Raw genomic sequence first — 56,807 nt, forward strand, 5'->3', positions numbered from 1 at the left:
GGGACCCGGCCGTCCTGCCCATCGTGGGCGCGCAGTCCTGGTCCCTCCGGCCCGCGGAGTCGTTCCCGGCCGGCATCCGAGTTCCGTTCGCAGTGGCGCAGGGCGTCGTTTGAGGGCGGGATGTTGTTGTAATAGGGTTGGTTACGATGGCGGCGAACAGCAGGGTGACGATAGCGGCACACGCGTTGGCGTGGCTGGAGCTGGCACGACAGCGCGGGCGGCCGTGGCTGACCTCCGACGAGGTCGCGGCGAGCGTCAAGACCAATCCGGTGATCCTCCGGCGCAGCCTCGGCGACCTGCACAAGGCCGGTCTGGTCCGGTCCCGGCGCGGCGCGGGCGCGGGTTTCTCGCTGGCCCGCCCGGCCGAGGAGATCACCATGCTCGACGTGTGGAACGCGGTGTCCCCCGAGCCGCTGCTGGCCCTGCACCGCACCGAGCCCAATCAGGAGTGCCCGGTCGGCGCGGGCATCAAGCCGGCCCTGACCGACACCTACGACGAGGCCACCGAGGCGTTCCGGGCGGCGCTGGCCCGCCGGACGATCGCCGGCATCCTGGAGAAGATCCTCAACTCATGATCGTCGAGCTGCGGCAGTACACGTTGCGTCCCGGCCGCCGGGACGACCTGATCGACCTGTTCGACGCCGAGTTCATCGAGTCCCAGGAGCGGCTGGGCATGGCGGTGCTCGGTCAGTTCCGCGACCTGGACCGTCCCGACCGTTTCGTCTGGCTGCGCGGGTTCGCCGACATGGCGGTCCGCCGTCGCGGCCTGCAGGAGTTCTACAGTGGCCCGGTGTGGAAGGAGCACGGCCCGGCCGCCAACGCCACCATGCTCGACTCCGACGACGTTCTCCTGCTCCGGGAGATCGTCCCGGTCCCCAGGACAGCCGGCGACGGCTCGCCCCTCACCGCGACGATCTGGTTCCGCGACCACCCGTTCGACGCCGGCTTCACCGACTGGTTCGCCGCCCGTGCCACCGGCGCCGTGGCGGTCCTGTCCACGGAGTATGCGGCGAACGACTTCCCGGCCCTGCCGGTCCGCGAGGGCGAGCACGCCTTCGTCTGGCTCGCCCGCCACGACGACACGATCGAGCCCCCGAGCCGCTTCGCGGTGACCGCCACCGACCGTCTCCACCTGTCGCCGACCGCACGCTCCGCACTGCGCTGAGCCGGCGATCGGTCACCCGATGCCCTGCTCCCGGGCCCACGCGCGCAGGTCGGCCTCGGCCTGCGCGCGGGACACCGGGCCACGGTCGAGGCTCAGCTGCCGCAGCCGCCGCATCGCCGCGCCGACCGACGGGCCCGGCGGGATCCCCAGCAGTGCCATGATCGCCCGGCCGTCCAGCTCCGGCCGGATCTGCGCCAGCTGCCGCTCGTGCGCCGCCCGTTCGAGGCCGGCCGGTGTCCGGCCCGCCCGGCCGTAGGCCAGCCAGTCGTCGACATCCCGTTCGAGACCGAGCCCGACCTCGTCGAACAGGTCCATCGTGCGGCCCGGGTCCCATGAGTACGTGCGCCCGCTCGGCCGCACCCCGAGCCGGCCCAGCGCGGCGTTGATCGGCCACCCGTCGCGCGGCCCGTCGAACGTGTCGTCGAATGCGGGCCCCCACTCGCGTACCCCGCCGCGCCACACCTCGGCGGCCTGGTGCCCGTCACCGCCGAAGAAGTCGGCCTGCACGAAGGCGAGCGGTCCCGGCACGGACCACCCGGCCAGCGCCCGGCCGAACTCCGGGACCATCGGCTCGGCGAACGGCCCGCCGCGTGCGGACCCGGCCAGCTCCTCGAACAGCGCCTCATCGACCGGCGTCAACGCCAGCCCACAGCGAAGCTCCGCCACCACGCCGTGCTCCGAACGGGCCACCCGCTCCCGGAGCATCCCGGCCTCGGCGATGACAGCTGCCAGCCGGTACATGCAGATCCCAGTGTCGTCGGTGATCCGGAGAAGACGGCCGTTACTCTAACCGTTCGATGATGCGACGATGCGGCGACCGGGCCACCTTCGCGATCGAGGTCGGCGACTTCGTCGACCCACCCTGGCTGCGCACCGTCGACGTGTGGGCGGCCGGCACGTGGGTGACCACCGACGACAACACGGCCTACGTCCCGGCGTTCGGTCACGCCGTCAGGTCGGAGGCCGTCCGGGTCCGGCGAGGCGACGTGCGCTCCCACCCGTTCCCGGACCGCTCACCCGAGGAGACCTTCCGGCTCCTCGACGCCGACGAGACGGGCCTGGCAGACGATTTCCGCTGCCTGGACTGGGGCCCGACCGTCGACAACGTGTCGGCGCGCGCCTATCGGGACGACGACGGCCTGGTGCTCACCTTCGCGTTCTGGCGCGCCGATCACCCGTCTCCGGAGGATCTCGGCAGGGTCTTCGTCGTCAGGATCCCACCGGACGACTACGCCGGCGTCCTCGAGCAGGCAGCCGATCTGCTGTCCCCGCGATGATCCGCTCGGCCCTCCGGACACCGCTATCCCGGGCTCGATCGCCTAGCCGGGCCAGGGCGGTTGCCAGCCACGGCGGCCGGCCCGGGCGGAGTCGCCCGGCTGGACTCGGGCCGGCTCCGTCTCACGTATCGGAGCGGCTCGCCGTCCTTCGCCGAGAACGCGGCCCACGACGCGGCCGATGGCCGCACCGTGGGCCGCGTAGCCGATCGCCCCGCCCACCACGGCGCCGACAGCCGCACCGAACGGTGTGATCAGCGCTGCGGCGGCGCGAGTCGAGGTCAGCGTCGCGGCGCCCCTGTCCTTGGGCAGGCAGCCGTCGATACCGGACAGGTGGTCGATGAATTCGATGAGCACGCGGGTGGCGGCCGCCCGGGCGATGCGCCGGGCCAGCATCTGTCCCTCGAGGACGACGGGTGTCAGCAGGACGCCGGCGCCCGGCGAAGAAGCCGATGCCGAGACGACCTCGGCCCTCGCCGCCTCCAGGTAGACGTCACGAAGCGCGGGGCTGCCGAGCCGTTCCGTCAGCACGAGCATGATCTGGGCCGGGTTGACCAGACCGACGAGAGCCGTCAGCCCATGGCCGAGCGCCCGGCCGGCCGTCAGATACGCCGCGGACTCGTGGACCGCCGGCTGTTGACGAATCCAACGGGGCGTCGCGTACGCGTCGACGTGGCCCTCACCGCCGCACGAGCACTGCCCGCCGAACCGGCCCAGCGGCAGCGCGGCGCGGTCGACCCGGACATGGCCGAGTTCGCCCGCGAAACCCTCACTGCCCCGATAGACGCGGCCACCGACGGAGACGGCAGCGCCGATGCCCTCCTCCTCGACGAGCACCAGAGCGAAATCCTGATGCTCGATGTCCGATCCGTATGTCTGCCGGATCGCCAGTGCGTTCGCGTCGTTCTCCACGATGACGGGGGCACCCAGAGCCTCGGCCAAATCCGCGCCGAGGTCATGGCCGAGCCCTGTCGCGTCGCGTCGATCGATCAACGTGCCGCCGCGAACCGGGCAGTTGACCGCGATGCCTATGCCGAGCAGGGGCAGACGGCCACCCCTCGCCCGGCTCCGCACCGCCGGAGCGGCTACGGCCCGGCGGATCGCCGCCGCGATGACGGTCGTCAGCGTCTCGGCCGACGCCGTCGCCGGCTGCGGGATCTCAAGACGGACATCCGCCAGGGTCTCGCTGTCATCGAGCCTCGCGGCGACGACCCACCCGTCGACCGGCACACCGGCCCGCTGCCGCAAGTGCACACCGATGCAGAACCAGTGCTCCTTGCTCAACCGGACCGAGGTCAACGGCCGGCCGGCGCCCCGGATGACCGGCCCGTCCTCGAGGAAGCCCTGATCCCGGAGGGCAGCCGTGGCCTTGCTGACACTGCCCTCGGAGAGCGGCAGCGGGATCCGCAGCATGTCGCCGGCCGCGATCTCGTCCCGCGTCGCCTCGGGTGGCGTATTGACGGCGACCCGGGAAAGCACCTCACCGATCAATTGCCGGCTGACCCGGCCACCCTGGACATGCGAATCGATCATCATGTCGGCCAGATCATCAAAATACTCGTGCACCACTTTGTCCACCTCGTCGAGAATTGCAAGAAATATTCCTCATGTACTGAGAGATCTTGCAATCATCCCTTCCGAAATCATATTCGAGGTGATTATTATCGAGTCCATCGGGCACCCGAGGCAATACCAGAGAACGCAAGCGGATCAATGTCCGACGACGGGTGCACGATTCGCTGCGTACCAACCCATCCATCTACCGAGACGGGGTTGAGATTAGCCATGCCGACACTGGACGAAGCACGTAAGGAAGCATGGAGGATCGTTGGCAGCGCCACGGCGGCGGCCGGAGCGATGGGCTGGCTGCCGGGCAGTTCGGTACTGTTGACCGGCGCCGATCTCGTGACGGTCAAGCTGGTCGCCGACGCTTTCGGCGTTCAGGATTACTGGCTCGAGCAGGCCGTGGGCTCCGCGGGCAAGGGATTCATCGGCAAGAAGTTCGCCTACGAGTTGCTCACCCTGATCCCCGGCCCCGGCTGGGCGATCAAGAGTGCCGCGGCGACGGCGATGACGGCAGCCTCCGGCAGCGCCCTCATCGAATACATGGAGAGCCGTTCCCCGTACGTCTGATGATCCTTCGATCGGATCTCTCCGAACGATTCCGGAATTCATTTCGGCGTGCGGCCGGCTCATCGCTGCCGTCGGCCCACGCCGCACTTTTCCGACGTACTGCGATCTTTTCTCCGGCCTATCCGACCGCGATCATGGCGCAGACGAATCCATGCAGCGCCGAACGTCCGCGACGCACCTCACGGGCGGCGCGTGGACCGGTGTCGTTCGGCAACCGGTCCGGGCAGAGCGTCAGCGGTGGGTGAGGACCAGCTGGAGCTCGAAACGGATGCGGGGGTCGTCGAGGTCGTCGCCGAGCAGTTCGCGTAAGCGGTTCAGGCGGTAACTGACCGTCTGGGGATGCACGAACAGCTCGGCGGCCACGGCCGTACGCGAACCCCAGTGCCGTAACCAGCTGGACAGGGTGAGCAGGAAGGCCTCGCGCTGGGTCGATCGCAGCCCCGCCAGGGGGGCGAGCCGGTGGGCGGTGAGGACGGCGAGGGCTCCGGGCTCGCCGCGTAACGCGAGCGCCGCGAAGTGGTCGTCGACGAAGACCGGCTCGCGGCCGCGGGCGGCCAGTTCGGCGGTGCGTTCGGCGAGCCGGACGGCCTGTGGCACCTCGGTCCACGGCAGTGCCGGGCCGACGACCGCGTCCCTGCCGTCGAGGGCTTCGGTGAGCGCCGCCCGGTCGGTGCGCGGGCCGGCGCGCAACAGCAGCACGGCGTCGCGGCCGCGTTCGGCGACCACACCGTCGGCGCCGAAGCGGAACCGGGCGTCGCGGGCCTGGTCGGGTGGCAGCAGCACCGGCACGACCACGTCGACGGCGGGCCAGCCGATGCCGGCGGCGGCCTGTCGCACCAGGTCGGGCGGGCTGCCGCCGGCGAGCAGCAGGTCGGCGAGCTGGCGCCGCCGCCGGTCGCCTTCGCCGGCCTGTTCGCGCAGCTGGCGGGCCAGGCCGTCGGTGCAGGCGTTGGCGAGTTCGTCGATGAACGCGTTGGTGGCGTCGGACAGGTCGATGACCTCGGCGACGCTGACCGGCCGTTGTTCGGCGAGCGCCTGGGTGGCGGTGCGCAGCAGCAGGCGCGACGCGACGCGCAACGAGGCGAGCAGGGCCTCGGGGCCGCGGTTCTCCCGCGCCTCGGCGGCGCCGAGCGCCACGAACACCTCCCGGGTGCGGGGCGGCAGCGCGGGTTCGTCGGTCCCGGCGAGATCGAGGAAACGATCAAGAGCGACCTGCACGGCGGTACGCACGTCGCGCTCGAATTTCTCGCCGGCCGCCTCGCTGCTCTCGCCGACCGCGGTGACGATCGCGGCGACGGCAGCGGGCAGGCGGGGCCGCATGGCGACGGCCAGATCCGCCGGCAGGTGGAGCCAGGGCGAATTTGTCACGTCGTGATAAGTCACCCGCTCATTCTTACTGGTTCGCCGACGATGCTTCGATCGGGAAGCCGGACGACGATGGTTCGGGTAAGTCCCCCGCGACCTGAGGATCCGCCGTGAAACATCGCCTTTCCCGTCAGCACGTCGTCGACATGTGCCGGACGATGCTCGACCGCGGTTACCTTAAGGCGACCGAGGGCAACGTCTCGGTCCGCATCCCCGGTCATGAGCTGTACGCGGTGACGCCGAGCAACTACGACTACGACAGGATGCGGGTGGAGGACATCTGCATCGTCGACTTCAACGGCAAGCACGTGCCCGACCCGGGCGGCGCCGGCGGCCTGGTCCCGTCGATCGAGTGCGGCATGCACGCCAACATCTACCGTGAGCGCCCCGACGTCAACGCGATCGTGCACACCCATCAGCCGTACGCCTCCGCGCTCGCCTTCCTGCGCAAGCCGATCCCGGCGCTCACCGACGAGCAGGTCCGCTTCCTCGGCAAGGAGGTGGCGATCATCGACTACGCGCCGTCCGGCACCGGCTTCCTGGCCAAGAACGTGCAGAAGAAGGTGGCGAGCGGCGACAACGCGTTCATCATCGCCAACCACGGCGTGGTGGCGCTGGGCACCGACCCGGACCGGGCGGTGTTCAACATGGCGCTGCTGGAGAAGGTGTCGATCGCCTACCTGATGGCGCTCACCTCGGAGGCCGGCAAGGTCTACACGATTCCGGACACGATCCGGGAGATCGCGTTCAGCAAGCTCCGCAAGGACGAGAAGCGGATCGCCGCGCAGATCACCGAGGCCGTCGAGCCGGTCCGGGTGCCCGAGGACGAGGAGCTGCCGACCAGCGCGGCCGTCGAGACCCCGGCGGAATCGGCGGAATCGGCCGATCTGGGCTACTCGATCAGCGAGTATCTCGACGTGGACGACACGATGCGCCGGCTCAAGGCCCTGGTCGCCCAGCCGCTGCGCGGGCTGCGTCACGACGCGCTGCTGGACACGCTGAACTACTTCGACACCAAGTGCACGGCCTCCAAGGAGATCACCGAGCGGGCCAAGAAGCGCATTCCCGGCGGGGTGCAGCACAACCTGGCGTTCAACTATCCGTTCCCGCTGGCCATCGAGAAGGCCGAGGGCGCGTACCTGACCGACCGGGACGGCAACGTCTACATCGACTTCCTGCAGGCCGGCGGCCCGACGATCCTGGGCAGCAACTACGCGCCGGTCAACGACGCCGTGGCCGAGGTGATCAAGCAGTCCGGGCCGGTCACCGGCCTGTTCCACGAGTACGAGCTGAAGCTCGCCGAGATCATCCACCAGTACATGCCGCACATCGAGATGTACCGGTCGCTGGGTTCCGGCACCGAGGCCGTCATGGCCGCGGTGCGCGCCGCCCGGGCGTACACCAAGAAGAAGATGGTGATCAAGGTCGGCGGGGCCTATCACGGCTGGTCCGACACCGTGGTGTACGGCCTGCGGGTGCCCGGCTCGTTCCGGATGAACGCCAAGGGCATCCCGTTCGGCGCCACCGGCCGGACCCGGGAGGCATTCCCGCACGACCTCGGCACGCTCAAGCGCAAGCTGGTCGAGAACCGGCTGCGTGGTGGCACCGCCGCCGTCATCGTGGAGCCGCTCGGGCCGGAGTCCGGCACCCGCCCGGTCCCGAAGGACTACAACGAGAAGGTCCGCAAGCTGTGCGACGAGTTCGGCGCGCTGCTGATCTTCGACGAGGTGGTGACCGGGTTCCGGACCGGGATGGGCGGCGCGGCCGGCTACTTCGGGGTCACGCCCGACCTGACCGTCTTCGGCAAGGCGGTCTCCGGCGGCTACCCGATGGCCGGTGGGGTGGGCGGCCGGGCCGACATCATGGCGGTGTTCGGCTCCGGGCTCGACGGCAAGCACGGCGCGCACATCCAGGTCGGCGGCACCCTGTCGGCGAACCCGCTGTCCTGCGCGGCCGGCTACTTCGCGATCAAGGAGATGGCCCGCACCAACGCCCCGGTGATCGCCGGGAAGGCGGGCGACCGGCTCACCCGCGGCCTGCAGAGGCTGATCGACAAGTACGGGCTGCCGTACGTCGCGTACAACCAGGGCTCGATCGTGCACCTGGAGTCCAGCGGCGTGCTGATGCTCGACATGCGCAACCCGGTCAAGCTGTTCAAGGAGAACAAGGGCCGCAAGACGCTGATGGAGCAGATGGGCGCCGCCTACGCCGCGCACGGCATCATCACGCTGGCCGGGTCGCGGATGTACACGTCGATGGCCGACACCGACGAGGTCATCGACGACGCGCTGTCCCGGTTCGACCAGGTCTTCGCGCTGGTCGAAGGGGTCTGACGTTGGCGCCGGTGGCAAACAGCGCGATCCCGCCGCAGATCCTGGCGATCGACCTCGGCACGTCGGGGATGAAGGCCGCCCTCGTCGCGGCCGACGGCACGGTGACCGGCTGGGCCGAGCGGCCGGTCCCGCTCGTGGTGCTGCCCGGCGGCGGCGCCGAGCAGGACCCGGTCGCCTGGTGGGACGCGCTGGCCGAGGTCGTCGCCGACCTCGGCCGGGAGCTTCCGGACCACGTGCGGGCGGTGACGACCATCTGCTCGTCGACCCAGGGCGAGGGCACGATCGCGGTGGACGCCGCCGGTGAGCCGCTGACCAGGTGCATCAGCTGGCTCGACATGCGCGGAGCACCGCACCTGCGCAGGCAGTTCGGCGGCTTTCCGGCGTACGACGGCATCTCGGTCCTGAAGATCGCCCGCTGGCTGCGGCTGACCGGTGGAATGCCGTCGGTGACCGGAAAGGACCCGGCTGCGCACATGCTGCTCGTCCGGGACGAGATGCCCGACGTGTACAGAAAGACCAAAACCTTTCTCAACGTCCTCGATTGGATCAATCTGAAGTTGACCGGCCGCACGGTGGCGACTGTCGACTCGATCCTGACCTCGTGGGTGACGGACAACCGGAAGGCCCCATCCATCCGGTACTCCCCCGCGTTGGTCGCCGCCAGTGGAATCGATGCGGACAAGTTCCCGCCGATCGTGGCCTGCACCGAGGTGATCGGCACACTGGCCCCCCATGCTGCCGATCACCTCGGTCTCCCCCGGTCGGTGCAGGTCGTGGCCGGGGCGATCGACAACACCGCGGCGGCGATCGGGGCCGGCACCATCGGCGACAACGAGACCCATCTCTACCTGGGCACCTCGTCGTGGATCGCGGCGCACGTGCCGCGCAAGAAGACCGACGTGCTCACCGGCATCGCGTCGATCCCGTGCGCGATCCCGGACCGTTACCTGATGACGGCGCTGCAGGCCACCGCCGGCGCCAACCTGACCTGGCTGCGCGACAAGATCGTCGAATACGACGACCCGATCGTCAGCGCCGGCCACGTGAGCCGCGACGAGGGCACCATCTTCGACGCCTTCGACAAGATCATCCCGTCGGTCCCGGCCGGCGCCAACGGCGTCATCTACACCCCTTGGCTGTACGGCGAACGCGCCCCCGTGGACGACCCGAACCTGCGTGCCGCGTTCCTGAACATCTCCCTCGACACCACCCGCTCGGACCTGCTGCGGGCCGTCTTCGAGGGGGTCGCCCTGAACACCCGCTGGCTGGCCACGGCGGTCGACAAATTCCTCGGCACGCCGGTCCGGTCGATGGTGATCACCGGCGGCGCGGCCCGCTCCGACTCGTGGTGCCAGATCTTCAGCGACGTCCTGGGCATCGAGATCCGCCGCGACGCCAACCCGGTCACCGTCAACGCCCGCGGCGCCGGCTGGATCGGCGCCGTCGGCGCGGGCCTGATCTCCTTCGACGACATCCCGGCCCTGACCCGCAACGACCACGTCTACACCCCCGGCCCGGACCACGACCGTTACCTCGAGATCTACGACATCTATCAGGACCTGCACAAACGTCTGGCCCCGGTCTACCGCCGCCTAAACCGCCCGGCCACCTGACGGGCTGCCCGGCCACCCGGGGCGGCGGCCGCCACCGCCGTCCCGGGCTCCCGCTCACAACCGGCGGCGCACCGCAACGTCGGATCCACGACAGAATCGGTGCCGTCACCGCCGATCCCCGCCCCCGCCATCGAAGGTCATGATGGGCCGGTGAGCGGGCGGCAGTGGTGGACACGCGCGGCGGTCCTCGGCGTCCCGGCTCTGGTCGCGCTCCTGCTGACCTGGCCGCTGGCGCTGTGGGACACGCTGGAGAAGCGGTACGGCGGCGGCGCCTGGGACTGGGTCGAGCGGGGCAGCTGGTTCGCCACGATCATCCCCGCGCTCGTGCTGTTCCTCGTCTGGTTCCGCCGCCCGGGGGCCGATCGGTCCCCGGAGTCGCCGGCGTCCACGATTCCCCAGCTGGCGCTGGTGCCCGTCGCCGATCTGAAGGCGCTGATCAGCACCGGCCCGGCCGAGGCGGAACCGGCGAGGTCCGGCGAGCGGGTCGTCAACCAGCACACCGAGAGCAACCGGCTGGAGAGAGCGCTGGCCGGTGACCGCTCCGCCGTGATCATGGTGCACGGCGAGCCCGGCGTCGGGAAGACGGTGCTGGTGCGCGATGTCCTCCGGCGCACGGGCCGGGACGAGGCGGGCGCCGTCCGGCGCATCGAGCTGACCCCGCGCAGCGACCTCAGCGTCAACCGGCTGCTGGAGGCGCTGGAGGGCCGGCACGTTCCGATCCGGGGGTTGCACGACCCGCTCAGCCGCCTCACCGCGGTTCTGGAGGATCCCCGGGCGGAGCCGCTCGTCATCTGGGTCGACAACGCGCAGTGGCTCGTCGACCATGCGCAGCAACACCTGCGGAACATGAGTTTCGAGGAGGCCCTGAGCATCGTGGCCGAGCGCCGGCCACGCCCGGTCAAGATCGTGCTCGCCTTCGTCACGGTCCCCGAACGGCGCAGCCGGCAACCGTGGCCACGGGCCCTGGTGCGCATCGCCGTGAACCACCTGGACCCGCAGCACTTCCGGGAGTATCTGAGCCGCCTGGAGAGCACCGGCCGGGTCCGGGCAGGCGACGTCGAGCACCTCGACCTGCACGCGGTTCTGCACGGTGTCCCGCGGCTCGCGGAGCTGTTCTGCTCGGCGTTGAGCCTTCCGGGGAACCAGCTCACGGCGAAAGCGCTGGCGAGACGGCTGGCACAGCGCCCGGACCATGTCGAAGCCGTGCTGGCCCAGCACATCATCCAGTCGCTGGACGCCACCGAACGGCGGGTGGTGGCCGGTCTGGTGTCCTTCGGCATCCCGGTCTCCCGCACCCTGCTGGCCACCCTGCTCGACGGCACGGCACCGCCGGACGCCGTCGGCGCCGCCCTGACGTCGCTGGTCGACGCCCGGGTGGTAGCGGTAGGCCCAGACCGTCTCTCCGGTGAACGCCGGTATCTCGTGCCGAACGCCGAGATCCACAAGGCCATGGACAGCGTTCCGGACGGGACGACCGCGCTGCTGGAGCCCGCCGCCGAAATTCTCACCGGCCTCCTCCACGAATCCACGCAACAGGCACGCAGGGTCGAGGATCTCGAGCCGCACTTCGCAGCGCTCGACGCCTGGACCAGAGCAGAGGTCTGGGATGCGGCGTTCGAACTGATCGAACAACTCGACCCGGCCCTGGCCCGCCTGCGGTGCACCGAGCTTCTGACGCCGTATCGGGCCAAGGTGGCCGGCCAGCTGGCCGATGCCGACGAGGAGATGCGCAACGCCAACGACCTCGGCTGGCTCTACCTGACACAGGGTCGCAAGGCCGAGGCCTCGGAGGCGTTCGACCGGGCCAGAGCTGAGGCGAGCAGGACGGACCGGCAGTTGGAGGGACTCAGCAGCGTCTATCTCAACCTCGCCGATCTGCACTGGCAGGACAGCGAGTTCGTCCGCTCGCACGAGCACTTCGCCACGGCGCTCGGGATCGCCGAGGAACTCGAACTCCCGCGGGGGCGGATGGCCGCGAAGGCGGGACTGGCGGACTGCTGCCGGCACTGGGGTGACCACGCCGGAGCCATCCGTCTCGGCCGCGAGGCACTCAGCATCGCCCTTGACGAGAAGGATCCGCAGGCGGTGCGGTATGCCATTCGTCTGGCTCGCTGGCACTCCGAACTGAAGAGCCCCAGGGAGCCGGCCGCTTTGATGGCGGAGGCCGTCGAGCTGACCCGGCGTTTCGAGGAGCATCGTCCCCTGCTCCGGGCACAGTTGCTGGACGCGCAGGCCGATCTCGCGGCCGACCGCGGCGACTACGAACAGGCGGAGCGTCTCGCCCGGCAGGCCGTGTCGAAGGCGCTGGAACTCTACGACGCCGCCACGGTCCTGCAGGCACGCACGACCCTCGGCTGGGTCTTCCTCGCTGTCGGGCGGCTCGACGACGCGGCCGGGTTCCTTGACGGCGCGATGCGACTCCGCCGGGACGGTCAGGCACTGGTCGTCCTCGGCCTCAACGCCCTGACTGCCTTCCGGCTCGGCCGGCGCGATGTGGCCAGAGATTCGTTCACCGCACTGCGCCGGCAATCCGCGGAGCGTCGCCGGGACGACCCCCGCGACTACTCCGCCGCGGAGTTCGAGGGGCTCGCCCTCGCCGGTGAACGCGCGCTGCGGGGAGTGCCCCTCGACGCCGCCGTCGAAGCCTTCGGGCTCGCCCGCAAGGCGGTGCCCGCGCCCGCCCCCCGGCTCGTCGAGAGACTGCACGGCATGCTCGGTCTTCTGGCGCCGGACATCAGCGCGGCCGATCTGGAGGTGCTGCGGGCAGCGGCCGCCGGCAACAACGACCACGCCCCTCGGTGACCGGACCCGGCACGGTCGAGGCCCGCTACAGCCAGCCCAGTTCCTTCGCCCGGATCAGGGCCTCGACCCGGCTGCCGGCCTGAAGTTCCCGGTACACCACCCGCAGGAGCCGGAACATCGCCCGCTCGGAATAGCCGCTCCGGCCGGCCAGGTCGGCGACGGTGCTTCCGGCCGCAAGCGCTCGCAGCCAGGAGATCTGCTGCTCGGTCACGGCCGCGGCGGAGGCCGGCCCGGCGGCTCGGCCGGCCGCCAGCGCGGCGGTGACCGAGGCCGGCAGCACCGATTGACCGTCGAGTGTCGCCACGACGGCCCGGATGAGGGCCGCGGCGTCGGATTGCCGCAGAACGACCGAGCGGGCGCCGGCACGTACCGCGCGTACGCCCAGGGTCTCCATGCCCGCATCGACCACCGCGATGACCGGATGGCGGATCGGCTCGCCGGTCAGCCGTTCGAGAACCGTCCAGTCAGCGTCCGACAGGACAGTGAGCAGGATCAGCGCCTCGGGGGTCCGGCGTGCCCAGGTCACCACGTCGCCGGGGGTCCGGACCGTGTGCCCGGCTCGGGTGAGGATTCCCACCGCACCATGGCAGAAGATCGGCAACGGGTCGACGACCGCAACCTCGACGGCCACCCGACGACACCCTTCATCGACACCCGAGAGATCGTTGCCAGGGTAGTCGGGGACGCGGCCGGCACCAGGCCCGGACGGCCGTGACCGGAACCCGCCACCGATGTGTCATGGTGCTGCCTGACCCCGTCATGGACCGGCGGTCCCATCGTTCATAGCGTCGAACAGATCCGATCGATCGCGAGAACGCGGAGGACACATGGTCCACGAGGGCGACATGCAGAGCCGCGACCCCGCCCGGATCAATCCGCCGGCGCCCGATTTCGGTGTCTGCGTACGGCCGGACGACAACCTGTACGGCGCCATCGTCGGCAAGATCGCGATACTCGGGAAGAGCCCGGTGCTGATCCAGCGCGCGCTCCAACACGACTTCCCGTACATCGTGCGGGCGCATGTGAACTACGTACTCCGGGAACGAGCCCGCGTCGATTCGGGACGATGACCGGCGCTCCGGGCCGGCGGGCTCTCAGGGAGTCGTTCGATCCGGCGAACGTGTTCAGCGTGCCGTGGGCGTCCGGGATCACCGGCATCGCGTACGACCCGGCGCGGATCAAGCGGCCGATCACCAGGCTGGCCGACCTGTGGGACCCGCCGTTCAAGGGCAAGGTCGGCATGATGTCCGACGTCAGCGAGCTGGCCGACTTCGGCCTGCTGGCGGCCGGCCTGACACCGGCCGGGTCCGGCGAGGCCGAGTGGACGAAGGCCGCGGCGAAGCTCCAGGAGCAGAAGGACGCGGGGCTCGTGCGCAACTACTACGAGCAGGACTACCTCGACGCTCTCGGCAAGGGCGAGATCTGGATCTCGCAGGCCTGGTCCGGCGACATCTTCCAGAAGAACATGAGCGACGGTACGAACCTCACGTTCGTGATCCCGCAGGAGGGCGGCACGATCTGGACGGACAACCTGGCCATCCCGATCACCGCCGCCAATCCGGTGGACGCCCTGATGCTCATCGACTTCTTCTACGAGGTGGAGAACGCCGCCTCGCTGGCCTCGTACATCAACTACGTCTGCCCGGTCCCGGCCGCCCGTGAGCGGATCCGCAAGGACGCCGCCGAGCTGTCCGGCGACGACCGCGAGGCGCTGCAGGAGGTGGCCGGCAGCTCCCTGGTCTTCCCGAGCGACGCCGACTACGAGCGCCTGCACTACTACGTCGGTTTCGACACCGCCGAGGAGCAGTGCGACTTCGCCCGCGTCTTCGACCCGATCGTGCTGACCTGAAGCCCGATAGCCCGGCCGGAAGCCCGGTCGCCCTGACCGGAAGCCCCATCGCCCCGGCCGGAAGCCCCATCGCCCCGGCCGGAGGCCCGATCGCCCTGAGCTGAGGTCAGCGGGCCAGCACGCGGCGGGCCTCGGTGACGACGGCCGGTGAGGTGACCGGCGACCACGCGTCGAACAGCCCGGTGAAGTAGTCGCGGTGCTCGGCCAGCAGTGCCGGGTCGTGCTCCAGCACGTCCAGCTCGTTGACGATGCTCAGATCGACGAACGGGGTGATCTGCCAGTCGGCGAGACGGACCGCGGCCCCGGTGAACCGGTCGACGATCCGGTGCGTGTCGGCCAGGCCGGGCCAGGACCGGTCGCGGTCGCACGCCCCGTAGAAGTAGACCAGCTCCTCCGCGTTCGGGCCGACCAGCTCCCGCAGGGTGTCCCGCTCGCGCCAGAACAGCAGCGCCAGATCGAACCCGTCGGTGCCGTACGCCGCGTGGGTCAGACCGGCGGCCTGCACGTCGGCGTCGTGCCCGAGGGCGGCCAGACGGTCCCGGACCCGGCAGAGGTGCGCGTAGAGGGTGCCACCCGGATGCTGGATCGTCTCGGTGCCGCGCTCACGCAGCCATGCCTCGACACTCATCAGCCGAATGTACGAGCATGATCACCGTTCCGCCGCCCCGGAGCGTGCCGACCGGACCACGCAGCGCTCCCCCGCCTGGTCAGCGCCCTGCGCCCAGCTCGGTGACCGTGCGCGTCGAGGTGTCGTAGGAGCGGGCCGCGACGGCGTGGCCGGAGATCGCCGGGATCCCGGCGAGCAGGGCCAGGGCGTCGGCCCGCTGCCGGTCGGGCAGGTTGAGGGCGAGGCTCACGTGTGGCTCCCAGACGTCCGGCGCGTGCAGCGGGTTCGTCGCGTCCAGCGCCCGCCACACGCCGGCCTGCAGTTCCCGCAGCCGCGGCGAGTCGGCCGGCCGGACCAGGGCACGCCCGAGCATCCGGACCGGCCCGAGGCGTACCGGCACCGGCAGGCGCACCGCCGGCAGCGCCTCCAGGGACTCGGCGGCGGCGAGGGTGATGTGCGGCCGGTTGCTGGGGTGCGTGTGTGTGGCCAGGCTGCGCAGCCCGGCGGCCCGCAGAATCCGCCACAGCTCGCGTACCGCGGTGTCAAGTGTGTCGTCGAGCACCAATTCCACGGTCCGCACGGTTTCCGATGCTGTCACAGATCCGCCGGCTGTTCTGTCTGAGAGGCGAGGACCGAAACACGACGGAGGAATTCGCCATGGAAGCTCGTCTCGACCTGTTCGCCAACCCGGTCGCCGGGAAGATCCTGAAGCACTTCACCGCCGCCGGGAGAGCGGCGAAGGAGGCGGGGCTGCCGGACTCGACACGGGAGCTGGTGCTGCTGCGGGCCAGCCAGATCAACGGCTGCGGGTTCTGTGTCGACATGCACACCAAGGAAGCCGCGGCCGCCGGGGAGACCGCGCAGCGCCTGCACCTGGTGGCGGCGTGGCGGGAGGCGACGGTCTTCACCGACGCCGAGCGGGCCGCCCTGGAGCTGACCGAGCACGGCACCCGGATCGCCGACGGCGCCGGCGGCGTGCCGGACGAGGTGTGGGCGAACGCTGCGAAACACTATGACGAGAACATGTTGACTGCACTTGTCGCGTCAATTGCAGTAATCAATGCGTTCAACAGGATCAATGTGATCGTCCAGCAGCCGGCCGGCTGGTACCAGCCCGGCCAGTTCGCGTGACGTCATCGGACGAGACGGCGGCGGCCGGTTACCGGCCGCTGCTGTTCTCCATCGCGTACGGCATGACCGGCTCGGTCGGCGACGCCGAGGACATCGTGCAGGACGCCATGCTCGGCCTGGTCAAGGCACGCCGGGCGGGCACCGCGGTGACGAACCTGAAGGCCTACCTGACGACGGCGGTGACCCGGCTCGGCATCAACCACCTCGGCTCGGCACGGGTGCGCCGCGAGACGTACGTCGGCGCGTGGCTGCCGGAGCCGCTGGTGGCCCCGGCCGCCGGACCGGGTCCGGCCGAGCACGCCGAGCTGGCCGACTCGCTGTCGATGGCGTTCCTGGTCATGCTGGAGGCGCTGGCGCCGGTCGAGCGGGCGGTGTTCATGCTGCGCGAGGTCTTCGGATACGGATATCCGGAGGTCGCCGTCCTGGTCGGCAGGTCGGAGGCGAACTGCCGGCAGATCTTCGCCCGCGCCCGGCAGCGCGTCCACGCCGGCTCACCGCAGCCGGACGACTCGCCGGCCCGGCAGGCCGAGGCCGCGGCGCTCGCCGACCGGTTCTTCGCGGCCGCGGCCGGTGGCGACATCGACACGCTGATGGCGATGCTGGCCCCGGACGTCGTCCTGATCGGCGACGGCGGCGGCAAGGCGCAGACGCTCGCCACCCCGCCGACCGGCCGCCTGGCGATCGCGCGCCTGCTGGCCGGCCTGTTCCGCCGCTTCCGCCGGCTCGGCGTCACGCTGCGCCCGGCGCGGGTGAACGGCCGCCCGGGCGGGGTCCTGCACGACGCCGCCGGCCGCGTCGTCGCGGTGATGTCCCTCGACATCACCGACGGCCGGGTCCGGGCGGCCCGGTCCGTGGTCAACCCCGACAAGCTGCGCCATCTCGGCCAGGTCTCCGACCTGGGGCTTCGCCCAAGATCCGACCATCGGGTACGGCCGAACGGGCCCCCACTCGCGCAAGAGGCCCCCGGCGCGCACCGCCCATGACAACCGTCCCCGAGTCCGGCGACGTTGTCGCAGCGCCGGCGAAAGGCGCGCACCGCCCATGACCACCGTCCCCGAATCCGGCGGCACCGTCGCAACGCCGACCACAGGCGCGCACCGCCCGTGACCACCGTCCCCGAATCCGGCGGCACCGTCGCAGCACCGGCCACAGGCGCGCCGCACCGGTGAACAGGAGCGCGAACCCCAGCCCCACGGCGACACCCGCCCGGGGATCGGCGCCGAACGCCACCCCTCCGGCGGCGCCGAGCGTCAGCGCATAGCCCGCCCACAGCGCATCACCGGCCGCCGCGAACAGCAGGAACCGCGTCATCGGGAAGCCGGCCGCGCCACAGGCGGCGTTGATCGCGACGCGCCCGCCGGGCAGGAACCGCCCGAGGACGATGAGGGACCCGCCCCGCCGCTGCGGCGGCCCGGCCATCCGGGCCGCTGCGGTGGCCACCCGGGCGGCCGGTCGCCGGTGGACGAGCCATCGGCCGGTCCGGTAGGCCACATGATCACCGGCGACCATGCCGGTGGTGGCGGACACGAGCACCCCCGCCCACGACGGCCGGCCGGTGGTGGCGAACACGCCGACCGCGACCATGAGCACCTCCGACGGCAGGATCGGCAGGACCGCGTCGAACATCGTCACGCCGAACACCAGCAGGTACAGGTAGGGCGATCCGATCAGGATCTCGGCGGTCCCGACGATGTCCATGGCGCTCCCTCAGCAGGGCGGTGGAAGCGGGCGTCCGCCCGCGAGGTCCACTCCCGGAGGGCCCGGCCGGGGGCGCTGATACCTCCGGGCCGGGGCGGCGGTCAGCCGAGTTCGTCCAACCGGCTCTCGATCAGGTCCCGCAGGCCGGCGTGGCGGTCGCGCAGCAGCTCGGTCAGGCGGTCGATCTCGGCCAGGGCGGCGGCCCGTTCCCCGGCCAGGCCGTGCACCGCGGTGGCGTGCCGGTGCCGGGCGTCGCTGTCGATGGTGGCGGCCCGCAGCTGGGCGTCGCTCGTCACCTGGTCGGCCTTGGCGCGGGCGGTGTCCAGCAGGGCCCGCGCCTTCTCCTCGGCCTCGCGCAGGTGGTCGTCGGCGTGCCTGCGGGCGACCGCCAGCACCCGGTCGTTCGTCTCCGACGGCCGCTGGACCTCCCGGGCGCGGGCGAGTTCGGCGCTCAGCGTGCGGGCCTGTTGCTCGGCGCGGGCCTGCTCGGCGCGGAGGCGGTCCAGTTCGGCGGCGACGCCGGCCGCCTCCTGCTCGGGGCCGGCGTTGCGGAGCCGTTCGCGCAGCGCCCGGTTCTGGCCGTTGAGGCGGGTGAACGCCCGCTCGGCCACCCCGAGGAACGCGTCGACCTGTTCCCTGTCGTAGCCGCGTTCACCCGGCCTGGGGTCGTGGAACTCCACGTTCTGGATGTCCGCCGAGGTGAGGGGCATGGTGGATGTCCGTTCGATCGGATCGGGCCCGCGAGTCGGCCGGCGCGGCCGGGGGTGGGGCGGCGCCGGCGGTGTACGCGGAGCGGTCAGAGTGGCGGCAGGGCCCGGAACGTGGTCGCCTGCCCGGCCGGTGTCCGCACGAGCCGTACCGAGCCGTCGGCCACGACCAGGCGGTGGTCGGGGAAGTTCACCGAGCGCAGCGCGAACCCTCCGCCCGACGCCTCCGGGCAGAACGTGGCGTCGGACAGGTAGAGAGCGCTCGGGTCGGCCCGCTCCAGCAGCAGGACGTAGTTGCGGTGCCGCAGGTAGAAGCCGGGGAACTCGGCCGACTCGAAGGACACGCAGCGGGCGTCGGCGAGCCCCTGCCGTACCGTGAAGCGCCCGCTCGGACCCTTGGCGGCGCTGTCCGCCTCGACGCGGGCGACGAAGTCGTGGTTGCGCAGCCGCTGCCCGCTCAGGCCGGTCACCCCGATCCCGACGGTGCGGCCCACGATGAAGGCCGGGTCCGCCGACGGCGAAGGACTGGCCGTACGGCTCGGGGTGGCCGCACCGTGGCCGGGCCGGGTGGTGCTCGTCACCCCGGCCTCACGGATCTCCCGGGTCGGCACGACCGCCTCGGCGGGCGGGGACGGCAGCACCGACACCGGCGGCGTCGCCAGGCCCGGCGACCACTCGGCGCCCGGGAGCGCATGCTCCGGCAGTCGCGGCGACTCGGTGCCGAGCACCACGGCCGCGGCGATGCCGTAGGCGATCACGGCGAGGCCGGTCGCGGCGGCGAGCACGAGCAGCGGGCGACCGGAGCGGCGCGGCGGTGACCCGTCCGGGTGGCCGGGGCCGGCGGCGGCGCCGTAGGTCCTACCCGGCGCGTACGGCGGAATCCACCCGTCGATGCGCACGGTCTCGGAGTTGTCGGCCTTCGTCATCTGGTGTGGGGCTCCTGGGTCACGACAAAGGTCAGCAGGGGGCGGGACTCGTGTCCCTGACAACGTTGTCAAGGGAGTGAACGTGAGCCGCCCATCGTTGTCAACAGATTGTTTCAGTCAGCTTTGTTTGCCGTGGTCAGCGAAGCGGTTCGATGATTATGCCGTGCTGACATCGTTGTCCCGTTCCCGGGCTGCCTCTACTCTTTACCCGGTCGGCAGCACGGGGGACGGGGAGCACTGTGGCACCGGAACGGACGTCCCGCGGGCGGGGCAGCGGCCGGCCCACGATGAACGACGTCGCCAGGATCGCGGGCGTCAGCCTCAAGACGGTGTCGCGGGTCGTCAACAACGAGGAAAACGTCTCCCCCGTGCTGGTCGCCCAGGTCCGCAGCGCGATCGAGCTGCTCAACTACAGCCCCGACATCGGCGCCAGCACCCTGCGGCGCAGTGATCGGCGTACCGAGATGATCGCCCTGCTGCTCAAGGACGTCGGCAATCCGTTCTTCGCCACCCTGCACCGGGCCGTCGACGACGAGGCCCGTGCCCGTGGCGTGCAGGTGATCACCGGCAACCTCGACGAGTGCTCGAACCGGGAACGCGAGCTGGCCCGCGGCATCACCATGCGCCGCGCCGACGGCCTGATCATGGCGACGGTCAGCCCCGACCAGAGCTACCTGGCGTCGGAGTTGCGGGTGGACACGCCGGTCGTGTTCGTCGACCGGCCGGGCCACGGTTTCCCCGGCGACACCGTGCTGGCCACCAACGTCCTGGGCGCCACCGAGGCCACCCGGCACCTGATCGCCCACGGCCATCGCCGGATCGCGTGCCTGAGCGACCACATCCGGATCCCCACGGCCCGGCTCCGCCGGGACGGCTTCCTGGCCGGTCTGCAGGAAGCCGGCCTGACCCCCGACGAGCGGCTGGTCGTCGGCGACCTCAGCTCCGAGGCGCTGGCCGAGAGCCGGGTGCTGGAGCTGTTCCACCGCCCCGACCCGCCGACGGCCCTGTTCACCGCGCAGAACGCGATCACGATCGGCGCGGTCCGGGCCCTGCGCCGCCTCGGTCTGCACCGCACCGTGGCCCTGGTCGGTTTCGACGACTTCCCCCTGGCCGACCTGCTCGACCCGGCGATCACCGTGATCGCCCAGGACCCGGCGGCGATGGGCCGCACCGCGGCGCTGGCCCTGTTCCGCCGCATCGACGGCCACACCGGCCCACCGGCCGAGCACTGGATCCCCACCACCCTGATCCGCCGGGGCTCCGGCGAGCTGCGCCCACCGGACTGATCAGGCTCGTGCGTCACGCCGTCCCGCGGCGTCGGGTCATGTCACCACGGACGCAACAGCTCAGTCCCCTCGGGGACCGGCCGATCTCACCGGTGGGGACGAGCACGAACCGCGCGTGATCGCCGCCGACGGACGCCGACGGGAGTGGACATGGCTGCGGCACAGGGTTCGGGTGGGGTCCGGTGAAGGGCGCCCGGGTCCGGCCGGTCGTGGTGGCGGCGGGCGGCATGGTGCTGGCGGTGGCGGCTGTCCCGCTGGAGCATCACGGCGGCTGGGTCCTGGGACATCTGGGTGGCGCCGTGGTGGCCGCCGCCGCGACCGCCGCCTGCCGGGACACCGCACGATCGGAGCGGGCGCCGCGGGACATCCGTGACTTCTGGCGGCTCTGGACGTACTCCGTCTTCTGCCTTTTGCTGAGCATGGTGGGCGCCGGCGTGGGCATCGCGGTCGGCGCCGGTGGCATGCAGGTGTACGAGGCTCTGCCCAACCTGTTCAGTGTGGCCCTGGCGCTGCTGGCCTTCCGGCACGCGCCGCTGGGCCGGCGCCGAACCGTCGACTGGCTGCGGCTGGCGCTCGACGGGGCCGCGGTCGCCGGCGCCGGCCTGCTGCTGTGCGGCTATCTCGTGGTGCAGCAGGCGCCGCCGGGAGCCGACCTGTCCAGCCGCTGGACCGCCGGGCTCATCGGCGTCGGTTGCCTGCTCCAGCTCGTGGTCTTCGGCCGGGCCGCGGTCAGCCCGCTGGGCCGGGTCGATCCGGGAGCGCTGGGCCTGCTCGCGGCGGCTCCCTTGGTGGCGCTGGCCGCGGTGGTGCTGTTCCTGACCGGGTCGAGCACCGGGATGTTGATCCTCTCGGTGCTCGGTTATCCGCTCATCGCTCTGGCGATCTGCCTGGCGGCGTACCGGCAGAGCGTGGTCCTGGCCCGTCCGGAGGGGACCGGCACGGCGACCCGGCCACGGTGGTCGTTCGCCGACCCGGTGCTGTTCCTGACCCTGGCCGGCTCGGCGGGGCTGGTCGCCGTCTCGGCCCGCGGCCTCGATCCCCACGGCCGCCGGGTGCTGGTCGGGGCCATGCTGATCACGGCGTTCGTGGTCGTCCGGCAGATGGCGGGTCTGCGGGCGAAGGACGAGGCGCTGACCGTCATCCGCCGCCAGCAGGCGCACATCGAGCGGCTGGCGCTGACCGACTCGCTGACCGGCCTGCGCAACCGTACGGGCTTCGGGGTCGTGCTCGACGGCCGGCTGGAGACGGATCGCCCCGCCACCGTCCTGCTGATCGACATCGACGACTTCAAGCTGGTCAACGACACGATCGGCCCGAACGCCGCCGACCGGTTGCTGTGCCAGGTCGCGCAGCGTCTGGAGGACGGCCGTGGGGACGGCGAGACGGTGGCCCGGCTCGGTGGCGACGAGTTCGCGGTGCTGCTGCCCTCCGCCGACCGCGCCGCCGCGGAGGCCGCTGCGGCACGGCTGCGGGAGACGGTCGGCCGCCCGGTCGTCTCCGGCGGGCAGCAGATGCTGCTGCACGCCAGCGTCGGTGTCGCGGTGGCGGCGGCCGGTGAGACGGCGGACGAGGTGCTGCGCAACGCGGACATCGCGATGTACGCGGCGAAGGAGTCCGGCAAGGCGTCCTGGGCCTGGTTCGAGCCCCGGATGCGACTCGACCTGGCCGGCAGCGCCCGCCTCGCCGGTGAGCTGCACAACGGCATCACCAACGGTGAGCTGAGGCTACTCTATCAGCCCGTCTACGACCTGGTGACCGGCGAGATGCACGGCGCCGAGGCGCTGGTGCGGTGGCATCATCCGGTGCGCGGCCCGGTGTCGCCGGCCGAGTTCATCCCGGTCGCCGAACGGTCCGGGCTGATCGTGCCGCTCGGCGCCTGGGTGCTGCGCGAGGCCTGTGCCCAGCTGGCTCACTGGCGCCGGGAGCGGCCGGGCGCCATCGAGGCGGTCAACGTGAACGTGGCCGTCCGGCAGTTGCGCGAGCCCGGGTTCGTCGACGAGGTCGCGGCGGTGCTCAGCGAGCACGATCTGCTTCCCCGGAACCTGATCGTCGAGGTCACCGAGTCGTCGGTGGCCGACGGGCGGCAGGTGGCCGAGGCCTTGCAGGCACTGCACGAGATGGGCGTACGGCTGGCGCTGGACGATTTCGGCACCGGCCAGTCGTCGTTGAGCCTGTTGCGCTCGTTCCCCGTCGACGTGCTGAAACTGGACAAGTCCTTCGTCGACGGCATCAGCGACGGCGCCGACCGGGGCCGTCTCGCGGTGGCCGCCGCGGTCGCCCAGCTCGCCGAGCATCTTCAGCTCAAGGCCGTCGCGGAGGGGATCGAGAGCCAGGCGCAACTGGAGGTGCTGCGGGAGATGGGCTACCGGTACGGCCAGGGATATCTGATGGCCGAGCCGCTGCCCGCCGACCGGTGTGCCGAGCGGTTCGGCGCCGCGGGACGGTTGCCGGTCACGGCGGTGTCCCCCGGCACGTGACAGGCGTGCCGGCGGGGGTCAGCGAGGTTCCGGGACGTCGGCGAACGTCGCGGGCACCGCCAGACTCCGGGCCCGCGACGGCGGCCAGAAGATGACGAACGCCCGGCCGACCAGCCGGTCCTCCGGGACGGTCCCGTTCGCGGCGTCGAGGTGTTCCCGCGAGTCGCCGGAGGCGCTGCGGTGGTCGCCGAGGACGAAGACGCGGCCCGCGCCCACTGTCACGTCGAACGTCTTGTCGGACGGGGCGTCCCCCGGAAACAGGTAGTCCTCGTCGAGCGGCTGCCCGTTGACGGTGATCTTCTGGTTCCGGTCACAGCAGATGACGTGATCGCCGGCCACGCCGATGATCCGCTTGATGTAGTTCTGCCCGGGCGCGGCCGACCACTCCACCGGCGGCGCGAAGACCACGATCTCGCCGCGGCCGGGCGGTGAGAACCAGTAGGCGGTCTTGTTGACGAGAACCTTGTCGTCGAGATCCAGGGTCTGCTCCATGGACGCCGACGGAATGTAGAACGTCTGGACGAGGAAGGTCCGGACCACTCCCGCGACCACGACGGCCACGACGATCAGGACGAGATACTCAACCCAGCGCGCCCGGCGGGCCTTGGCGACATCGGTGCTTGTGGACACTCCCGGAACACTACAAGCGAACCACAAACCGTGCTGTCAGGGCTCGTCGTGCCACGCTGCGGCGCTGATCCGCCATCCGGCCGGGGTCCGCACGAACTGCAGGGTCTTCATTCCGCGCCCGGTGAAGGCGACGCCGTCCTGCACGCCGGTCTTGGCATAGCCGCAGAAGTGCTGCGCGATGTCGCCGAAGACGTCGGTGCGCCCGGTCAGCTCCCACTCCCGGAAATCGGTCAGGGCGCCGCTGGTCAGCAGCCGTGCCCGAGGCGCGATGAAGTCGTCCACGCCGTAGACGGCGGGTGTGCCGCCACCGGCCCGGACGATCACGGCCTGCGGCAGGAAGAGCCGCCGCAGACCGTCGAGGCGCTCGGCGCACCCCGCGCCGGAGGTGAACGCGGCGAAGAACGTCCGCACGACGTCCTGGATCGCGGCGCGGTCCTCGGTCGCCGCCCCGCCCGGGTGCTGCTCACTCGTCACAGCGTGACGGTAGCGCGCTGCCGTTGCCGAGGCGGCGCCCCGGCGGGACCGGGCTCAGGCGGGGTGGGGCGTGGGGGCGCGACGACGGCCGCCGACGGCCGCCGCGGCGGCGAGCAGGCCCAGGGAGAGGGCGGTCAGCACCCGTACCCCCGTGGTGTGGGGAAGGAAAGCGGCCGGGAGGAACGGGGTGACCGCGAGCAACGGCGCAGCGACCGCCGCCGCGACGGACCAGAAGAGGGCCGGCCGCCGGGTGACCGGTGGCGGGTCGCCGTGCCAGCGGCGCAGCAGGCGCCCGCGCCCGATGATCGCCGCGATCAGCGCCATGGCCGCGAGGCCGACGATGTGGGCCGGGATCTCGATGCCGGGATACCAGGCTTCCAGGCCGTCGAGGACGAGGTGGCTGGCCGCGCCGATGATCGCCGAGCTCACGGTGATCCACCAGCGGTGCCCGGAGGTCCGCAGCGCCCCGTAGTCGCGCAGCGCGAACGTCCCGCCCGCGGGCAGGTGGGCGGCGATCGCCGGGGCCGCGCGGCGCACCAGGAGGCAGCCGAGCAGCGTGACCGGCAGACAGAAAATGATCAGGCCGTGGAGCTGGTGGGAGAGGGGCCAGACCGGGAGCCCGCTGCCGTCGACGAGGTACGCCACGTCGGGTGACGCCGCCCCCAGCGCGAGGGCGACGCCGTCGAACCAGCGCGGCCGCCACAGTTTGAGGGGCAGGATCCCGGCGGGGTGGGTGGGAAATGTACTCGGCACCGCCCGCACGATAGCCAACCGCGCCCACCGTGCCCCTAATGTGCTGATCATGAAGTTGTCTGAAGAAGAGGTCCGGGTGGGCGACATCCGGACCGTCGTGATCCGCCCCGTCGGCGAGAAGGCGTACCCCGGGCTGCTGCTCTACACCGACATCTTCCAGTTGACCGAGTCGACGCTGCGAACGGCGCGGCGGCTGGCGTCCGAGGGTTTCGTCGTGATGGCGCCGGAGATCTACCCGCACGGGGAACTGGCGGGGGTGGCGCTGGAGTTCGACGACGCCGGCAAGCAGCGGGGCCTGGCGGGCGCGGCGGCGACCACGACGACGCAGTTCGACGCCGACCGGACGGCGGTGCTGGACCACCTGGCCGCCCGGGCGGATGTCACCGATGTCTTCGTGACCGGTTTCTGCATCGGCGGGCATCTGGCGTTCCGGGCCGCTTTCGATCAGCGGGTGAGGGCGACCGTCTGCTTCTATCCGACCGGGTTGCACAACGGGGCCCTGGGCGCGGACGTCGCGGACAGCCTGGACCGGGCCGCCGACATCCGGGGCCGGCTGCTGATCGTCTTCGGCAGCCGGGACCCGCACGTCCCAGCCGACGCGCGCCTCGACATCCTGACCCGGCTGTACGCTGCCGGGCTGACCGATGTGGAGTTGCACGTCTACACCGGCGGGGAGCACGCGTTCATGCGCGACATCGGGCCGCGGCACGATCCGGCGCTCACCGATCGGGCCCTGATCGAGGCGGTCGCCTTCTTCCGCGAAACCTAGATTTCACATTCTTCGATGTCTTAGCATCGGCGAGAAAGTTTCGCGTTCCTGGCGTACCCCGAAGGGACCCCCATGCGCCGACGCCTTTCTCTCTCCTTCGCCGCCCTCCTTCTGATCCCCGCCGCGCTCGCCGCGACCAGCCCCCGGCCGGCCGCGGCGGCGTACGCGACAAACGACTACTGCCTCGGCGAGTGCTCCGACATCCTGCCGCCCGGCCAGAACGGTGACGCCGACCTCGCCGCGATCCTGGCCCACCAGGTGTTCGGCACCCTGCCGGCGAACTCCGGCAACCAGCTCGCCCCGTACGCGAACCTGACCCACAGCTACACCGGCCTGACGCCGGGCCAGATCAACACGTTCTTCAACGACGCCTCCTACGGGGTCGCGGCCGCCGACGTGGCGAGCACGATCACCCCGCGTTCGGACGTCCGGATCGTCCGCGACAAGGCGCTCGGGATCCCGCACGTCACCGGCGTCACCCGGGCCGGGACGATGTTCGGCGCCGGTTACGCGGGCGCGCAGGACCGGCTCTTCCTGATGGACCTGATGCGGCACGTCGCCCGGGGCAGCCTCACCGCCTTCGCCGGCGGCGCCGCGGGCAACCGCGATCTCGAGCAGAGCGTCTGGCGCAACTCCCCCTACACCGAGGCGGACCTGCAGAATCAGATCAACACCCTGCGAGCCTCCGGTACGCGGGGAGCACAGCTCTACGACGACGTGCAGCAGTACCTTGCCGGAATCAACAAGTACATCGACGACTGCATGGCTGCACGTGACTGTCCAGGTGAATACGTATTGACGGGTCATCTTGACGCGGTGACGAACGCGGGCGGCCCGGTCGACTTCGTGGCGACCGACCTGATCGCGGTCGCCGGGGTGATCGGTGGCCTGTTCGGTGGCGGTGGCGGCAACGAGATGCCGTCGGCGCTGGTGCGGATCGCGGCCCGCGCCAAGTACGGCGCCACCGTCGGTGACCAGGTGTGGCAGCAGTTCCGGTCGCAGAACGATCCGGAAGCGGTGGCCACGCTGCACGCGGGGCAGTCCTTCCCGTACGGCGGCGGTGATCCGAATGCCACCGGCGTGGCCATGCCGGACGCCGGGACGGCGACCCCCGAACCGCTGGTCTACGACCGGACCGGCTCGGCGGCCACCGGTGCTACCGGGACCAGCGCCATCGCCGGCTCGCTGGGCACGCTGACCATCGGCGGCGCGCACCGCGGCATGTCGAACGCCGCGGTGGTCAGCGCCGCCCACTCGGCCACCGGCCACCCGGTCGCCGTGTTCGGCCCGCAGACCGGCTACTTCGCCCCGCAGCTGCTGATGCTCCAGGAGCTGCAGGGGCCGGGGATCAGCAGCCGCGGTGTCGCGTTCAGCGGCCTCAACCTGTACACCCTGCTGGGCCGCGGCCCGGACTACGCGTGGAGCGCCACCTCGTCGGTGCAGGACATCACCGACACGTACGCGATCCGGCTGTGCAACGCCGACGGCAGCACCCCGACGACGGCGTCGGTGAGCTACCTGTGGCACGGCACGTGCACCGCGATGGAGACGCTGAGCCGGGTCAACTCGTGGACGCCGACCACCGCCGACTCGACCGCCGCCGGCTCCTACCGGCTGACCGTGCTGCGCACCAACTACGGCCTGGTGACCTGGCGCGGCAAGGTCGGCGGCGTGCCGGTGGCCTTCGCCGCGAAACGGTCCACCTACGGTCACGAGGCCGATTCGGCGATCGGTTTCCAGATGTTCAACGAGCCCGATCAGATGGGTACGCCGTCCGCGTTCCAGAACTCGGCGTCGAACATCGCGTTCGCTTTCAACTGGTTCTACGTGAACTCGGCCGACACCGCGATGTTCACCTCCGGCACCGAGCCGATCCGCCCGCCGACGGCCGATCCGAACCTGCCCGCCTGGGGTGACGCGGCTCAGGAGTGGACCGGGTACCGTCCCGCGTCCGCCCACGTGCAGGCGGTCAACCAGGACTACTTCGCGAGCTGGAACAACAAGCAGGCGGCCGGGTACTCGGCGGCCGACGGCAATTTCAGCTTCTCCTCGGTGCACCGCGGCGACCTGCTGGACGCGCCGCTCAAGGCCGGCATCGCGGCCGGGGTGAAGTACGACCGGGCGAGCCTGCTCAAGGTCGTGCAGCAGGCCGGGCTCACCGACCTGCGCGGCTCCCGGCTGCTCCCGGTCCTGCTCCGGATGATCGACACGGCGGCCGTCACCGACGCCACCCAGGCCGCCGCGCTCGCCAAACTGCGGACCTGGCTGGCCGGCGGCGCCCTGCGGAAGGAGACGGCGGCCGGCAGCAAGGTCTACGCCGACGCCGACGCCATCCGGATCTTCGACGCCTGGTGGCCGCGGATCGTGCAGGCGCAGTTCCAGAGCGGCCTGGGCGCCGGCCTCTACACCGCGCTGGTCGACACCCTGCAGATCAACGAATCGCCGTCCGGCGCGCAGACGGGCCAGGTGTCGACGCTGCCGCACTCGGCCAACTCGGCACAGGGGCACAAGGGCAGTTCCCTCCAGTACGGCTGGTGGGGCTGGGTGCACAAGGACCTGCGAGCGGTCCTCGGCGACAGCGTGCCCGGCTGGCCGACGAAGTACTGCGGCGGCGGGACCGTCAGCGCCTGCCGCAGCGCGCTGCTGACCAGCCTGTCCGCGGCGATCGCCGAGCCGGCGGCCACCACCTACCCGGCCGACGAGCACTGCGCGGCCGGCAACCAGTGGTGCGCCGACGCGATCCTGCAGAGCCCGCTCGGCGGCATCACCCACGACCTGATCGCCTGGCAGAACCGGCCCACCTACCAGCAGGTGGTGTCGTTCCCGGCCAAGCGCGGGGACAACCTGGCCAACCTGGCCGCGGGCAAGACGGTCACCGCGTCCGGCAGCCAGTCGGGCAACGCGGCGGCCAACGCGGTCGACGGCAACATGTCGACCCGGTGGGCCAGCGAGTGGGCCGACGGCCAGTGGATCCGCATCGACCTCGGCTCGCCGACGGCGATCGGGCGGGTGCGGGTGTTCTGGGAGTCGGCGTACGCGTCGGCGTACAAGATAGAGACCTCGGCCGACGGGACCACCTGGACCCAGGTCGCCTCCGTCACCGGAGGCAACGGAGGCCAGGACACCGTGGCGCTGACCGCGAGCACCGCGCGGTATGTCCGCCTGACCGGGATCACCCGGGCCACCCAGTACGGCCTGTCCATCTACGAGATCGAGGTGTACAGCCGCTGAGCAGGACGTCCCGCGCCGTGCCCCGCCATCGAGGCACGGCGCGGGGACGGTCAGCGGCCCGTGACGCCGCGGATCCAGCCGGCGATGTTGTCGGTGCGCGCCGGAATCTCCAGCTCGGTGTGCGGGCAGCTCGGGCCGTCGCTCACCACCGCCACCAGCTGCGGCGCATGCCCGCGCGACTCACGGAAGAACGGACCGCCCGAGTCGTACGGGCACGGCGTGGTGTCCGGGTTCGGCGACCGGCCACGCACGCCCAGCGTCGAGTCCGCCAGCGACTCCACGACCAGCTGCCCGGTCTGCAGATGCGTCGCCGGAGTCGCGTTGGCGCTGGTCAGCGAGCCGTAACCGGTGAGCCGCAGCACCTCGCCGACCTTCGGAGCCCGCCGGCTGACGGCCAGCGGCCGGATGTCGGTGATGGGCTCGGCGAGCCGCGCGAGGGCCACGTCGGCGGTGGCGGACTGCCGCACCTCGACGATCTCCACGTCGTGACCGCCGGTGCCGGTCACCAGGTCGGTACGGCCGACGGTGGCGACCGTCGAGGCGGCGACCGGACGTTCGACCCGGACGCCGTTCTCGTCCCGGAAACAGTGCCCGGCGGTGATCACCCACTCGCGCGTGATCAGGGCACCCGAGCACGCGCTGTTCCGGGTGCCGCCGCCGAGGACCGGGATGCCGGTCATGGTCAGTTTGGTGGAGAACGCGTACTTACCGTCCGGCACCGGTTCGCCGTTGGCGATCGCCTGGGCCGGCACGCCCCCGGCGAGCGTGATGCCGGCCGCGGTCGCCGCGATGGCGCCCGCGGCGAACATCGTTCGTCTTTGTGGCACTTGCTGTCCTCCTCGAAGAGATCGTCCTCTTTCGACTAGGACGCAGCATGCCGTGGAAAGGTTGAGTTCTCTAGACCGAAGCCGAGATGCAGAACGGATGGCCGGCCGGGTCGAGCAGGACCCGCCAGCGATCCGGCTGCGGCTGATGGTCCGGCTTGGTGGCGCCGATCGCGAGGATCGCCGCCTCCCCAGCATCCAGGTCGTCGACGCCCAGCTCCAGGTGCGCCTGCTTGGGCACGTCGGCGTCGGGCCAGGTCGGTGGCACGTGTTTCGCCACCTTCACGAAACCGATGCCGTTGCCGGGGCCGCCCAGGTAGACGAACTCGTCGCTGGTGTAGCTGATCTCCATGCCGAGCAGCTTCACGTAGAAGTCGGCAAGGGTCACCGGGTCCTCGCAGTCCAGGGAGAAACCGACGTAACGGGCGAGTGCCATGGGTGGTGCTCCTTTCGTCGGCTCCGACTCTGTCAGGCATGACTGACATCCTGTGGCAGTCTTCTGAGAATGCGCGCCAGCCGTCTCCTGTCCGTGGTCCTGCTCCTGCAGGACCGAGGCCGGCTCACCGCCCAGCAGATCGCCGACGAACTGGGCGTCTCGATCCGGACCGTCTACCGCGACATCGAAGCCCTCGGCGCGGCCGGCGTCCCGGTCTACGGCGAACTCGGCGCCAACGGCGGCTATCAGCTGGTCGACGGCTACCGGACCCGGCTCACCGGGCTCACCCCGCAGGAGGCCGGGACGATCTTCCTGGCCGGGGTGCCGGACGCGGCCGCCGAACTCGGACTCGGCGCCGTGCTCACCACCGCCGAGCTGAAACTGCGGGCGGCGCTCCCGGCCCGGCTCGCCCGGCACGTCGACGAGGTCCGCGACCGGTTCCATCTCGATCCGGCCGGATGGTTCCGCGAGACCGAGACCCACCCGCACCTGGCCGCGCTCGCCGGGGCGGTGTGGAACCGGCGGCGCGCCCGGATGCGGTACCTGCGCTGGCGGCAGCCCCGCGAGGTGGACCGCGACATCGAGCCGCTCGGCATCGTCCTCAAGGCCGGGGTCTGGTATTTCGTCGCCCGCGTCGGCGAGGACCTGCGGACCTACCGGGTCGCGACGATCCTCGACCTGACCGTGCTCGACGAGACGTTCGAGCGTCCCGACGGCTTCGACCTGGCCGCCACCTGGGCCGCATGGGCGGCCGACTTCGAGCGGCGGCTGCACCGCGACACCGCGACGGTCCGCCTCTCCCCCGCCGGCCTCGACCGTATCCCGTACCTGATGACCAGGGCGATGGCCCGCAACGTCCGCGACGCCGTCGGCGAGCGCGGCCCGGACGGCTGGACGACGGTCACGCTGCCGATCGAGTCGGTACGCCACGCCCACGCCGAGTTCCTGCGCCTCGGCGAGGACGTCGAGGTGCTGTCCCCGCCGGAGCTGCGCGACCTGATGCGCGCCAGCGTCACCGCGATGGCCCGCCTCTACTCCTGATCAGGCGGCCTCGGCCGATGCCGGGGGCGCCAGCTCCATCAGCGGCTCGACGGCCGGGCGCGCCAGGTAGTAGCCCTGGGCGTGGCAGATCTGGTTCTCGGTGAGCGCGGACAGCTCGCCGGACGTCTCCACGCCCTCGGCGATCACCACCATGTCGAGCGAGGCGGCGAAGTTGGCCATCGCGCCGATCAGCGCGAACCGGGCCGGGTCCACGTCACTGTCGGCGACGATGCTGCGGTCGAGTTTGATGATGTCCGGCCGCAGCCGCAGGATGTGCTGCATCGAGGCGTACCCGGCGCCCGCATCGTCGACGGCCAGGCGGGCGCCGAGTGCCCGGATCCGGTCCAGGACGCCGGCGACCTCGGTGTAGTCCTCGATCGCGGTGTGCTCGGTCACCTCGACCACCACCCGCCGCGCCTGCTCGCCGAGGCCGGTCAGCAGGTCGAGCAGCCGAGGGTCGGTCAGGGTCTGCGCCGACAGGTTGATCGACAGGTAGCCGTGGGCCGGCATCTCCGGCAACCGGCGGCAGGCCAGCTCGACGGCGTGCAACTCGAGGTCGATGCCGAGGCCGACCTCCCAGGCCTCGTCGAACCACAGGTTCGGCGGGCGCTTCGGCTCGGCCTCGAACCGGGCCAGGGCCTCCATCCCGGCGATCCGGCGGCCGTCGATGTCCACGATCGGCTGCAGCACCACGTACATCGCCTCGGGGTGGTCGAGGGCGTGCTCGATGCGGGCACGGGACTCGGCGTACCGCCGCTGCTGTTCGTCCTGCGCGATCTGGGCGACCGTTTCCACGGTGACGTCGGCGGTGAACCCGCGGTACCCGACGGTCTGGCCGGACTCGTCGAACATCGGGGCGACAGTGGTGCTCAGGTGCCGTACCGTGCCGTCGGTGTGCCGGGTCTCGGTGGTCAGATCCTGCCGGCCGCCCGGGTCGACGGCCGGCTTGGCCGCCGTCTCGTCGCTGATCAGCTCACACACGGTAAGCCCGACGACCTCGGTGGACCGGTGGCCGAGCAGGGTGTGCACGCCCTGGCTGGAGTAGGTGATCCGCATGTCGGCGTCGGTCTGCCAGATCCAGCCGTGCGCGTTGTCGACGGTGTCCTGGAACGCCTGCACCGCGTCCCGCTCACGCACGGTGAGCATTCGCTCGAACCGGACCAGACGGCGGGTGACCACGGCCGCGTACGGCAGCCCGGCCAGACCGACCATGCCGAGCCACTCGTCGGGCTCCGGGACCTCACCGGCGTTCAGCGCGTCGACCCAGTCCCACACGTACGAGACCAGGGCGATCGCCATCGTCACGGCGAGCACGATGACAGCGGACGAGACGACACGACGGGAGTGCAGAATCTCCGCGGTCGCCGCCTGACGGTTCGGTGCCTGGTCAGTCACATGGTGTTCGTCGGCACACGAGAGCCGCGCTTGAGGTGACTCAGGGCACTTTGACAACTACTTTCCGCGATTATCGGGCGCTGGGCCGTCAGCACGGGGTGCGGGCGATCGGGTCCGGGGTGCCGGCCGCGCCGTCGCCGGCGAAACCGAACACGGCGACGCACCCGCTCAGGCGGATGCCGGTGCTGCTGCCGTCCCCGCCGAGCCGCACCTGGCGATCGAGGCCGACGCACCGCCAATTCATTCTCATAGCCGATGAGAGTGCGTTTGGTGATCGCGTGTCTCCTCCTGCTCAGCATTGCCGTTGTGACAGAGGCAAGAGACCTAAGTCGGGGTGTTCGGGAGTCGTAGGTAGAAGTTGTCGAGTCTTTTGCCTGCCTTCAGCCAGTCGAGTTCCTGGGCCTCGAGCGCAGCGATCGCTTCCTGCTCGCTGCCGAAGGTCCGGTCGACGCCGAGCCCGGACATCCAGTGCTTACCCCACACGCCGATGGGGTGCTCGCCGGTGTAACTGCGCATGACCGATCCGCGCCTGGGGTCGTACCAGAGGGCGATCTTGCGATAGGTCGCCGGAAGCGAGGCGGCGAAGTCATCGACCAACGTTGTGGCCTCGTCCGGGGTGGCGGGCGACAGCCACACCGCGTAATCCATTTCGGCTTGTCCGCGTGACGGACCGTAGTAAGAACTGGTCATAATCAGAACGTGGCGGCCGTAGCGCTGGGCTACCCGGTAGGTGTGCTTGCCCGACCAGGCGACCACGCGCTGGTCGCACCGGGACGCGTCGCGTACGTAGTCGGCGATCGTGACTGGGTTGACGGTGAACGGTATGGGGCACGGTGTCACCGCGCGACCGCTGAAGACGAACACGTCGCGGCGGAACAGGTCGACGTACCAGAGTCGGTTCGCGGCGTGTTGCGCGAGGAACCGGATCGCCGGGTGGCGCTGCGCGGTGACCCAGGCGATGAGCGCGACTTCACGCTCGGTCAAGTCGGCGGCCGGCCTGACCGAGCGGAGCAGCTCCGCGCAGTCCCGGTCGAACCCGCCGCTGAGTTCGTCCATATCCCGTACGCATTCGAGGCAGTTGTCGAAGCCTCCTTCGAAGAAGGAGTACATGCTGCTGTGCCTCTTTACCGGCCGGCCCGTCCGGCGGTCACGCCACCGTGCATACCAGTCAGCCGCACGTCGGCGGTCGTACAGGCGCAGTGCGGCCGAAATCGCGTACTCGAGGATCTTGGTCGTCAGATCCACGGGTTTTGGGTTGGCGAGGAAGCTCGGACCGGGCCGGGTCGCCGGCGGCTCGTCGGTGCAATGGTCGGTCCAGTACGCGGCGACTTCGATGACCTCGTGGTCGGAGAACTTCGGCATGACGGTCAAATACTTCTCGATCGCCGGAGTTCTGGGACGCGGCGCGTTGCGGATCATGTCCATCACGCCGCGGTGAAGTTCCGGAGTCCACACCTGTGTCATCCCGAAGGGCGCCTCAGCCTCGTCGTCGAACAGTTCCTCGACGTAGCGGTTGGGCGAATCGGTCATCAGATGCTCCTGGTTGCGCGTCGGCTGAGAGGCAGCCTGCCACACCCGGTCAGCCCGGCCGATGTTCGGCTCATGGGCGGTCGTACGCGTCATGCACGAACGGCATCCTGAATAGCGCTATCGACCCGGGCAGTGCCTTGCGAGCCGCACTCATGTGCCGCGGAAAGGGCTCGGGACAGGCTGCCTGCGTCGCCGTCGGAACCCGACCATGCGGGAGCAGCTGATGACCTGACGAAACCGCCAGTCGCACGCAGGAACGGACTTTCCGACTGTCAGTCGTGGAACTCCAAGCCGCGTGTCCGGGCCACCTCCATCAGGTGCCGCAGGTGATTCTCGTCGGCCGCAATTGCGTCGAGCCGGGCGGCCAAGTCATCGAGCACGCTTCGATCGCTGCTGTGGGCGAGGAATGCGCCCGCTTCCGAGTCGGTCCAGAAGCGCTCATGAAGGGCTGGAGCCTCGATGGCGACGACCAGCTCCGCAATCCCCTCCCAGAACGGGCCATTGGGCTCATGGCCGAGGGCGACGATCGCCTCGTCGACCGGCGTCGTGCCCGCGACCAGGTACAGACGAAATTCACCCGGCGCAAGTTCTTCTACCTCGATCGAAGTCATCCGCAGATCCTGGCAGATCAAGCGACAAGCTTTCTCCGTAGATGCGCATCACAGAAGCCAGCAGACTCAAGATCAGACGCCCTCTTCTAGCCGCTGTCCGTGGGCGACGACCGCCGACCCGCTAGCACGCGCCGTAGCCGGATCTGGTCGCGACCATCCGCGTTTGTCGATGAGTGTGCACATAATCATGGTCGGACCGGGTCGCTTCTCGCAGTGGTGACGATCCAGGTAGCCCGTTGTGGCGTGACGAGTGAGCGCAGTATCGGATCGGTGAGCAGCGCCAACGGTGCAATACGCAAAGGGTCGCCACTGTGCCACTTTGGCACGGCGGCGGCCACGACCGACCAGGCTGCTTCGGTATCGCCTGAGCGGGCGAGCTCGCGGGCCTGCTCGAGTGCCGCGGTGAACTCGGCCGGCTCGGCCGCCGCCGACGCGCCGCCGATCTCACCGAGTGAGCCCTTCACGAGCCGTTGGGCCCAAGCGCCCGGTTCTTGCTGAAGCAACAGCGGCACAAGCTCGGCACGTACTCGTTCGGCGCCGACTGCTTCGACCACGTGTGGGTGCGCCAGCACATCGTTCCGGATTCTGTGGTGCACCTGCGGCTGAAGGAACGCCGCCATGACGACAGCAAGGTACTGCCCCACTCCGGACCCTTTGCGGGCTGCCGACTCGAACCGCTCGGCCGCACCCTCAGCGTCGCCCTGAAGTGCCATCCGGCGCCCCTCGTCAACAAGCTCCGCAGCCCCCGCAGGCTCGACGGCACGCCCATCTCGGGCGTTGAGTTCCTCGAACGATTCCCGCTCGGCGGCGACCAGATCGGCGAACGAATCGAACCGGTCGCCTAAACCCGGATACCAGGACGCCCAGACGTACGCCGCCCACTCCCCGTCGTGATTGACGTCTGCGGGGTCAAGGAGCCAATAGCACGCGTCTGCGTCGCCCGACACCAGCAGCACTCGGGCCATCAGCTCATTATCCACGTCGCCCACGTCGCACATTTCGGGCTCGATATCGCGCAGCCATCCGACGTCGGCGGTAGTACGCATCGTCCACACGAACGGACCCATCTCGAGCCACCCGTCAGAGGCTTGCAAGAAGCCACGGTACCCCGGAGGGAGTGGCGCCCCGAGCCGCTGCTCAACGGCGGCGAGCGCCTCCGGACTCGCGCCGGCGAACCCGAGCCACCCGGAGGCAAGTCGTTCATCCCCAAGCTGATGAAGCCGATCAGAGTCGGCGACGCGGAGAAAATCCGCGCTGTACTCGGCGAGGTAGACCCGCCATTGCTCGGCCGTACAAGGCCGCATTCTCGAAGCCACGCCCCACTTTAGGATGACCTGCAGAAGTCCTTGATCACGCCGCCGGTCACCCATTCGTCTGCCTGTCAGCGACACTGGCCGCGCAGACATCCGGATCTGCCGCCGATCGTGTGCACCCATCCGCCACAGTCCGTCACCCTCGGTGGGCGCCCGGCGTGCCGCAGCCGACGTTCTGGCAGAAAGGTGGCGATCCGTACGGCTTGCCGTGTGACTGATTCGGTTGTCCCGGCGTGACGCGACGACTACGTTGGCAGCCGGTTAATACAGGCGGAGGCCGGCTTCATGACGAACGGCGAGGATGATTCTGATCTGATCGACGATCCAAGCGAACTGACCATATGGTTTGAACTTCTCGACCCCATTCAAGTCCACACCTACGACGATGCACCGATCCGGGACGACTACAGCAACATCTACTTCGTGGGCACCGGCAAGTCGCGTGCTCACGCGGGCCGATTAGGTCGACGCCCGGATTGCATCCCCGCGGATGCTCAAGCGCATTGGTCCCATGATCCATGGACGGGGTCGCTGCCTCCCACAATCCCGAGGTGTGTCGATTGTGTGACGAAGCATCCTGTCTCTCGAACGACCAACTAGGTACACAACGTCCTCATTTGCCGCGATCCGCTCGCCACCCAGCACCACGACGGGCCGGAGGTGGCTGGCGCCCGCTCGTGCCGATGTGCGCCGCGGACTGGACGGGGTCAGGAATCAGCCAAGGCGTTCTGCTGGCGAAGCCACAGGCGCCGAATCCATGGATTGGCGCTGGCGGTCGGCTCCGTCAATGGCAGGTGCGTAGGCGCTGTCTCGATCAGATGAAGGAGGGTCCAGGCCAGCCCGAAGCACCCATCCGCGCCGAACGAACCGGATAAGAGTGCTGCCTCGGCATCATTGATCGGCCGTTCTATCGCGTGCAGCGCTTGCTCAAGACTGTCGAACGCGGCGTCGCCCTCTTCGGAGTTATCGTCCTCTGACGGAAGCGGTCCCAGGTCAACGAAGCGCCGCACCTCGGTACGAATGGTCAACTCGACTCCCGCGATCGCGTTAGCACCCTGACGGAGGGCATAGAGCGAGCGTAACTTCCAGCCGTCACCGCCAGCATCCGCATCTGCCGCGTCAAGTGCGCGCTCGTGGGCGGCCGCCGCAGCCGCGCCGGTGGTTACGTTCTGACTATCGAGCGCCGTGCGGTGCTGACGAGGGGCGCTTGATCTTGACGCGCCCTCTACTCGTAGACCAGCGCCGCTCGGAACATGGCAGCCACCGTCGACCAATCTGGGCTGTCGGGAACCGGCTCCTTCAGAACGTTGGAGAAGAAGCCGTCCATGGACTTCGTCCAGCGGCCCGCGGCATCGATGAAGGCGTCTGTGGAAGGGTTTTCGGTCCAATTATCACCTTGGCGAAGCCGGGCTGCCAGGCTCACCAAATAGCGGGCGAGATCCTCGCGGCTCTCTACGGCGGCTATCTCAGGATCCTGCCAGTTCACGATGCGCACGTTACTCGAGCGCGCTCTGCCGGCGTCCGGATCTGCCGCCGATAGCGCTTCGCCTCGGTCCGCGGCTCGGGACAAGTGGGATGACGCCCAGTCGTGCGAAGTAGCGGTTACTCGGCCCTGGGGGACTCGTACTTGCGTAGGCGGTGGGCCTCAGCGGCGGGGCGTTGGATTCACCATGGCATACCCGTCCCTGGGGAGGATGATGAGTGGGTGCGGGTCTTGTTCGATGACGACGTTGCCGTGGCGTTCCACTCCTTCTCTTTCGAGAGCGATCCCGACGATGACGACGACGAGCGTGAGGAGCTGGACAGTCGCGCGGGTCAGATGAACGGAATCTGTGGTGCGGCGATCCCCGGCGTTCTCGAGTTCATCACTGGTCTGCACACCGGCGATGTGCCGGTGCGTATCGAGATGCACGATAGCGAGCCGGAGGTCGATCCGGTCTGGCAGGAGGTTGTCGAGGCCTCGTTCAGGCCACGGGGTCCCGGGGTGTTCCTCGGCATCTGGGGGGACGCCGCGGTACCGCTACCGGATCTGGAGGTCCGTGATTATCGGGCGCGTTTCTGCGGAGTCGGCTTCGACAACGACGACGACGGGATCACCGACCCTCCGGAGCGTTATCTGCTCCAGTTCTGGCCGGCGCTCCCGGCACCCGACGTGATTGTGAGGCAGAGCAGCAGTGGGGCCGCGTACTGGCATCAGGTTGCACAGCAAACTCCGGTACCTCCACCCGCCGAGGAACGAGCGGCTGCCCGGCAACAGAAACGCGCCGAGCAGGAACGTCAGCGTCGCGAAGAATATGAGCGGTTCCGCCGTGCGGACGAGGCGCGCTATTGGGGCGGCCGGGCTCCCGACAGTGACAGCCTGCGAGACATCGCACCCCGCGCCGTGGGGCTGGCCCGCATCGACCGGGATCTGGTCGACGAGATCGCCGCGGCCGGCCCCGTCTCGCAGCGCGCCATGGCGGCCTGGGCCGCCCGGGAAACCTGCCGCCGAGCCGGCATGGCCGAACTGGCCTGGGTTTCTGAGGCACTCGACGCGCTGGACAGCGGCGACCCTCCACCAGCATCGTTCGCCACTTTCGACGACGCGTTCGCCCGATGGCACGATGTCTCGCCGGAGGAGCTAACCCACTACAGCAGCGTGAGCATCGGCGCCCGCAGTGAGCAGCCGAAGATTGCGCCCGAGGTGTTGGCGATGCACGCTGGTGTCTTCGCGAGGGAGGACAACCCCCTGGAGGCAGCTGTCGACACGGTGAAGACAGCAGCACAGGTCATCCCGGAGGAGAAGGCTGCGGTGATCGCCGCATTTCGGGCCAAATTTGGACTTCCGCAGCCCAGCTCGCCGTGATGACGCCGAATAGGGCCCTGCCAATGTTCAAGTCGCCAGGGCACTGGAAGATGGGCACGGTTCCGAGCCGGTCGATGTACGAGATCCTCGGCATTCGCTGAGTAGGAAATCCTCTTCTGCAACTGGGCGCGCGGTCGCTATCCGTCAGAGCCGCCGTCGGGGCATTTCTGGCCGGCGCGGCCCAGCGGCCCGATGGCGAGTTGTCCGGGTCGCTGGTGGTCCACTGCCGGGGAGCGCGTCGCCGGCCGCTCTACGCTTTCCCCGCCGCATCCAGACGTGCCACCTCCCGCACCGCAGCGGCGACCGCGGCGAAGTCCTTCTTCAGGATCGCGCCGTGGTTGCTGTCGACCTTCGCGCTGACCCGGATGTTGCCGTTGCGGGCCGTCACCCGGTCCAGGCTGGTCCGGATCCGTTCCTGTTCGTCGCCCTTACTGCCGAGCGAAGCGCCGGAGGCGACCACGTAGCGTGTCGGCACCGTGATCGCCTCCAGCACCGGTCCGAGTTCGCGCTCACGGGAGATCCGGCCGAGTTCGATGTTGCTGTCCGCCTGCTGGTCGGCGCTCATCCGCGGAGCCAGCCCGGTCGGGCGCAACAGCGGCAGGAACCAGCCCATCCGGCGAAACAGGGTACGGATCCGCCGCTCCATCGCCTCGTCCAGCCAGTCGTACGGGTATGCGCCGTCAACAAGCACCGCGCCGATCGCCCGCTGCGGGTTGCGGCTGGCCCAGTGCGCTCCCACGAACGCCCCGTACGACCAGCCCACCACCAGCGCCCGCCGCACGCCCCGGGCATCAAGGACCGCGTCCACGTCCCGCACGGCCGCCTCGAACGAGTAGTCAGCCGACCGCTGCGACTTGCCGCGGGCGCGTTCGTCGAAGGTGATGTGCCGCCAGTCCTGCGTGCCCAGCTCGGCCACCACCCGCCGCCAGTACCCCTGCGTCGCGAACTGCCCGTTCAGATACACGACCGGGACGCCGTCGCCGCCGCTGTCGGTCACGGCCAGGGCGGTGTCGTCAACGTCAACCATGCTTTTTGTCATGCGCCTACCATCAGGGACCGCCCTGACACGGCACCGCCACCGCCCTGACACGGCCGGTCCCGGCGTGACACGTCCCGGCGCGGACGGTGATCCGCGCGCAGGTACGCCATTGCCGGCCGGCGACGCCGAACAGCTCCGTCACCTGCGGGTGCACGCCGTGTTCGGCCGGCTACGGTCGACGAGCAACCGCACCACCACGGTGGTGTCCGCAGGCCCTCGGTGCGCGACGCGGCCACGGCTACGTTGGGGGCGTCGGCCGATTCGGTCTTGCGGCCCTGCCCGGTCGGGGAGCGGCGTTTCTCCGTGGGCCGGACGGACGGGTTGCGGATCAGGGCTCTGGCCGGCGCCGCGGATTGCGGTACGCCGGCCAGAGTCCTGTTTGAGCCGTCAGCGTGGACTTATACGCAGGTCACGCCGTTGAGTTTCACGGTCGCCGGGGCACTGGCCGTACCGTTGGCGGTGAATCCGACCGCGACCGAGGCGCCTGCGGCGAGCGACGGTGAGTAGCTCGGCGCGGCCGCGGTGACAGTGGTGCCGCTCTGGGTGACGGTGGCGTTCCAGCCGTTGACGAGGGTGACGCCGGACGGCCAGGTCCAGGTCACCTGCCACGGGTTGGCCGCGGAGCCGCCGCTGTTCTTGACGGTGAGCTGGCCCTGGAAGCCGCCCTGCCAGCTGTTGTCCTGGCGGTAGGTGGCGGTGCAGGCCCCGGCGGGGACCGGCGGGGTGGACACCGACGCGGACGCCGACGGCTGCGGGCCGGTGCCGCCACCGGCCGGGGGGATCAGGTACGGCTGGATGATGGCCTGCTTGGCCTGGTTGACGGTGGTCCAGTCGTCGTTGGCGATGCCGCCGGTGTCGCCGGAGTTCGGGTTCCAGGACCAGTAGGTGAAGGACATGCCGGTGACCCCGGTGCCGGTGTACTTGAGCAGCTCCTGGAGCCAGATCTTGTCGACGTTGGCCTGCAGCGTGCTGCCGAACTCGCCCATCATGATCGGGGCGATGTTCTGCTTGTAGAGGTAGCCCCAGTACTTGTCCCAGATGGCCGGCATGTTGGCCGGGTAGGCAGGGTCGTCGAACCAGGTCTGGTGGTAGACCGAGGTGGCGTATTCGTGGGGCGAGTAGACCAGCCGGTTGGGCACGTCCAGGCGTACCGGATATTGGCCGGCTTTGGAGAGGTTGCCGCCCCACCAGCCGCAGTCCTCGTCGTTGCTGGTGTCGTTGTCCCACGTGTTGTTGAGGCCGCCGCTGGGGCAGCTGACGCCCTCGACGAAGATCAGCCAGTTGGGTTGCACGGCGAGGATGGCGTTGCCGGCGCGTTCGGCGGCGAGCCGCCAGTCGCGGGCGGTGTCGCCGCAGCCCCAGCAGGAGCCGGTGGCGGCGGGGTTGGTGCCTTCGGCGTGCGGTTCGTTGTGCAGGTCGGCGCCGATGACGGTGGTGTTGCCGGCGTAGCGCTGGGCGAGGGCTTTCCAGTTGGTGATCCAGGTGCTCTCGGAGACGGCGCCGGTGTACCAGAGCGGGGACTGTCCCGCGGCGGTCGGGCGGTGCCGGTCGAGGATGATGCGCATGCCCTTGTCGCCGGCGTACGCGATCACCTTGTCGAGGATCTGCAGTGGAGAGAGCCCGACCAGGTCGGGGTTGGTGAAGTCGTTGATGCCGGTGGCGGTCGCACCGGGCTTCAGGGCGTCGTCGGAGAACGGGACGCGCAGCGTGTTGTAGCCGAGGGAGGCCATGGTGTCGATCTGGCTCTTCCACGGGTTGCTGGACCAGAGGCCGTGGAAGGTCTTGTTGTCGGTCTCCATGCCGAACCAGTTGATTCCGGTCAGGCGTACGGTCGCGCCGGTGCTGTCGACGATCTTGTTGCCGTTGGTGTGCAGGTAGCCGGTGCCGGTGCCACCTGCGGCGGCGGCCGCCGGCTGGGCCAGGGCTATGGCGGTGGCGACGGCCGCGGTCGCGAGGGCGGTGGAGCCCGCGAGCCATGGGCGGTGTTTCACTGGGGAGCTCCTTCAGGGACGGGAGGGAGATTTCGACATCGTTACATGGGAGCGCTCCCAGCACAACGCTCATCGATGGCCTGTTGACTGCCGGACCCATTCCAGCACGCCTTGCCTTCGGTGGCCGCCGAGGCCAGATCGATTTGCCTGTACGGAACAGCGCTTCGCTCGGCAACGCACGCACGTGCGGGCTGGCGGCCGAAGGGTGGCTCAACGTTCCCTCGTGGCGTCTTCTTTGAGGCCGGGGCGCCTCAGCGGCGCAGAGCCTTGCGGGCGAGTACGTTGCCGGCGAACTGCCCGGCCTGGACGATGATGATCGTGGCGACCGTGATGTAGACGACCGGCCAGTTGTAGCGTTGCGAGCCGTACGTGACCGCGAAGTCGCCGAGCCCGCCGCCACCGAACAGGCCGGCCTGGGCGGACATGTCGACCACGCCGACGAAGAGGAGCGTGTAGCCACTGCCCGATCGGGCCGAGCGGTACCGGCGCGCCAAGGACCTGTGGCTGAGCTGGGACACCCCGGCCGGCCCGGTCTCGCAGGGCGCTCTGTGGGACGAGACGACCGCGCGGCGAGTTCTTCGACGTCACCGGCCCACTCAATGTGCCGATCGGCCTACAGGGCCACCCGGTCATCGCCCAGGCAGGCGCCACCGGCGCGGGCATCGACCTGGCCGCCCGGCACGCCGACATCGTGTACGCGCCCCTGCTGCACAAGCAGTCCGCGTTCGATTACCAGGCCCGGCTGCGCGAGCGGGCGCTGGCGCACGGCCGCGAACCCGGCGACATCCGGCTGCTGCCGGGCCTGACCGTCATCCTGGGTGCGACCCCTGAGGAGGAGTACCGCAAACACGAGGCGCTGCACGGCCACCGCCGCGCTTCACGAATCCCTTAGCTGAGCGCCAGAGAGAACCCGATGCCACCCACATTTGCGTACGCGAATGGAATTCCGGGACGCCGCAAGTGCGCCCGGAGTTCCGGCCGGCACCCTGGAGTGGGTGGTCGCGCCGGTCAGCGTGACGGCAGGCCCAGGCGTTCCAGGGTTTCGCGGAGCCGGTGCCGGCCGGCCATCGTCTCCGGCCCGCGCAGGCGGGTCAGCACCCGGTCGCTCCAGCCGCCGGGCAGCCCGAACCTGTTGTTGTACGCCGCCAGCCGCTCGTCGTAGGTGTCGATGTGCCGGTCCGCGGTCTCCGCGTCGTACTGCTCCCGGTGCAGCACCGCCGCCTGCGGCAGTCGTGGCTTGACGTCCGCCTGCTCGGTGGGATCCGGCTCCCCTACGGCGAGCCCGAACGCCGCCACCGTGTGCGCCGGCAATGCCAGTTCGGCCGCCACCTGCTCGGGATGGTTGCGGATGCCGCCGACGAAGACCGAGCCGAGACCGAGCGACTCCGCGGCCACGACCGCGTTCTGCGCGGCCAGGGCGGTGTCGACGAAGCCGATGATGGTGGTCTCCAGGAAGTCGGCGGCGTGCACGTCGGTGCCGGATCGGGCGGCGAGGCGACGGGCCCGGCCCAGGTCGGCGATCCACACCAGGAACAATGGTGCCTGCGCGACGAAGGCCTGGTTGCCGGCGAGCACCGCCAGCCGCTTTCTGCGGTCCGGGTCGCGGACCGCGACGACGCTCCACGGTTGCAGGTTGGACGAGGTCGGCGCGGACTGCGCGGCGGCGATCAGCGCGGTCAGCTCATCGTCGGTGACGTCGCGCGCGCCGAACTTGCGCACCGAGCGGCGGGCGAGCAGCGACGTGAGGACGTCATTGGCCACGCCCAGCGCTGTGGTGTGGTCGGCGTAGCGGGCGGTGAACGACATCAGCCGGCTTCCTTTCCGAAGAGGCGGCCTCGCAGAGTGGCCTGGTCGTACTCGCTCTGAAAGAGGCCGCGTTTCTGCAGGATCGGCACGACCAGGGTGGCGAAGCTCTCCAGGTCCACGGCGGTGTCCGCGGGCATGATCGTGAACCCGTCGGCGGCGCCGGCGTCGTACCAGGCCTCCAGATCGTCGGCGACCTGCTCGGCCGATCCGGCCAGCAGCCGGTGGCCGGCGCCGCCGGCGCTGCGCTGCACCAGCTCGCGCGGTGTGCGCGGGGCCTGCTGGATCAGCGCCCGGGTCGAGGCGGTGAAGCCCGCCGAGAAGGAGTGATCGGGCACGGACGGAGGCAGGTCGGCCGCGTTGATCGGGTCGTCCGGCCCGAATCGGCCCGTCGGCAGGCCCAGGTTGGCGGTGAGCGTCGCGGACAGCCGCTCGATCGGCAGCGTCGCGTAGAGGTCCTGTGCCCGCTGCTGCGCCTCCTCCGGTGTGGCGGCGACCAGCACGACCACGCCGAGCGAGACTTTCACGTCGTCGGCGTCGCGCCCGGCGAGTACGGCCCGCCGGCGGATGTCGTCGCGGAAGGCGACCGCCGTGTCCCGGGTCTGCGCGACCGTGAACACCACGTCGGCGAAGCGTGCGGCCAGCTCCAGCCCACCCGCCGAGCCACCGGCCTGCACGATCACCGGGCGGCCCTGCGGGCCCGCCGGCACCGGCAGCGGTCCGGCCACCGAGAAGAACTTACCGCGGTGGTCGAGGCGATGGATGCGTTCCGGTACGGCGTACCGTCCGCTCTTCTTGTCCGCGACGATGGCGCCCGGTTCCCAGGAGTCCCAGAGCCGGGTCACCAGGTCGAGGAACTCGTGCGCCCGCCGGTATCGGGTGTCCTTGTCGGGGTGCTCGCCGAGGCCGAAGTTCGCGGCCGCCGCCGGCGTGCCGGTGGTGACGATGTTGACCGCCGCCCGCCCCTTGGTGACGTGGTCGAGTGACTGGAAACGCCGAGCCAGGTTGTACGGCGAGTTGTAGGTGGTCGAGCTGGTGATCACCACGCCCAGGTGGGTGGTGACCGCGGCGAGGTGGCCGAGCAGGATCAGCGGGTCCAGCCCGGTGCCGGGCGCGTCCTCGATCTCGTCGCGCAGCGCCGGCCCGTCACCGAGGAACACCGCGTCGATCTTGGCGTCCTCGGCGATCGTGACGAGCCGCCGGAAGTGGTCGATGTCCAGATACGCGAGTGGGTCGACGTGCGGCAGCCGCCACGCGTGCCGGAAGTGCCCCGGTGTCATCAGCGAGAGGTTGAGATGGAATCGGGTCACGTCGCGGATCTCCATCCGAGCAAGGGCGCCAGATCGCGCGCCGTGGTGGTGAGCAGCCGCAGGTGCTCGTCGAAGTCGGGCACTCCCGGCACGAAGCTGACCAGGAGATCGGTGACATGCCGCAGCGCCGGGTCGGCGGCGAGTTCGGCGGCCAGCAGGTCGGCCGGGCCGAGCAGGGCGTGGTCGGCGTCCAGGTACTCCTCGACGCTGAGCCCGGCGACGTCGCGCTGCGAGGACAGCCAGCTCTGCCAGCGGCGTACCCCGGGGGTCACCAGCCGGACCGCCTCGGCCCGGTCGGGATGCGGATAGACCGCGCGCGACACCTGCACGCGCGGAACGCCGGCCGCCGCCGCGCGGTAGGCGTCGATCCATTCGGCCTGCTGCGACTGGGCGTCGCGGATGGTCCCGTCCCGCCAGGCGGTGGCCCGCGACAGTTGCAGCCCGTCACCCGCCTTGCCGGCCGCGACGGCCGCCGCGTGCGCGACCGAGGGATGACTGCTGGTGGCCTGCCACAGCCGCTGCCGTACCCCGGTGCCGGGCGGGTGCAGAGCCTCGCCGAGGCTGTTCAGCGGCGCCCCGTCGAGGACCGCGTGCAGCCGTGTCACGGCGGCGTCGTACAGCCGGTGCCGGTCGCCGAGGTCCTTCCCGAACGCCTCCCAGGCGCCCGGGAAGGGACCGGAGCCCACCCCCAGTTCGAGCCGGCCACCGCTGAGTTCGTCGAGGGTGGCCGCGTCCTCGGCCACCTTCAACGGGTCTTCCAGGGGCAGCACGAGCACGCCGGTGCCGAGCCGGATGCGCCGGGTGTGCTGGGCGATCGCGGCGAGCACCACCAGCGGGGCGGAGATGTGCTCCTTGCCCTGGCGGAAGTGCCGCTGGATCACCCAGCCCGAGTCGTAGCCGAGTTCCTCGGCCGCCACGAACAGGTCGATCGCCTGCCGGTATGCGACGGCCGGTGGCAGGTCGCCGTCGAGGTGCAGCAGGAAGCCGAGCCGGAACGGTCGCGGGAAGGCCATCTCAGAGCCGCAGGCCGGTGCCGTGCACACCGTGTTCGTCGATCAGCGTCAGCTCCTCCGCGGTGAGTTCCGGGAAGTCGAGCGCCTGGACGTTGTGGTCGAGCTGGGCGGTGGAGCTGGCTCCGATCAGGGCCGAGGTCACCTCCGGGCGCCGCAGCACCCACTGCAGGGCCAGCTGGGCGAGGGACTGGCCGCGCTCGGAGGCGAGCTTGTCGAGCGCGGTGGCCCGTTGCCGGTAGGTGTCGTCGATGACGTCGGGCTTGAGGAACGCGCTGTTCTGGGCTCGGGCGCCTGCCGGGATGCCGTCGAGGTACTTGTCGGTCAGCAGCCCTTGGGCCAGCGGCGAGTAGACCACCAGCCCGAAGCCGTCCGCGGCCGCCTGCTCGAGCAGGCCGTTGAGTTCCGGACGCCGGTCGAAGATCGAGTATCGGGGCTGGTGGACCAGCAGCGGTACGCCGGCGCCACGCAGCAGCCCGGCGATCTCATGGGCACGTTCGGTGTCGTAGTTGGAGACTCCGACATAGAGGGCTTTGCCTTGCTGCACTGCGCTGACCAGGGCGCCGGCCGTCTCCTCCAGTGGGGTGCTGTCGTCCTGGCGGTGGTGGTAGAAGATGTCGACGTAGTCGGTGCCGAGGTCGCGCAGGCTGTGGTCGAGGGAGCCGAGCAGCGATTTGCGGGAGCCGCCCTGCAGGTAGGGGCTCGCGCCGATCGGATTGCCGGCCTTGGTGGACAGGATCAGTTCGTCCCGGTGCGCGGCCAGGTCCCGTTGCAGGATCCGGCCGAACAGCTTCTGTGCGGCGCGGTGCGGCGGGCCGTATCGGTCGGCGTTGTCGAAGTGGGTGATGCCGAGTTCGAAGGCGTGCAGGATGATCTCGCGCTGGGTCTGGAACGGGTAGTCGGTGCCGAATTTCTGCCACAGCCCGAAGGAGAAGGCGGAGAGGTCGAGGCCGGATCTTCCGGCACGGCGGTAGGGCAGGGTGCTCATACGTGGCTCCTTCGCAGGGCGGTGGGCTGTAGTGACGGGGTGTCGCGACCGGTGTCGCGTTCCAGGAAGTGGGTGCCGGGGTCGACGATCTCGTCGATGCGGTCGAGCACCTCGTCGTCGAGCACGACGGTGGCGGCTCTCAGGTACGCCTCGAGGTGTTCGCCGGTACGAGGTCCGATGATGACGCTGCTGATCGCGGGATGGTTCAGCGCGAACGCCACCGCCAGCTGGACGAGGGTCAGCCCGTGTTTCTCGGCGAGTTGCGCGAGGGCGTCGGCGGCGGCGAGCTTGCGCTGGTTGCGTTCCAGGGCGATGTCGAAGCGTCCGGGGATCAGGTCGGCGCGTGCCGACGCGGGTTGTCCGGCGCCGAGCCGGTAGGCGCCGGAGAGCCAGCCCGCGGCGAGTGGGCCGTAGCTGAGCACGCCCACCCCGTGGTTCCGCACGACCGGGAAGACCTCGCGCTCGGCGCTGCGCACCAGCAGCGAGTAGGGCAGTTGCTCGGTGTGCGGGCCGATCAGCGAGTGGGTACGGGCCAGCCACTGGGCCTCGACGAGTTGATGGGCCGGGAAGACCGAGGTGCCGTAGTAGCGGATCTTGCCCTGGTGGATCAGGTCGTTGAGCGCCTGCAGTGTCTCCAGCAGGTCGGTATGGGGGTCGGGCCGGTGTGCCTGGTAAAGGTCGAGGTGGTCGGTGCCGAGCCGGCGCAGGCTGCCTTCGACGGCCTGGACGATCCAGCGGCGGGAGTTGCCGGCGTGCAGCGGGTTGTCGCCGATCTGGCCGTGGAACTTGGTGGCCAGGAAGACGTCGTCGCGGCGGCCCTGGATCGCCTTGCCGACGATCTGCTCCGAGACACCCTGGGCGTAGACGTCGGCGGTGTCGATCGCGGTGATGCCCGCGTCCAGCGCGGCGTGGATGATCCGGATGCTTTCGGCCTCGTCCTGCCATCGGCCGAAGTTCATGGTGCCGAGCGTGAGCGGGCTGAGCCGTACGCCGGTGCGCCCGAGCACCCGGTCGGTCTTGACGGTCATCGCGGTTCCTTTCAGAACAGTCCGGTGGTGGGGGGTTCCTCGCCGGCGAGCCGGTAGGCGCCGGCCACCGCCGTTTTCCAGTCGCGCGGGTTGTGGTTGGCGACCGTGCGGGCATTGCGCCAGTGCCGGTCGAGGGCGAGGTCCCGGTTGGTCGCCGAGCCGCCGCCGACGTCGAACAACAGCTCGGCGGCGCGCAGCGCGCTCTCCACGGCGATCACGCCGGTCTGGGCGACGGTCACCGCGGCCTCCGCGCCCGAGGCGCGTGCCCGGGCACCCTCGAGATGGCGTACGCCCTGGAGCGTCTCGGCCGCGAGCAGGACGACGGAGCGGGCGGCGTGGGCGCGGGCCGCTATCTCGCCGACCGTGTGCCGCACGTACGGGTCGTCGACGCTCTTGTCCGCCGTGCTGTGCTTGATGGGCCGGGCCCTCTCCCGGCCGAACCAGACGGCGTCGTCGAGCACGGCCGCGGCGATCCCGGCCTCCACCGCGGCGAGGTACAGCTGGGCGAACGAGCCGAGCCACGGGTTGTCCAGCCGGCTGTTGTCGCGCGGCACCACGTCCTCGGCGCTGACCCGCACATCGCGCAGCCGGGTGGTGCCGCTCGCGGTGAGCCGCTGTCCGATCGCGTCGAAGTCGTCGAGGCGTTCGACGCCGTCGCGGTCGACCGGAACGGTGAAGCCGTAGACGACCCCGTCCTCGCCCTGCGCGGTCCCGGTGAACCAGGAGGCGTAGAGGCCGCCGGTCGAGTAGTACTTCTCGCCGTTGACCAGATATCCGTCACCGTCGCGGCGGATGGTGGTGTGCACCGTGCCGTTCGCGCCTCCGCTGCGCTCGTTGTTGGTCCCGGCGAACAGGTCGCCGTCGCGCAGCCGCCGCAGGATGACCGCCCGGTTCGGCAGATCGCGGCGCGCGGCCACCTGGTTGGCGGTGAGGAAGCTGCTGCGCAGCGCCTGGGCGACATTGGAGTCGGCCCGGGCGATCGCGATGATCAGGTCGGCGACGTCGCGCAGGGTGCCGCCGGCGCCGCCGTCCGCCTCGGCGATGCCGACCAGGGTGATCCGCTGCTCGGCGAGGGCGCGGACCTCCTGGTGAGCGTAGGTGCGGGTGAGTTCGCGGTCCCGGGCGCCGGCGGCGAGGCGGCGCAGGATCGGTTCGGCGCCGGCGCGGATGCCGGCCACGGTGTACCGGAAATCGATCACTTCGGCGGTCACAGCGTGCCTCCTTCAGTAGTGCCGGGAGCGGCGATGCGGAGCGTCATGCCGGCACCGTCCGGGCGTCGCGCAGGCCGTAGGCGGCCCGCAAGGTTGCCGCCGGCGGCCTCGGGGTGAGCGCCCGCAGCACGGCGATCGCCGTCTCGGCGCTGTCCGGTACCAGTTCCAGGCCGTCGAGCAGGTGCTCGTCCGCCCAGGAGTGCAGCCGGTGCTCCAGCCCGGGCGCCACCTCCGGGCGGCTCACCTCGACCCGGCCGAGCAGGGTGACCTCGCCTCGGTCGCGGCCGGCCAGCCGCAGGGCCTGGGTCAGGACCGCATCCGTGCCGGCCGCGTCGCCACGGTTCACCACCACCACGTCGGCCACCGCCGCCACCGCCACCGGGTCCAGGACGCCGAGGTCGGCGGCGAGGACCGGGCGGCCCTGCACGGACGACGGCCCGTCCAGCGGCCCGGCGACCCGGTAGAACTCGCCCTCGTGCCGGATCGGCCGGATCAGGCTGTCCTCGGCGACCACACCGCCGTGCTGGTCGCCGACGAGCGCAGCGCGGGGAAAGGACTCCCAGAGACGGGTCAGCACCCGCGCGTACTCGCTCCAGCGCCGCACCGGGTCGGTGGCGGCGGGCACCGGCACGCCGGCCTCGCTCACCTCGTCGCCGCGGCCCGGGCGCAGCACCACACCGGCGCGGCCCGCGGTGGCCCGGTCCAGCGAGAGCACCCGTCGCGCCGTGTTGTACGGGGCGTTGCCGGTGGTCGGCAGCACCGGCAGGTAACCGACTCCCCCGTGCCGGCCGGCCAGATAGGCGGCCACCACACTCGGGTCGAGCACCCGGCCCGTGGTCGTCCGGTCGGCGAGCCGGATCGCCGCGATACCGGCCTGCTCGGCGGCGGACGCGACGGCGCCGGCTTCGGCGAGCGACGTCAGACCCGGGCCGCCGACCGCCAGGGCCAGCTGGATGGGCGTACTCATACGGCGACCTCCGGAAGTGCGGGAACGGCGAGACCGAGGTGGGCACGTAGGGTGGACCCCTCGTACTCGGTGCGGAACAGGCCGCGGCGCTGCAGCTCGGGGATGACGTGGTCGGCGAAGTCGTCGAAGCCGGACGGCAGCACGTCGGGCATGACGTTGAAGCCGTCGGCCGCTCCGGCGCGGTACCAGGTCTCGATGTCGTCGGCGATCTGTTCCGGGGTGCCGGTCACGATCCGGTGCCCGCCACCGCCGGAGAGCCGTTTCAGCAGCCGGCCGAGGGTGGGCCGGTCCCGGTCGATGATCTCCTTGACCACCCGGTAGAAGGTTTGCGAGCCGCCGGCCTCGTCCGGGTCGACGAGCAGCTCGGCCGGGATCGGCTCGTCGTCGGAGAGCCCGTCGAGGGAGATGCCGAGCTGACCGGCGAGCCGGCCGCGGGCGTACGCCGTCGGCAGGATCTCGTCGAGCAGCTCCCGACGGGCCTTGGCTTCGGCCTCGGTGCTGCCGACCACCGTGGACAGGCCGGGCAGGACCACGATCTCCTCCGGGCGCCGTCCGAACGCGACCGCTCCGGCGCGGATCTCGGCCCGGAAGTCACGGGCGTGGCCGAGGTCCTGATCCGCCGAGAAGATCACCTCGCCGATGCGCGAGGCCAGGCGGCGCCCGTCGCTGGAGCCGCCCGCCTGCACCACGACCGGCCGGCCCTGCGGTGAGACCGGGTCGTCGCGTTCGGCCCACGCCCTGACTACCTGGGCGGCGACGGCTGCCGCCCGCCGGTAGCGCCAGCCGTGGTCGGGTTCGGCGGTGCGGCCGAAGTTGCGCGCCGCGAGCGGCCCCGCCGTGGTGACCACGTTCCAGCCGAACCGGCCGCCGCTGACATGGTCGAGGTCGCCGAGGCGCCGGGCCAGTTCGACGGGATCGTTGTACGACGACGACAGGGTCCCGATCAGCCCGATCCGTTCGGTCTGCGCGGCGATGCGGGCCAGCACCGTGGTCGGCTCCAGGTTGTTGCCGGGCCGGTGCCGTACGCTCGGGTCGAGCACCGGCCCGTCGGCCAGGAAGACCGCGTCGAGCTTGGCCTGCTCGGCCTTCTTGGCGATCGCGGTGTAGTGCTCGATGCGGTAGGCGGCGAGACCGTCGGTGCCCGGAAAACGCCACGAGCCGCCGAAGACACCGGCGTTGAGGATGTTGACGTTGATGTGCAGCACGCGCGCTCCTAGCTCTGCACGGCGGGCACCAGGTCCGCGCCGGGGACGGCCGCCAGCAGCTGGCGGGTGTATTCGTGGGCCGGCGCGGCGAACACCTGCTCGACCGGTCCGCTCTCGACGACCCGGCCGTCCTTCATCACGGTCACGTCATCGGCGATCAGGCGCACCACCCCGAGGTCGTGGGTGACGAAGGCGTAGCTGAGGCCGAGTTCGGCCTGCAGATCGACCAGCAGTTGCAGGATCTGCGCCTGCACCGACACGTCCAGAGCGCTGACCGCCTCGTCGAGGATCAGCACCTTCGGGTTCAGGGCGAGCGCGCGGGCGATGGCGACACGCTGGCGCTGACCGCCGGAGAGCTGGGCCGGCAGCCGGTGCAGGTACGTCTCGTCGAGCGCCACGTCGTGCAGCAGGTCGCGGACCCGCTCGTCGGAGGGCAGGCCGAACGCCTTCAGCGGTTCGGCGATCAGCTTGCGGACGGTGAATCGCGGGTCGAGTGAGGTGAACGGGTTCTGGAAGACGAACTGCAGGTCGCGGCGGACCTCGCGCAGCTGTTTGCGGTTCAGTCCGGTCAGCTCACGGCCGTGCAGTTGAACGCTGCCGGCGTCGGCATTGGTGAAGCCGGCCAGGATGCCGGCGAGCGTGGATTTGCCGGCACCGGACTCGCCCACGATGGCGTGCGTGGTGCCCTCCCGCACGATCAGATCTGCCCTGTCGAGCGCACGCAGGTCGCGGTAGTTCTTCGTGAGACCGGCGGCTCGCAGCACGACGGCTCCGGAGCTGTCCGGCCGTACCGTCCGGGTGGGTTGCAGGCGGCCGGCGTGCCGGGACGGCGCCGCGGCGAGCAACCGTCGCGTGTATTCGCTGGTGGCGTCCGTCAGGATGCGCGTGACCGGACCCTGTTCGACGATTTCGCCGTGCTGCATCACCAGAATCCGGTCGCTGCGCTCCAGCGCTACGCCGAGGTCGTGGGTGACCAGCAGGATGCCGATGCCGAGTTGCTCGCGCAGGCCGGCCAGGTGGTCCAGGATGCGTTTCTGGACGGTGACGTCGAGAGCGCTGGTCGGCTCGTCCGCCACGATGATCTTCGGCTGGCCGGCGAGCGCGATCGCAATCAGGGCTCGCTGTTTCATACCGCCGCTGAGCTGGTGCGGGTACTGGCCGAAGACTCGCTCGGCGTCGGCGAGCCCGGCGGTGCGCAGGCTCTCCAGCGCGGCCTGCCGGTAGTGCGTGGCCGGGGCGCCCTTGGGCCGGTTGAAGCGGACCGCCTCGACGACCTGCTGACCGACCTTCTTGACCGGGTTGAGTGAGGCGTTCGGGTCCTGCGGGATGAAACCGACGTAGTTTCCGCGCACCAGTGCCATCCGGCGGTCGTTCCAGCCGGTGACGTCCACGTCGGAGTACTCGATCGAGCCGGATCGGATTCGCGCGGCGGCCGGGAGCAGGCCGAGCGCGCCCTGGATGAGGGTGGTCTTGCCGGAACCGGACTCGCCTACCAGCGAGACGAACTCGCCGGGCTCGACGTGCAGGCTCACCCCGCGCACCGCGGGCGTCCCGTCGCGGCGCCCGGTGCGGTAGTCGACGGCCAGGTCGGTGATCCGCAGCAGTGGGTCGGACATCAGCGGTTCTCCTTGCGCAACGAGGTGCTGATCCGGTGGGTGGCGATGACGACGACCGCCAGCGCCAGGCCGGGAAGGATCGACGCCCACGGGTGAACCGCCACGTAGTCGCGGCCTTCGGCGACGAGCAGCCCCCATTCCGGCTGCGGCGGCGGCGCGCCGTAGCCGAGGAAGCCGAGCGAGGCGACGGCGAGCACGCCGGTGCCGACTTCGAGCGCGGCGAGCGCGATGACCGAGCTCAGCGAGTTGGGTACGACGTGGCGCACCATCACGCCGAGCCGGCCGACGCCCAGGCCGTAGGCGGCCCGGACGTAGTCCTGGTTCACCACGGTGAGCACCTGTGCCCGCATGACCCGGGCGAACGAGGCGATCGAGGAGATGCCGACGGCCAGGGCGATGTTGTTGGTGGAGTAACCGAGGACCGAGACGATCACCATGGCCAGCAGCAGGCTGGGGATGGCCAGGAAGACGTCGACCACTCGCATGATGGCGGTGTCGACGAGGCCACCGGCGAAGCCCGCCGACAGGCCGACGACGGCGCCGAGGCCGAAGGCGATGAGCACGGCGAGCAGGGTGGCGGTGAGCGTGGTGCGGGCGCCGTAGACACTGCGCGCGAACAGGTCCCGGCCGAGCCGGTCGGTGCCGAACCAGTGCTCGGCGCTGGGCGGCACGAAGCTGGCGGTGGTGTCCCCGGCAAACGGGCTGTGATCGGTGAACACGCTGGGGAACAGCGCCCAGCCGATCACGATCAGCACGACGATCCAGGACAGGACCAGGACCGGCTGCCGGATCAGGTCGCCGAGGCGGCGCGAGTGTGCGCGGATCCGGGCGGGTCCGGCCCAGCCGGTGGCCAGAGCGGTCATGCGGTCCCTCCGGTTGTCAGGGTGGCCCGCAACCGTGGATCGAGGACCGGGCAGATCAGGTCGACGACCAGGTTGATCAGGGCGAAGCTGGCCGCGACGAGCACCACGATTCCGGCGACGAGGGGTACGTCGAGGGTGTTGATGGCGGTCTGGGTCATCCGGCCGATGCCTTGGCGGGCGAAGACCGTCTCGGTGATGACGGAGCCGGCGATCAGGTTGCCGAAGGTGACACCGGCGATGGTGAGAGCCGGCAGGCTGGCGTTGCGGAACACGTCGCGCACCAGGATGCTGCCGCGGGTGGCGCCTTTGGCCCAGCTGGTGGTGACGTAACCGGAGTGCAGTTCGGTGCCGAAGCTGCGCACGAGCAGCTGGGCGATCGGTCCGGCCACCGGGACGGCGAGGGTGATCAGCGGCAGGATCAGGCTTCTGACGCCGTCGTCGCCGAAGGACGGGAACCAGCCGAGCCGGAAGGAGAAGATCTGCAGGACCAGGATTCCGGAGAGGAAGACCGGCACCGAGACCGCGCCGGACGGCAGGGCTTCGACGAGGTTGCGCAGCCAGGGCCGCCGGGTCGCGGTCGCGACCAGAGCGATGCCGAAGGCGATCAGTACGGCGAGCACGAGCGCGCCGGAGGCGAGTACCAGGGTGCTGGGCAGCACATCGAGGATCGCCCGGGTGACCGGTTTGCCGGACTGCACGGAGTTGCCGAAGTCACCGATGACGGCGTGCCCGAACCGGTCCAGGTACTGCAGCACGACCGGCTTGTTGAATCCGTAGTTCGCCGCCACCTGCGCCTTGACCTCGTCCGGGATCGCGTTGATCTCGGCGGGGTCGAACAGCAGGTCCACCGGGTTCGCCGGCAGCACGAAGAGCAGGACGAAGGTGACGGTGAACGCCGCCCAGACCACGAACAGGGCCCGGCCGACCTTCAGCGCGACATAGCGAAGCACGACGCTCCCCTCTGCTGGGGTGGCCGCCGGTGCGTCCGGCGGCCACCGGCGGTCACTTGCCGTTGCTCTTCCACGCGTTGACGAAGTGGTTGCGCGACTGGGCGTCGAAGACGATGCCGTGCACGTAGTCGGCGTGGGCGATCACCTGCGACGGGTTGTAGATCGGGTTGACCAGCGCGTACTTCTCCACCAGCAGGTCCTGGGCGGTCTTGGCGTACGCGGCGCGCTTGGTCGCGTCCAGAGTGGTCTCGAGGTTGTCGAGCGCCGCGGTGACCTCGGTGACATCGATGCCGGTGGAGGCGCCCTGGGTGAGGAAGCTGCTGTTGCCCAGCTTCGGGTTGTAGACCAGGTTCAGCGCGGCGGGGTCGTTGCGGGACCGGTTGGCGGCGGTGACGTTCCAGTCGGTCTTCGCCTTGGCGACCTGGGCCGCGTAGTCAGGGATCGGCACGACGGTCAGCTGCAGGTCCACACCGATCTTCTGCAGATCCTGCTGCACCGACTCGTACGCGGGCTTGTTGACCACCAGGTTGCTGATGCCGAGCAGCTTGACCTGCAGCCGCTTGCCGTCCTTGACCCGGATGCCGTCCGCCCCGGGCTTCCACCCGGCGTTGTCGAGCAGGCTCTTGGCCTGCTCCGGGTCGTGCTTGAGCACCGAGCCGCTGTAGTCGACGTAGCCCTGCACCGACTTGTTCAGCACCGACGTGGCGATCGAGTAGGAGTCGGTGAGCACTGTCTTCTCGATCGCCGAGCGGTCCCACCCGAGTTGGATGGCTTTGCGGACGGCGATGTCGTCGGTCGGGAAGAGCTGGGAGTTGAAGTTGAAGTAGATGGCGGTGCCGGAGACGCTGCGCGAGATGATTTTGAAGCCCTGGTCGGCGAGCGGCTTCTCGTCGGTGGTGCCGACGTCGAGGGTGGCGTCGATGGTCCCGGAGGCGAGCGAGCCGGTGCGGACGCTGGCCTCCGGGATGGTGTTGAGGACGACCCTGTCGAGGTAGGCCTCGCCCTGGTGCTGGAGCGACGGCGGGGCCCAGTTGTAGCCCTTGCGCTTGACCAGGACGGTCTTGACCTGCTCCTCCCACGACTCGTAGACGAACGGGCCGGTGCCGATCACCTTGGTCGGGTCGGTGCGCTCCTTGTCGGAGAGTTTGAGGGTGGCCGGCGACAGGAAGCCGGGCTGCGCGTTCGCGGTGAACGAGGACGCCTGCAGGAAGCTGGCCAGGGGCTTGGCGAAGCGAACTACCGCGGTGTATTCGTCCGGCGTCGTCGTCTCGATGTAGCCGGGCAGCAGGACCGCGCCGTTCGGGTTGATGCCGAGTTTCTGGTCACCGCGCACGTACTGGTCGAAGTTCGCCTTGACGGCGGCGGCGTTGAACGGGGTGCCGTCGCTGAAGGTGACGTCCTTGCGCAGGTGGAAGGTGAACTCGGTGAGGTCGGTGTTGTACTGCCAGGATTCGGCGAGCCAGGGGGTGATCTCGCCGGTGTCGGGGTCCTGCCAGGTGAGTTTGTCGGTCACGTTGTTGCCGATCAGCGATTCGGCGTAGTTGGTGCCCCAATGGGGGTCGGGGCTGCGCTGATAGTCGATCAGGGCGAACTGCAGGGTGCCACCGC

The 56,807-nt window shown here is 70.4% G+C and carries 53 protein-coding genes and 2 pseudogenes (1 of these 55 cut by a window edge); 19 read left to right on the forward strand and 36 right to left on the reverse strand.

What is annotated here, in order from left to right:
* The first annotated feature begins 146 nt into the window (after positions 1-146).
* Complete coding sequence (locus tag BM290_RS36430; protein ID WP_093620507.1) at positions 147-575, forward strand: Rrf2 family transcriptional regulator; 429 nt, start codon at positions 147-149, stop codon at positions 573-575.
* Positions 572-1,165 carry an NIPSNAP family protein gene (locus BM290_RS36435; RefSeq protein WP_093620508.1) on the forward strand — a complete coding sequence of 198 codons (594 nt, stop codon included), beginning with the start codon at positions 572-574 and terminating at the stop codon, positions 1,163-1,165. Before BM290_RS36430 ends, BM290_RS36435 begins: the two co-directional genes overlap by 4 nt.
* 12 nt (positions 1,166-1,177) lie before the next feature.
* On the opposite strand, the gene BM290_RS51145 is transcribed toward BM290_RS36435, so the two are convergent.
* On the reverse strand, positions 1,178-1,906 hold the full coding sequence (locus BM290_RS51145) for a tRNA nucleotidyltransferase/poly(A) polymerase family protein (RefSeq protein ID WP_203779687.1): 729 nt from the start codon (positions 1,904-1,906) through the stop codon (positions 1,178-1,180).
* A 56-nt stretch (positions 1,907-1,962) separates the two neighbouring features.
* On the opposite strand from BM290_RS51145, the gene BM290_RS36445 reads away from it, so the two are divergent.
* Positions 1,963-2,442, forward strand: a complete 480-nt coding sequence (locus BM290_RS36445; protein ID WP_093620509.1) for a hypothetical protein — start codon at positions 1,963-1,965, stop codon at positions 2,440-2,442.
* Positions 2,443-2,484: 42 nt separating this feature from the next.
* Here the strand turns inward: BM290_RS36445 and BM290_RS36450 are convergent, their stop codons facing one another.
* The gene (locus BM290_RS36450) at positions 2,485-4,017 is read right to left on the reverse strand and encodes an ROK family protein (RefSeq protein WP_093620510.1); all 1,533 of its coding nucleotides are present in this window, start codon (positions 4,015-4,017) and stop codon (positions 2,485-2,487) included.
* A 207-nt stretch (positions 4,018-4,224) separates the two neighbouring features.
* Here BM290_RS36450 and BM290_RS36455 point away from each other — a divergent pair, with 207 nt between their 5' ends.
* Complete coding sequence (locus BM290_RS36455; protein ID WP_143134048.1) at positions 4,225-4,572, forward strand: hypothetical protein; 348 nt, start codon at positions 4,225-4,227, stop codon at positions 4,570-4,572.
* Between the two features lie 231 nt (positions 4,573-4,803).
* On the opposite strand, the gene BM290_RS36460 is transcribed toward BM290_RS36455, so the two are convergent.
* The gene (locus BM290_RS36460; protein ID WP_239143997.1) at positions 4,804-5,955 is read right to left on the reverse strand and encodes a PucR family transcriptional regulator; all 1,152 of its coding nucleotides are present in this window, start codon (positions 5,953-5,955) and stop codon (positions 4,804-4,806) included.
* A gap of 92 nt (positions 5,956-6,047) precedes the next feature.
* On the opposite strand from BM290_RS36460, the gene BM290_RS36465 reads away from it, so the two are divergent.
* From BM290_RS36465 to BM290_RS36475, 3 genes are all read left to right on the forward strand, one after another.
* Entirely contained in the window at positions 6,048-8,270 is a 2,223-nt protein-coding gene (locus tag BM290_RS36465; RefSeq protein ID WP_093620512.1) for an aminotransferase class III-fold pyridoxal phosphate-dependent enzyme, read from the forward strand.
* Positions 8,271-8,281: 11 nt separating this feature from the next.
* Positions 8,282-9,883 carry a xylulokinase gene (locus BM290_RS36470; RefSeq protein ID WP_239143998.1) on the forward strand — a complete coding sequence of 534 codons (1,602 nt, stop codon included), beginning with the start codon at positions 8,282-8,284 and terminating at the stop codon, positions 9,881-9,883.
* 150 nt (positions 9,884-10,033) lie between these two features.
* The gene (locus BM290_RS36475) at positions 10,034-12,685 is read left to right on the forward strand and encodes an AAA family ATPase (RefSeq protein ID WP_093620513.1); all 2,652 of its coding nucleotides are present in this window, start codon (positions 10,034-10,036) and stop codon (positions 12,683-12,685) included.
* 25 nt (positions 12,686-12,710) lie between these two features.
* Here BM290_RS36475 and BM290_RS36480 read toward each other — a convergent pair whose 3' ends face one another.
* Positions 12,711-13,316 (reverse strand): helix-turn-helix domain-containing protein, encoded by a 606-nt coding sequence (locus tag BM290_RS36480; RefSeq protein ID WP_093620514.1) that lies wholly within the window; start codon positions 13,314-13,316, stop codon positions 12,711-12,713.
* 196 nt (positions 13,317-13,512) lie between these two features.
* On the opposite strand from BM290_RS36480, the gene BM290_RS36485 reads away from it, so the two are divergent.
* Positions 13,513-13,755 carry a hypothetical protein gene (locus BM290_RS36485; RefSeq protein ID WP_093620515.1) on the forward strand — a complete coding sequence of 81 codons (243 nt, stop codon included), beginning with the start codon at positions 13,513-13,515 and terminating at the stop codon, positions 13,753-13,755.
* A complete protein-coding gene (locus BM290_RS36490; RefSeq protein WP_093620516.1) occupies positions 13,752-14,534 on the forward strand; it encodes a polyamine ABC transporter substrate-binding protein in 783 nt (260 codons plus the stop codon). The genes BM290_RS36485 and BM290_RS36490 overlap by 4 nt, the downstream gene beginning before the upstream one ends.
* A gap of 106 nt (positions 14,535-14,640) precedes the next feature.
* On the opposite strand, the gene BM290_RS36495 is transcribed toward BM290_RS36490, so the two are convergent.
* Together BM290_RS36495 and BM290_RS36500 are read right to left on the reverse strand one after the other, a co-directional pair.
* Positions 14,641-15,162, reverse strand: coding sequence for a DUF6817 domain-containing protein (locus tag BM290_RS36495; protein ID WP_093620517.1), 522 nt, complete (start codon positions 15,160-15,162; stop codon positions 14,641-14,643).
* Between the two features lie 79 nt (positions 15,163-15,241).
* Positions 15,242-15,721, reverse strand: a complete 480-nt coding sequence (locus tag BM290_RS36500) for a 2'-5' RNA ligase family protein (RefSeq protein WP_093620518.1) — start codon at positions 15,719-15,721, stop codon at positions 15,242-15,244.
* A gap of 77 nt (positions 15,722-15,798) precedes the next feature.
* Here BM290_RS36500 and BM290_RS36505 point away from each other — a divergent pair, with 77 nt between their 5' ends.
* Together BM290_RS36505 and sigJ are read left to right on the forward strand one after the other, a co-directional pair.
* A complete protein-coding gene (locus BM290_RS36505) occupies positions 15,799-16,272 on the forward strand; it encodes a carboxymuconolactone decarboxylase family protein (RefSeq protein ID WP_093620641.1) in 474 nt (157 codons plus the stop codon).
* Positions 16,269-17,255, forward strand: coding sequence for an RNA polymerase sigma factor SigJ (gene sigJ / locus BM290_RS36510; protein ID WP_203779689.1), 987 nt, complete (start codon positions 16,269-16,271; stop codon positions 17,253-17,255). Before BM290_RS36505 ends, sigJ begins: the two co-directional genes overlap by 4 nt.
* Before the next feature lie 316 nt (positions 17,256-17,571).
* Here the strand turns inward: sigJ and BM290_RS51150 are convergent.
* Positions 17,572-17,856, reverse strand: a pseudogene (locus BM290_RS51150) (DedA family protein); the annotation flags it as partial.
* Here BM290_RS51150 and BM290_RS48750 point away from each other — a divergent pair.
* Positions 17,789-17,929: a hypothetical protein gene (locus BM290_RS48750; RefSeq protein ID WP_177320038.1), complete on the forward strand. Its 141-nt coding sequence runs from the start codon at positions 17,789-17,791 to the stop codon at positions 17,927-17,929. The pseudogene BM290_RS51150 and the gene BM290_RS48750 overlap by 68 nt on opposite strands.
* A gap of 142 nt (positions 17,930-18,071) precedes the next feature.
* Here the strand turns inward: BM290_RS48750 and BM290_RS36520 are convergent, their stop codons facing one another.
* Together BM290_RS36520 and BM290_RS49285 are read right to left on the reverse strand one after the other, a co-directional pair.
* Positions 18,072-18,680 (reverse strand): DivIVA domain-containing protein, encoded by a 609-nt coding sequence (locus tag BM290_RS36520; protein WP_093620520.1) that lies wholly within the window; start codon positions 18,678-18,680, stop codon positions 18,072-18,074.
* Positions 18,681-18,766: 86 nt separating this feature from the next.
* On the reverse strand, positions 18,767-19,603 hold the full coding sequence (locus BM290_RS49285; protein ID WP_093620521.1) for an AbfB domain-containing protein: 837 nt from the start codon (positions 19,601-19,603) through the stop codon (positions 18,767-18,769).
* Positions 19,604-19,842: 239 nt separating this feature from the next.
* On the opposite strand from BM290_RS49285, the gene BM290_RS36530 reads away from it, so the two are divergent.
* Positions 19,843-20,889 (forward strand): LacI family DNA-binding transcriptional regulator, encoded by a 1,047-nt coding sequence (locus BM290_RS36530; protein ID WP_239143999.1) that lies wholly within the window; start codon positions 19,843-19,845, stop codon positions 20,887-20,889.
* A 182-nt stretch (positions 20,890-21,071) separates the two neighbouring features.
* Complete coding sequence (locus BM290_RS36535; RefSeq protein ID WP_275413318.1) at positions 21,072-23,366, forward strand: putative bifunctional diguanylate cyclase/phosphodiesterase; 2,295 nt, start codon at positions 21,072-21,074, stop codon at positions 23,364-23,366.
* Between the two features lie 18 nt (positions 23,367-23,384).
* Here the strand turns inward: BM290_RS36535 and lepB are convergent, their stop codons facing one another.
* From lepB to BM290_RS36550, 3 genes are read right to left on the reverse strand one after another with little or no spacing between them, the layout of a single operon-like run.
* On the reverse strand, positions 23,385-23,996 hold the full coding sequence (gene lepB, locus BM290_RS36540; protein ID WP_093620523.1) for a signal peptidase I: 612 nt from the start codon (positions 23,994-23,996) through the stop codon (positions 23,385-23,387).
* A gap of 36 nt (positions 23,997-24,032) precedes the next feature.
* Entirely contained in the window at positions 24,033-24,470 is a 438-nt protein-coding gene (locus BM290_RS36545; RefSeq protein WP_093620524.1) for a nuclear transport factor 2 family protein, read from the reverse strand.
* A gap of 54 nt (positions 24,471-24,524) precedes the next feature.
* Entirely contained in the window at positions 24,525-25,223 is a 699-nt protein-coding gene (locus tag BM290_RS36550) for a DUF4184 family protein (protein ID WP_177320041.1), read from the reverse strand.
* 49 nt (positions 25,224-25,272) lie between these two features.
* On the opposite strand from BM290_RS36550, the gene BM290_RS36555 reads away from it, so the two are divergent.
* Both BM290_RS36555 and BM290_RS36560 read left to right on the forward strand, forming a co-directional pair.
* Entirely contained in the window at positions 25,273-25,992 is a 720-nt protein-coding gene (locus BM290_RS36555) for a dienelactone hydrolase family protein (protein ID WP_093620644.1), read from the forward strand.
* A gap of 72 nt (positions 25,993-26,064) precedes the next feature.
* Entirely contained in the window at positions 26,065-29,223 is a 3,159-nt protein-coding gene (locus tag BM290_RS36560; RefSeq protein WP_093620526.1) for a penicillin acylase family protein, read from the forward strand.
* Between the two features lie 50 nt (positions 29,224-29,273).
* Here the strand turns inward: BM290_RS36560 and BM290_RS36565 are convergent, their stop codons facing one another.
* A complete protein-coding gene (locus BM290_RS36565; protein WP_239144000.1) occupies positions 29,274-30,050 on the reverse strand; it encodes a S1 family peptidase in 777 nt (258 codons plus the stop codon).
* Between the two features lie 70 nt (positions 30,051-30,120).
* Entirely contained in the window at positions 30,121-30,483 is a 363-nt protein-coding gene (locus tag BM290_RS36570) for a VOC family protein (protein ID WP_093620528.1), read from the reverse strand.
* Positions 30,484-30,552: 69 nt separating this feature from the next.
* Here BM290_RS36570 and BM290_RS36575 point away from each other — a divergent pair, with 69 nt between their 5' ends.
* On the forward strand, positions 30,553-31,524 hold the full coding sequence (locus tag BM290_RS36575; RefSeq protein ID WP_093620529.1) for a helix-turn-helix transcriptional regulator: 972 nt from the start codon (positions 30,553-30,555) through the stop codon (positions 31,522-31,524).
* On the opposite strand, the gene BM290_RS36580 is transcribed toward BM290_RS36575, so the two are convergent.
* From BM290_RS36580 to BM290_RS36600, 7 genes are all read right to left on the reverse strand, one after another.
* Positions 31,525-32,919, reverse strand: coding sequence for a sensor domain-containing phosphodiesterase (locus BM290_RS36580; protein ID WP_093620530.1), 1,395 nt, complete (start codon positions 32,917-32,919; stop codon positions 31,525-31,527).
* Between the two features lie 88 nt (positions 32,920-33,007).
* On the reverse strand, positions 33,008-33,169 hold the full coding sequence (locus BM290_RS48755) for a hypothetical protein (RefSeq protein WP_177320042.1): 162 nt from the start codon (positions 33,167-33,169) through the stop codon (positions 33,008-33,010).
* Between the two features lie 74 nt (positions 33,170-33,243).
* Positions 33,244-34,542 (reverse strand): hypothetical protein, encoded by a 1,299-nt coding sequence (locus BM290_RS36585; RefSeq protein ID WP_093620531.1) that lies wholly within the window; start codon positions 34,540-34,542, stop codon positions 33,244-33,246.
* 179 nt (positions 34,543-34,721) lie between these two features.
* Positions 34,722-35,060, reverse strand: a complete 339-nt coding sequence (locus BM290_RS36590; RefSeq protein WP_143134049.1) for an Imm51 family immunity protein — start codon at positions 35,058-35,060, stop codon at positions 34,722-34,724.
* 185 nt (positions 35,061-35,245) lie between these two features.
* Complete coding sequence (locus tag BM290_RS36595) at positions 35,246-36,496, reverse strand: SMI1/KNR4 family protein (RefSeq protein ID WP_342352061.1); 1,251 nt, start codon at positions 36,494-36,496, stop codon at positions 35,246-35,248.
* A gap of 584 nt (positions 36,497-37,080) precedes the next feature.
* Positions 37,081-37,401: a hypothetical protein gene (locus tag BM290_RS47680; RefSeq protein WP_143134051.1), complete on the reverse strand. Its 321-nt coding sequence runs from the start codon at positions 37,399-37,401 to the stop codon at positions 37,081-37,083.
* A 197-nt stretch (positions 37,402-37,598) separates the two neighbouring features.
* Positions 37,599-37,859 (reverse strand): DUF7660 family protein, encoded by a 261-nt coding sequence (locus BM290_RS36600; protein ID WP_093620645.1) that lies wholly within the window; start codon positions 37,857-37,859, stop codon positions 37,599-37,601.
* 228 nt (positions 37,860-38,087) lie between these two features.
* On the opposite strand from BM290_RS36600, the gene BM290_RS36605 reads away from it, so the two are divergent.
* Entirely contained in the window at positions 38,088-39,218 is a 1,131-nt protein-coding gene (locus tag BM290_RS36605; RefSeq protein WP_218163310.1) for a hypothetical protein, read from the forward strand.
* 250 nt (positions 39,219-39,468) lie between these two features.
* Here the strand turns inward: BM290_RS36605 and BM290_RS36610 are convergent, their stop codons facing one another.
* The 3 genes from BM290_RS36610 to BM290_RS36620 form a co-directional block, all read right to left on the reverse strand.
* Positions 39,469-40,245 (reverse strand): alpha/beta fold hydrolase, encoded by a 777-nt coding sequence (locus BM290_RS36610; RefSeq protein ID WP_239144001.1) that lies wholly within the window; start codon positions 40,243-40,245, stop codon positions 39,469-39,471.
* A 410-nt stretch (positions 40,246-40,655) separates the two neighbouring features.
* Entirely contained in the window at positions 40,656-42,248 is a 1,593-nt protein-coding gene (locus BM290_RS36615; RefSeq protein WP_093620536.1) for a cellulase family glycosylhydrolase, read from the reverse strand.
* A gap of 251 nt (positions 42,249-42,499) precedes the next feature.
* The gene (locus BM290_RS36620; RefSeq protein WP_177320043.1) at positions 42,500-42,742 is read right to left on the reverse strand and encodes a hypothetical protein; all 243 of its coding nucleotides are present in this window, start codon (positions 42,740-42,742) and stop codon (positions 42,500-42,502) included.
* Between the two features lie 83 nt (positions 42,743-42,825).
* Between BM290_RS36620 and BM290_RS36625 the strand changes: the two are divergent.
* Positions 42,826-43,140 (forward strand): annotated as a pseudogene (locus tag BM290_RS36625) (LLM class flavin-dependent oxidoreductase); the annotation flags it as partial.
* Positions 43,141-43,256: 116 nt separating this feature from the next.
* Here BM290_RS36625 and BM290_RS36630 read toward each other — a convergent pair.
* The 12 genes in view from BM290_RS36630 to BM290_RS36685 are tightly spaced (at most 52 nt apart) and all read right to left on the reverse strand, a layout consistent with a single transcriptional unit that may run on beyond the window.
* Positions 43,257-44,054, reverse strand: coding sequence for an NADPH-dependent oxidoreductase (locus tag BM290_RS36630; protein ID WP_093620538.1), 798 nt, complete (start codon positions 44,052-44,054; stop codon positions 43,257-43,259).
* Entirely contained in the window at positions 44,054-45,361 is a 1,308-nt protein-coding gene (locus BM290_RS36635; protein WP_093620646.1) for an NtaA/DmoA family FMN-dependent monooxygenase, read from the reverse strand. The genes BM290_RS36630 and BM290_RS36635 overlap by 1 nt, the downstream gene beginning before the upstream one ends.
* Positions 45,358-46,374, reverse strand: coding sequence for an LLM class flavin-dependent oxidoreductase (locus BM290_RS36640; RefSeq protein ID WP_093620539.1), 1,017 nt, complete (start codon positions 46,372-46,374; stop codon positions 45,358-45,360). Before BM290_RS36640 ends, BM290_RS36635 begins: the two co-directional genes overlap by 4 nt.
* A 1-nt stretch (position 46,375) precedes the next feature.
* Positions 46,376-47,359 (reverse strand): aldo/keto reductase, encoded by a 984-nt coding sequence (locus tag BM290_RS36645; protein ID WP_093620540.1) that lies wholly within the window; start codon positions 47,357-47,359, stop codon positions 46,376-46,378.
* Positions 47,356-48,387 (reverse strand): aldo/keto reductase, encoded by a 1,032-nt coding sequence (locus tag BM290_RS36650; protein ID WP_093620541.1) that lies wholly within the window; start codon positions 48,385-48,387, stop codon positions 47,356-47,358. The genes BM290_RS36645 and BM290_RS36650 overlap by 4 nt, the downstream gene beginning before the upstream one ends.
* An 11-nt stretch (positions 48,388-48,398) precedes the next feature.
* Positions 48,399-49,598: an acyl-CoA dehydrogenase family protein gene (locus BM290_RS36655; RefSeq protein ID WP_093620542.1), complete on the reverse strand. Its 1,200-nt coding sequence runs from the start codon at positions 49,596-49,598 to the stop codon at positions 48,399-48,401.
* Positions 49,599-49,641: 43 nt separating this feature from the next.
* Positions 49,642-50,565 (reverse strand): LLM class flavin-dependent oxidoreductase, encoded by a 924-nt coding sequence (locus BM290_RS36660; protein WP_093620543.1) that lies wholly within the window; start codon positions 50,563-50,565, stop codon positions 49,642-49,644.
* Complete coding sequence (locus BM290_RS36665; protein WP_093620544.1) at positions 50,562-51,770, reverse strand: LLM class flavin-dependent oxidoreductase; 1,209 nt, start codon at positions 51,768-51,770, stop codon at positions 50,562-50,564. The genes BM290_RS36660 and BM290_RS36665 overlap by 4 nt, the downstream gene beginning before the upstream one ends.
* Positions 51,771-51,778: 8 nt before the next feature.
* Positions 51,779-53,386 (reverse strand): dipeptide ABC transporter ATP-binding protein, encoded by a 1,608-nt coding sequence (locus BM290_RS36670; protein ID WP_093620545.1) that lies wholly within the window; start codon positions 53,384-53,386, stop codon positions 51,779-51,781.
* The gene (locus BM290_RS36675; RefSeq protein ID WP_093620546.1) at positions 53,386-54,249 is read right to left on the reverse strand and encodes an ABC transporter permease; all 864 of its coding nucleotides are present in this window, start codon (positions 54,247-54,249) and stop codon (positions 53,386-53,388) included. Before BM290_RS36675 ends, BM290_RS36670 begins: the two co-directional genes overlap by 1 nt.
* Positions 54,246-55,199, reverse strand: a complete 954-nt coding sequence (locus BM290_RS36680; RefSeq protein ID WP_093620547.1) for an ABC transporter permease — start codon at positions 55,197-55,199, stop codon at positions 54,246-54,248. The genes BM290_RS36675 and BM290_RS36680 overlap by 4 nt, the downstream gene beginning before the upstream one ends.
* Before the next feature lie 52 nt (positions 55,200-55,251).
* A protein-coding gene (locus tag BM290_RS36685; RefSeq protein WP_093620548.1) for an ABC transporter substrate-binding protein crosses the window boundary here: on the reverse strand, positions 55,252-56,807 show its 3' portion. Its footprint extends 166 nt past the window's final position; the window shows 1,556 of its 1,722 coding nt (coding positions 167-1,722); its start codon lies off the right edge, out of view; its stop codon occupies positions 55,252-55,254.

The organism is Actinoplanes philippinensis (assembly GCF_900113015.1).
Taxonomy (GTDB): domain Bacteria; phylum Actinomycetota; class Actinomycetes; order Mycobacteriales; family Micromonosporaceae; genus Actinoplanes; species Actinoplanes philippinensis.

What these genes read in the sequence shown, in the direction of transcription:
- BM290_RS36430 (WP_093620507.1), top strand. Translation starts at nt 147, where the DNA reads ATGGCGGCGAACAGCAGGGTGACGATAGCGGCACACGCGTTGGCGTGG.
- BM290_RS36435 (WP_093620508.1), top strand. Translation starts at nt 572, where the DNA reads ATGATCGTCGAGCTGCGGCAGTACACGTTGCGTCCCGGCCGCCGGGAC.
- BM290_RS51145 (WP_203779687.1), bottom strand. Translation starts at nt 1,906, where the DNA reads ATGTACCGGCTGGCAGCTGTCATCGCCGAGGCCGGGATGCTCCGGGAG.
- BM290_RS36445 (WP_093620509.1), top strand. Translation starts at nt 1,963, where the DNA reads ATGATGCGACGATGCGGCGACCGGGCCACCTTCGCGATCGAGGTCGGC.
- BM290_RS36455 (WP_143134048.1), top strand. Translation starts at nt 4,225, where the DNA reads ATGCCGACACTGGACGAAGCACGTAAGGAAGCATGGAGGATCGTTGGC.
- BM290_RS36485 (WP_093620515.1), top strand. Translation starts at nt 13,513, where the DNA reads ATGGTCCACGAGGGCGACATGCAGAGCCGCGACCCCGCCCGGATCAAT.
- BM290_RS36490 (WP_093620516.1), top strand. Translation starts at nt 13,752, where the DNA reads ATGACCGGCGCTCCGGGCCGGCGGGCTCTCAGGGAGTCGTTCGATCCG.
- BM290_RS36495 (WP_093620517.1), bottom strand. Translation starts at nt 15,162, where the DNA reads ATGAGTGTCGAGGCATGGCTGCGTGAGCGCGGCACCGAGACGATCCAG.
- BM290_RS36505 (WP_093620641.1), top strand. Translation starts at nt 15,799, where the DNA reads ATGGAAGCTCGTCTCGACCTGTTCGCCAACCCGGTCGCCGGGAAGATC.
- BM290_RS36520 (WP_093620520.1), bottom strand. Translation starts at nt 18,680, where the DNA reads ATGCCCCTCACCTCGGCGGACATCCAGAACGTGGAGTTCCACGACCCC.
- BM290_RS49285 (WP_093620521.1), bottom strand. Translation starts at nt 19,603, where the DNA reads ATGACGAAGGCCGACAACTCCGAGACCGTGCGCATCGACGGGTGGATT.
- BM290_RS36555 (WP_093620644.1), top strand. Translation starts at nt 25,273, where the DNA reads ATGAAGTTGTCTGAAGAAGAGGTCCGGGTGGGCGACATCCGGACCGTC.
- BM290_RS36560 (WP_093620526.1), top strand. Translation starts at nt 26,065, where the DNA reads ATGCGCCGACGCCTTTCTCTCTCCTTCGCCGCCCTCCTTCTGATCCCC.
- BM290_RS36570 (WP_093620528.1), bottom strand. Translation starts at nt 30,483, where the DNA reads ATGGCACTCGCCCGTTACGTCGGTTTCTCCCTGGACTGCGAGGACCCG.
- BM290_RS36575 (WP_093620529.1), top strand. Translation starts at nt 30,553, where the DNA reads ATGCGCGCCAGCCGTCTCCTGTCCGTGGTCCTGCTCCTGCAGGACCGA.
- BM290_RS48755 (WP_177320042.1), bottom strand. Translation starts at nt 33,169, where the DNA reads ATGAGAATGAATTGGCGGTGCGTCGGCCTCGATCGCCAGGTGCGGCTC.
- BM290_RS36585 (WP_093620531.1), bottom strand. Translation starts at nt 34,542, where the DNA reads ATGACGCGTACGACCGCCCATGAGCCGAACATCGGCCGGGCTGACCGG.
- BM290_RS36590 (WP_143134049.1), bottom strand. Translation starts at nt 35,060, where the DNA reads ATGACTTCGATCGAGGTAGAAGAACTTGCGCCGGGTGAATTTCGTCTG.
- BM290_RS36595 (WP_342352061.1), bottom strand. Translation starts at nt 36,496, where the DNA reads ATGGGTGCACACGATCGGCGGCAGATCCGGATGTCTGCGCGGCCAGTG.
- BM290_RS36610 (WP_239144001.1), bottom strand. Translation starts at nt 40,245, where the DNA reads ATGGTTGACGTTGACGACACCGCCCTGGCCGTGACCGACAGCGGCGGC.
- BM290_RS36630 (WP_093620538.1), bottom strand. Translation starts at nt 44,054, where the DNA reads ATGTCGTTCACCGCCCGCTACGCCGACCACACCACAGCGCTGGGCGTG.
- BM290_RS36640 (WP_093620539.1), bottom strand. Translation starts at nt 46,374, where the DNA reads ATGGCCTTCCCGCGACCGTTCCGGCTCGGCTTCCTGCTGCACCTCGAC.
- BM290_RS36645 (WP_093620540.1), bottom strand. Translation starts at nt 47,359, where the DNA reads ATGAGCACCCTGCCCTACCGCCGTGCCGGAAGATCCGGCCTCGACCTC.
- BM290_RS36650 (WP_093620541.1), bottom strand. Translation starts at nt 48,387, where the DNA reads ATGACCGTCAAGACCGACCGGGTGCTCGGGCGCACCGGCGTACGGCTC.
- BM290_RS36660 (WP_093620543.1), bottom strand. Translation starts at nt 50,565, where the DNA reads ATGAGTACGCCCATCCAGCTGGCCCTGGCGGTCGGCGGCCCGGGTCTG.
- BM290_RS36670 (WP_093620545.1), bottom strand. Translation starts at nt 53,386, where the DNA reads ATGTCCGACCCACTGCTGCGGATCACCGACCTGGCCGTCGACTACCGC.
- BM290_RS36675 (WP_093620546.1), bottom strand. Translation starts at nt 54,249, where the DNA reads ATGACCGCTCTGGCCACCGGCTGGGCCGGACCCGCCCGGATCCGCGCA.